This window comes from Haloferax massiliensis, assembly GCF_001368915.1.
GTDB lineage: Archaea > Halobacteriota > Halobacteria > Halobacteriales > Haloferacaceae > Haloferax > Haloferax massiliensis.
In genome coordinates, this window is the sequence record NZ_CSTE01000002.1 from 1,410,599 (window position 1) to 1,465,055 (window position 54,457).

The 54,457-nt window shown below is 68.0% G+C and carries 60 protein-coding genes and 2 pseudogenes; 33 read left to right on the plus strand and 29 right to left on the minus strand.

Annotation, left to right across the window (positions count from 1 at the left end):
• A pseudogene (locus BN996_RS20530) lies at window positions 1-168 on the minus strand (glycosyltransferase); the annotation flags it as partial.
• Between the two features lie 96 nt (window positions 169-264).
• On the opposite strand from BN996_RS20530, the gene BN996_RS11285 reads away from it, so the two are divergent.
• The gene (locus BN996_RS11285; protein WP_089779078.1) at window positions 265-2,628 is read left to right on the plus strand and encodes a DUF2298 domain-containing protein; all 2,364 of its coding nucleotides are present in this window, start codon (window positions 265-267) and stop codon (window positions 2,626-2,628) included.
• Here the strand turns inward: BN996_RS11285 and BN996_RS11290 are convergent.
• On the minus strand, window positions 2,625-2,885 hold the full coding sequence (locus BN996_RS11290; RefSeq protein ID WP_004972858.1) for an HAH_0734 family protein: 261 nt from the start codon (window positions 2,883-2,885) through the stop codon (window positions 2,625-2,627). The two genes, BN996_RS11285 and BN996_RS11290, sit on opposite strands and share 4 nt — an antisense overlap.
• A gap of 202 nt (window positions 2,886-3,087) precedes the next feature.
• Here BN996_RS11290 and BN996_RS11295 point away from each other — a divergent pair, with 202 nt between their 5' ends.
• From BN996_RS11295 to BN996_RS11315, 5 genes are read left to right on the plus strand one after another with little or no spacing between them, the layout of a single operon-like run.
• The gene (locus BN996_RS11295) at window positions 3,088-3,369 is read left to right on the plus strand and encodes a 50S ribosomal protein L44e (protein ID WP_004972860.1); all 282 of its coding nucleotides are present in this window, start codon (window positions 3,088-3,090) and stop codon (window positions 3,367-3,369) included.
• Between the two features lie 3 nt (window positions 3,370-3,372).
• Entirely contained in the window at window positions 3,373-3,567 is a 195-nt protein-coding gene (locus tag BN996_RS11300; protein WP_004044235.1) for a 30S ribosomal protein S27e, read from the plus strand.
• Between the two features lie 18 nt (window positions 3,568-3,585).
• Window positions 3,586-4,386, plus strand: a complete 801-nt coding sequence (locus BN996_RS11305) for a translation initiation factor IF-2 subunit alpha (RefSeq protein WP_089779080.1) — start codon at window positions 3,586-3,588, stop codon at window positions 4,384-4,386.
• A gap of 4 nt (window positions 4,387-4,390) precedes the next feature.
• Window positions 4,391-4,582: an RNA-protein complex protein Nop10 gene (locus BN996_RS11310; RefSeq protein ID WP_089779082.1), complete on the plus strand. Its 192-nt coding sequence runs from the start codon at window positions 4,391-4,393 to the stop codon at window positions 4,580-4,582.
• A 51-nt stretch (window positions 4,583-4,633) separates the two neighbouring features.
• Window positions 4,634-5,401: a proteasome assembly chaperone family protein gene (locus BN996_RS11315; protein WP_089779084.1), complete on the plus strand. Its 768-nt coding sequence runs from the start codon at window positions 4,634-4,636 to the stop codon at window positions 5,399-5,401.
• A gap of 66 nt (window positions 5,402-5,467) precedes the next feature.
• Here BN996_RS11315 and BN996_RS11320 read toward each other — a convergent pair whose 3' ends face one another.
• Window positions 5,468-6,367 carry a PhzF family phenazine biosynthesis protein gene (locus BN996_RS11320; RefSeq protein ID WP_089779086.1) on the minus strand — a complete coding sequence of 300 codons (900 nt, stop codon included), beginning with the start codon at window positions 6,365-6,367 and terminating at the stop codon, window positions 5,468-5,470.
• 121 nt (window positions 6,368-6,488) lie between these two features.
• The gene (locus BN996_RS20155; RefSeq protein WP_004970126.1) at window positions 6,489-6,659 is read right to left on the minus strand and encodes a DUF7563 family protein; all 171 of its coding nucleotides are present in this window, start codon (window positions 6,657-6,659) and stop codon (window positions 6,489-6,491) included.
• A gap of 211 nt (window positions 6,660-6,870) precedes the next feature.
• On the opposite strand from BN996_RS20155, the gene BN996_RS11325 reads away from it, so the two are divergent.
• Complete coding sequence (locus BN996_RS11325) at window positions 6,871-7,584, plus strand: phosphoribosyltransferase (RefSeq protein WP_004970128.1); 714 nt, start codon at window positions 6,871-6,873, stop codon at window positions 7,582-7,584.
• 210 nt (window positions 7,585-7,794) lie between these two features.
• Here BN996_RS11325 and BN996_RS11330 read toward each other — a convergent pair whose 3' ends face one another.
• Window positions 7,795-8,235 carry a YybH family protein gene (locus tag BN996_RS11330; protein WP_226908732.1) on the minus strand — a complete coding sequence of 147 codons (441 nt, stop codon included), beginning with the start codon at window positions 8,233-8,235 and terminating at the stop codon, window positions 7,795-7,797.
• A gap of 358 nt (window positions 8,236-8,593) precedes the next feature.
• Here BN996_RS11330 and BN996_RS11335 point away from each other — a divergent pair, with 358 nt between their 5' ends.
• Together BN996_RS11335 and mtnP are read left to right on the plus strand one after the other, a co-directional pair.
• On the plus strand, window positions 8,594-9,568 hold the full coding sequence (locus BN996_RS11335; RefSeq protein ID WP_193310938.1) for an AEC family transporter: 975 nt from the start codon (window positions 8,594-8,596) through the stop codon (window positions 9,566-9,568).
• A 45-nt stretch (window positions 9,569-9,613) separates the two neighbouring features.
• Complete coding sequence (gene mtnP / locus BN996_RS11340) at window positions 9,614-10,474, plus strand: S-methyl-5'-thioadenosine phosphorylase (protein ID WP_089779090.1); 861 nt, start codon at window positions 9,614-9,616, stop codon at window positions 10,472-10,474.
• Window positions 10,475-10,486: 12 nt separating this feature from the next.
• Here the strand turns inward: mtnP and BN996_RS11345 are convergent, their stop codons facing one another.
• From BN996_RS11345 to BN996_RS11375, 7 genes are all read right to left on the minus strand, one after another.
• Window positions 10,487-10,963, minus strand: a complete 477-nt coding sequence (locus BN996_RS11345) for a DUF8108 domain-containing protein (protein ID WP_089779092.1) — start codon at window positions 10,961-10,963, stop codon at window positions 10,487-10,489.
• 32 nt (window positions 10,964-10,995) lie between these two features.
• Entirely contained in the window at window positions 10,996-12,078 is a 1,083-nt protein-coding gene (locus tag BN996_RS11350) for a segregation and condensation protein A (protein WP_089779094.1), read from the minus strand.
• Window positions 12,071-15,769, minus strand: a complete 3,699-nt coding sequence (smc, locus tag BN996_RS11355; protein WP_089779096.1) for a chromosome segregation protein SMC — start codon at window positions 15,767-15,769, stop codon at window positions 12,071-12,073. The genes BN996_RS11350 and smc overlap by 8 nt, the downstream gene beginning before the upstream one ends.
• 83 nt (window positions 15,770-15,852) lie before the next feature.
• A complete protein-coding gene (locus BN996_RS11360; protein ID WP_089779098.1) occupies window positions 15,853-16,173 on the minus strand; it encodes a DUF7518 family protein in 321 nt (106 codons plus the stop codon).
• Window positions 16,174-16,278: 105 nt separating this feature from the next.
• Complete coding sequence (locus tag BN996_RS11365; RefSeq protein ID WP_089779100.1) at window positions 16,279-17,613, minus strand: amidohydrolase; 1,335 nt, start codon at window positions 17,611-17,613, stop codon at window positions 16,279-16,281.
• A 52-nt stretch (window positions 17,614-17,665) separates the two neighbouring features.
• Window positions 17,666-18,130, minus strand: coding sequence for a hypothetical protein (locus BN996_RS11370; protein ID WP_089779102.1), 465 nt, complete (start codon window positions 18,128-18,130; stop codon window positions 17,666-17,668).
• A gap of 1 nt (window position 18,131) precedes the next feature.
• Window positions 18,132-19,016: a DUF3100 domain-containing protein gene (locus tag BN996_RS11375; RefSeq protein WP_089779104.1), complete on the minus strand. Its 885-nt coding sequence runs from the start codon at window positions 19,014-19,016 to the stop codon at window positions 18,132-18,134.
• Window positions 19,017-19,182: 166 nt separating this feature from the next.
• Between BN996_RS11375 and gatB the strand changes: the two genes are divergently transcribed.
• Window positions 19,183-20,673, plus strand: a complete 1,491-nt coding sequence (gene gatB, locus BN996_RS11380) for an Asp-tRNA(Asn)/Glu-tRNA(Gln) amidotransferase subunit GatB (RefSeq protein WP_089779106.1) — start codon at window positions 19,183-19,185, stop codon at window positions 20,671-20,673.
• A 69-nt stretch (window positions 20,674-20,742) separates the two neighbouring features.
• On the opposite strand, the gene BN996_RS11385 is transcribed toward gatB, so the two are convergent.
• Window positions 20,743-21,435, minus strand: coding sequence for a hypothetical protein (locus BN996_RS11385; protein ID WP_089779108.1), 693 nt, complete (start codon window positions 21,433-21,435; stop codon window positions 20,743-20,745).
• Window positions 21,436-21,731: 296 nt separating this feature from the next.
• Between BN996_RS11385 and BN996_RS11390 the strand changes: the two genes are divergently transcribed.
• Window positions 21,732-24,254, plus strand: coding sequence for a DNA topoisomerase I (locus tag BN996_RS11390; RefSeq protein ID WP_089779111.1), 2,523 nt, complete (start codon window positions 21,732-21,734; stop codon window positions 24,252-24,254).
• Here the strand turns inward: BN996_RS11390 and BN996_RS11395 are convergent.
• Entirely contained in the window at window positions 24,251-25,255 is a 1,005-nt protein-coding gene (locus tag BN996_RS11395) for a restriction endonuclease (RefSeq protein ID WP_089779113.1), read from the minus strand. The genes BN996_RS11390 and BN996_RS11395 overlap by 4 nt on opposite strands.
• A 104-nt stretch (window positions 25,256-25,359) precedes the next feature.
• Between BN996_RS11395 and BN996_RS20915 the strand changes: the two genes are divergently transcribed.
• Complete coding sequence (locus BN996_RS20915; protein ID WP_089779115.1) at window positions 25,360-26,082, plus strand: phosphoglycerol geranylgeranyltransferase; 723 nt, start codon at window positions 25,360-25,362, stop codon at window positions 26,080-26,082.
• A 24-nt stretch (window positions 26,083-26,106) separates the two neighbouring features.
• Here BN996_RS20915 and BN996_RS11405 read toward each other — a convergent pair whose 3' ends face one another.
• A complete protein-coding gene (locus BN996_RS11405; RefSeq protein ID WP_089779929.1) occupies window positions 26,107-26,865 on the minus strand; it encodes a DUF4013 domain-containing protein in 759 nt (252 codons plus the stop codon).
• A gap of 78 nt (window positions 26,866-26,943) precedes the next feature.
• A complete protein-coding gene (locus tag BN996_RS11410; RefSeq protein ID WP_089779117.1) occupies window positions 26,944-27,495 on the minus strand; it encodes a cupin domain-containing protein in 552 nt (183 codons plus the stop codon).
• A gap of 159 nt (window positions 27,496-27,654) precedes the next feature.
• On the opposite strand from BN996_RS11410, the gene aspS reads away from it, so the two are divergent.
• The 6 genes from aspS (at window position 27,655) to BN996_RS20685 (ending at window position 32,289) form a co-directional block, all read left to right on the plus strand.
• Complete coding sequence (gene aspS / locus BN996_RS11415) at window positions 27,655-28,959, plus strand: aspartate--tRNA(Asn) ligase (RefSeq protein ID WP_004970163.1); 1,305 nt, start codon at window positions 27,655-27,657, stop codon at window positions 28,957-28,959.
• Between the two features lie 295 nt (window positions 28,960-29,254).
• The gene (locus BN996_RS11420) at window positions 29,255-29,695 is read left to right on the plus strand and encodes an SHOCT domain-containing protein (RefSeq protein WP_089779119.1); all 441 of its coding nucleotides are present in this window, start codon (window positions 29,255-29,257) and stop codon (window positions 29,693-29,695) included.
• A gap of 82 nt (window positions 29,696-29,777) precedes the next feature.
• Window positions 29,778-30,611 (plus strand): pantoate kinase, encoded by an 834-nt coding sequence (locus tag BN996_RS11425; RefSeq protein WP_089779121.1) that lies wholly within the window; start codon window positions 29,778-29,780, stop codon window positions 30,609-30,611.
• A gap of 96 nt (window positions 30,612-30,707) precedes the next feature.
• Window positions 30,708-31,463 (plus strand): 4-phosphopantoate--beta-alanine ligase, encoded by a 756-nt coding sequence (locus BN996_RS11430; RefSeq protein WP_089779123.1) that lies wholly within the window; start codon window positions 30,708-30,710, stop codon window positions 31,461-31,463.
• 60 nt (window positions 31,464-31,523) lie between these two features.
• The gene (locus tag BN996_RS11435) at window positions 31,524-32,000 is read left to right on the plus strand and encodes a hypothetical protein (protein WP_089779124.1); all 477 of its coding nucleotides are present in this window, start codon (window positions 31,524-31,526) and stop codon (window positions 31,998-32,000) included.
• Window positions 32,001-32,163: 163 nt separating this feature from the next.
• Entirely contained in the window at window positions 32,164-32,289 is a 126-nt protein-coding gene (locus BN996_RS20685) for a hypothetical protein (RefSeq protein ID WP_264371808.1), read from the plus strand.
• Window positions 32,290-32,295: 6 nt separating this feature from the next.
• On the opposite strand, the gene BN996_RS11440 is transcribed toward BN996_RS20685, so the two are convergent.
• Together BN996_RS11440 and BN996_RS11445 are read right to left on the minus strand one after the other, a co-directional pair.
• Window positions 32,296-33,369 carry a molybdopterin-dependent oxidoreductase gene (locus BN996_RS11440; RefSeq protein ID WP_089779126.1) on the minus strand — a complete coding sequence of 358 codons (1,074 nt, stop codon included), beginning with the start codon at window positions 33,367-33,369 and terminating at the stop codon, window positions 32,296-32,298.
• 97 nt (window positions 33,370-33,466) lie between these two features.
• Window positions 33,467-34,447: a glutathione S-transferase family protein gene (locus BN996_RS11445; protein ID WP_089779128.1), complete on the minus strand. Its 981-nt coding sequence runs from the start codon at window positions 34,445-34,447 to the stop codon at window positions 33,467-33,469.
• Between the two features lie 250 nt (window positions 34,448-34,697).
• Between BN996_RS11445 and BN996_RS11450 the strand changes: the two genes are divergently transcribed.
• Genes BN996_RS11450 through BN996_RS11460 form a run of 3 tightly spaced genes read left to right on the plus strand, consistent with a single transcriptional unit; the run spans window position 34,698 to window position 37,780 of the window.
• A complete protein-coding gene (locus BN996_RS11450; protein WP_089779130.1) occupies window positions 34,698-35,732 on the plus strand; it encodes a thiamine pyrophosphate-dependent dehydrogenase E1 component subunit alpha in 1,035 nt (344 codons plus the stop codon).
• The gene (locus BN996_RS11455) at window positions 35,729-36,739 is read left to right on the plus strand and encodes an alpha-ketoacid dehydrogenase subunit beta (protein ID WP_089779131.1); all 1,011 of its coding nucleotides are present in this window, start codon (window positions 35,729-35,731) and stop codon (window positions 36,737-36,739) included. Before BN996_RS11450 ends, BN996_RS11455 begins: the two co-directional genes overlap by 4 nt.
• Window positions 36,740-37,780 carry an NAD(+)/NADH kinase gene (locus BN996_RS11460; protein WP_089779133.1) on the plus strand — a complete coding sequence of 347 codons (1,041 nt, stop codon included), beginning with the start codon at window positions 36,740-36,742 and terminating at the stop codon, window positions 37,778-37,780.
• A 7-nt stretch (window positions 37,781-37,787) separates the two neighbouring features.
• Here BN996_RS11460 and BN996_RS11465 read toward each other — a convergent pair.
• Window positions 37,788-38,817: pseudogene (locus BN996_RS11465) on the minus strand (dihydrolipoamide acetyltransferase family protein).
• Between the two features lie 90 nt (window positions 38,818-38,907).
• Here BN996_RS11465 and BN996_RS11470 point away from each other — a divergent pair.
• Entirely contained in the window at window positions 38,908-39,831 is a 924-nt protein-coding gene (locus BN996_RS11470; protein ID WP_089779135.1) for a sulfide-dependent adenosine diphosphate thiazole synthase, read from the plus strand.
• Window positions 39,832-39,912: 81 nt separating this feature from the next.
• On the opposite strand, the gene BN996_RS11475 is transcribed toward BN996_RS11470, so the two are convergent.
• From BN996_RS11475 to BN996_RS11495, 5 genes are all read right to left on the minus strand, one after another.
• Window positions 39,913-40,374, minus strand: coding sequence for a hypothetical protein (locus BN996_RS11475; RefSeq protein WP_007275738.1), 462 nt, complete (start codon window positions 40,372-40,374; stop codon window positions 39,913-39,915).
• 66 nt (window positions 40,375-40,440) lie between these two features.
• A complete protein-coding gene (locus BN996_RS11480) occupies window positions 40,441-41,160 on the minus strand; it encodes a class I SAM-dependent methyltransferase (protein WP_089779137.1) in 720 nt (239 codons plus the stop codon).
• A gap of 12 nt (window positions 41,161-41,172) precedes the next feature.
• Window positions 41,173-42,072 (minus strand): thiamine-phosphate synthase family protein, encoded by a 900-nt coding sequence (locus BN996_RS11485; RefSeq protein WP_089779139.1) that lies wholly within the window; start codon window positions 42,070-42,072, stop codon window positions 41,173-41,175.
• Complete coding sequence (dcd, locus tag BN996_RS11490) at window positions 42,069-42,656, minus strand: dCTP deaminase (RefSeq protein WP_089779141.1); 588 nt, start codon at window positions 42,654-42,656, stop codon at window positions 42,069-42,071. Before dcd ends, BN996_RS11485 begins: the two co-directional genes overlap by 4 nt.
• Window positions 42,657-42,706: 50 nt before the next feature.
• Window positions 42,707-43,447 (minus strand): Yip1 family protein, encoded by a 741-nt coding sequence (locus tag BN996_RS11495; protein ID WP_089779142.1) that lies wholly within the window; start codon window positions 43,445-43,447, stop codon window positions 42,707-42,709.
• A 96-nt stretch (window positions 43,448-43,543) separates the two neighbouring features.
• On the opposite strand from BN996_RS11495, the gene pth2 reads away from it, so the two are divergent.
• Both pth2 and truD read left to right on the plus strand, forming a co-directional pair.
• A complete protein-coding gene (gene pth2 / locus BN996_RS11500) occupies window positions 43,544-43,882 on the plus strand; it encodes a peptidyl-tRNA hydrolase Pth2 (protein ID WP_007275742.1) in 339 nt (112 codons plus the stop codon).
• Window positions 43,882-45,264, plus strand: a complete 1,383-nt coding sequence (gene truD, locus BN996_RS11505) for a tRNA pseudouridine(13) synthase TruD (RefSeq protein ID WP_089779145.1) — start codon at window positions 43,882-43,884, stop codon at window positions 45,262-45,264. The genes pth2 and truD overlap by 1 nt, the downstream gene beginning before the upstream one ends.
• A 45-nt stretch (window positions 45,265-45,309) precedes the next feature.
• Here truD and BN996_RS11510 read toward each other — a convergent pair whose 3' ends face one another.
• Window positions 45,310-45,924, minus strand: coding sequence for a hypothetical protein (locus tag BN996_RS11510; protein WP_089779147.1), 615 nt, complete (start codon window positions 45,922-45,924; stop codon window positions 45,310-45,312).
• 126 nt (window positions 45,925-46,050) lie between these two features.
• Here BN996_RS11510 and BN996_RS11515 point away from each other — a divergent pair, with 126 nt between their 5' ends.
• Window positions 46,051-46,776, plus strand: a complete 726-nt coding sequence (locus BN996_RS11515; protein ID WP_089779931.1) for a DUF2103 domain-containing protein — start codon at window positions 46,051-46,053, stop codon at window positions 46,774-46,776.
• Between the two features lie 36 nt (window positions 46,777-46,812).
• Here BN996_RS11515 and BN996_RS11520 read toward each other — a convergent pair whose 3' ends face one another.
• On the minus strand, window positions 46,813-47,817 hold the full coding sequence (locus tag BN996_RS11520; protein ID WP_089779149.1) for an NAD-dependent epimerase/dehydratase family protein: 1,005 nt from the start codon (window positions 47,815-47,817) through the stop codon (window positions 46,813-46,815).
• 102 nt (window positions 47,818-47,919) lie between these two features.
• On the opposite strand from BN996_RS11520, the gene BN996_RS11525 reads away from it, so the two are divergent.
• From BN996_RS11525 to BN996_RS11550, 6 genes are all read left to right on the plus strand, one after another.
• Window positions 47,920-48,189, plus strand: a complete 270-nt coding sequence (locus BN996_RS11525) for an eL43 family ribosomal protein (RefSeq protein WP_089779151.1) — start codon at window positions 47,920-47,922, stop codon at window positions 48,187-48,189.
• Between the two features lie 33 nt (window positions 48,190-48,222).
• Window positions 48,223-48,357, plus strand: coding sequence for a DNA-directed RNA polymerase subunit P (locus BN996_RS11530; protein WP_004044283.1), 135 nt, complete (start codon window positions 48,223-48,225; stop codon window positions 48,355-48,357).
• A gap of 1 nt (window position 48,358) precedes the next feature.
• Window positions 48,359-48,628, plus strand: coding sequence for a KEOPS complex subunit Pcc1 (locus tag BN996_RS11535; protein ID WP_089779153.1), 270 nt, complete (start codon window positions 48,359-48,361; stop codon window positions 48,626-48,628).
• A 43-nt stretch (window positions 48,629-48,671) separates the two neighbouring features.
• Window positions 48,672-49,055, plus strand: a complete 384-nt coding sequence (locus tag BN996_RS11540) for a prefoldin subunit beta (protein WP_008577429.1) — start codon at window positions 48,672-48,674, stop codon at window positions 49,053-49,055.
• Window positions 49,056-49,310, plus strand: a complete 255-nt coding sequence (locus BN996_RS11545) for a DUF3194 domain-containing protein (protein ID WP_004970217.1) — start codon at window positions 49,056-49,058, stop codon at window positions 49,308-49,310. It begins immediately after the preceding gene.
• A gap of 184 nt (window positions 49,311-49,494) precedes the next feature.
• The gene (locus tag BN996_RS11550) at window positions 49,495-49,701 is read left to right on the plus strand and encodes an HVO_0649 family zinc finger protein (RefSeq protein ID WP_089779155.1); all 207 of its coding nucleotides are present in this window, start codon (window positions 49,495-49,497) and stop codon (window positions 49,699-49,701) included.
• 118 nt (window positions 49,702-49,819) lie between these two features.
• On the opposite strand, the gene BN996_RS11555 is transcribed toward BN996_RS11550, so the two are convergent.
• Entirely contained in the window at window positions 49,820-51,733 is a 1,914-nt protein-coding gene (locus BN996_RS11555) for a DUF2070 family protein (protein WP_089779158.1), read from the minus strand.
• A gap of 203 nt (window positions 51,734-51,936) precedes the next feature.
• Complete coding sequence (locus BN996_RS11560) at window positions 51,937-52,488, minus strand: GMP synthase subunit A (protein WP_089779160.1); 552 nt, start codon at window positions 52,486-52,488, stop codon at window positions 51,937-51,939.
• 237 nt (window positions 52,489-52,725) lie between these two features.
• Between BN996_RS11560 and BN996_RS11565 the strand changes: the two genes are divergently transcribed.
• Window positions 52,726-53,205, plus strand: coding sequence for a hypothetical protein (locus tag BN996_RS11565; RefSeq protein ID WP_226908733.1), 480 nt, complete (start codon window positions 52,726-52,728; stop codon window positions 53,203-53,205).
• Window positions 53,206-53,325: 120 nt separating this feature from the next.
• Here the strand turns inward: BN996_RS11565 and BN996_RS11570 are convergent, their stop codons facing one another.
• Window positions 53,326-53,874: a DUF7097 family protein gene (locus BN996_RS11570; RefSeq protein ID WP_089779164.1), complete on the minus strand. Its 549-nt coding sequence runs from the start codon at window positions 53,872-53,874 to the stop codon at window positions 53,326-53,328.
• Between the two features lie 102 nt (window positions 53,875-53,976).
• Here BN996_RS11570 and BN996_RS11575 point away from each other — a divergent pair, with 102 nt between their 5' ends.
• Window positions 53,977-54,324 (plus strand): DUF192 domain-containing protein, encoded by a 348-nt coding sequence (locus BN996_RS11575; RefSeq protein WP_089779166.1) that lies wholly within the window; start codon window positions 53,977-53,979, stop codon window positions 54,322-54,324.
• Window positions 54,325-54,457: the final 133 nt, after the last annotated feature.

Consider the following 54,457-nt stretch of genomic DNA (forward strand, 5'->3'; position numbering starts at 1 on the left):
GACGGCGGGGAGGGCGTCGAGGGCGTCGAGCGTCTCGGGCCGCGGCGAGTCGAGTTCGACGCGGACCGCATCGGGGTCCAGCACCTCGACGAGGGCGTGGACGTAGGGGACCAGACGCTCGGGGTCGGGTCGATACGCGGGGACCACCACCCCGACAGACTGCGACATGCACGACCATTCACTCAATGGGGTAAAAAGCGAACCGCTCTGGGGCGCGCCGACCATCACAAAACGTATTGCATCCGCGGCGCAGTCATCGGACAGATGGAGTACGCCCTCGTCGTCCGGTGGTTGCTGCTGTTCGCGGCCCTCTGGGCGGTCGGTCTTCCCCTCTCGACCCGGCTGTTCCGCCGCCTGCCCGGTCGCGGTGCCGGACTCGCCCTCCCCGTCTCGCTCGTCGTCTTGACCCTCCCGGCGTACTACGTCGGCCACCTCTCGTTCGGGCCCGCCGCCCTCATCGCCGGCGTCGGGACGCTCCTCGTCGCCTCGGCGGTCGCGGGACTCGACCTCGGCGCGCTCCGCCGCGGCGACTTCCGACTCGCGCCCGACCTCGAAATCGACCGACGCGCCGTCGCAGACGCGGCCGCGGTGTTCCTCGTCGCCTTCCTGTTCGCCGTGGCGCTCCGGGCGCTCGACCCGGCGGTCCACGCCGGCGGCGGCGAGAAGTTCCTCGACTTCGGCCTCCTCCAGTCGCTCGCCCGCGCGTCGGTCCTCCCGCCGGAGGACATGTGGTTCGCCGGCGAACCGGTCCGCTACTACTACGGCGGCCACCTCGTGTCGATTCTCCTCGCGCGACTCACCGCCACCGACCCGTCGTTCGCCTACAACCTCGCGCTCGCCGGCTTCTTCGGCCTCCTCGTCACCGCGGCGTTCGAACTCGGACGGGGCGTCGCGACCGCCGCGGGCGCGAGCGGTCGCCTCGGCGGCCTGCTCTCGGCGTTCTTCGTCGGCTTCGCCAGCAACCTCGTCACCGCGGGGCGGTTCGCCCTCGCCGCGCTCCCCGAGGGGCTACGCCGGCCCGTCGCGGAGGCCGTCGCCGAACGCTCGCGATACACCGTCTCGCAGGTGCTCGCCGGGAGCGCGGAGTTCTCGTACTGGAACGCGAGCCGCGTGATTCCGGACACCATCAACGAGTTTCCGCTTTTCGCGTGGCTCAACGGCGACCTCCACGCCCACATGCTGGGCACGCCGTTTCTGCTCCTCGCGGCCGGCCTCGCCTTTGCGTACTTCCGGACGCCGGAGGAGGCGGTCGGCGAGCGCCGACTCCTCGTCGCCGCGACGACGCTCGTCGGCGCGCTGCAGGTCGTCGTCGACACGTGGAGCTTCCCGTCGGTGTTCGGCGTGCTGTTCCTCGGGATGGTGTTCGCACCCGCGCGCCCGTGGACGTTGTTCCCGGGTCGAAAGCGCGTTCGCTCGGCCGTCGGCGACAGCCCGGTCGCCGGCGAGTTAGCCCGCCTCGGCGGCACGGTCGCGGCGGTCGGTCTCGCCGGCGTCGCCGCCGCCGTCCTCGCCAGCCCGTTCCTCCTCGGCGCGGTCGCGGGCGGCGGGAGCGCCCGGACGGTCGAGCTTCTCTCGCCCGACCAGCGAAGCGGGTTCGGCGCGCTGGCGCTCGTCCACGGGGCGTTCCTCGCGGCGTTCGCGGTTTACTACGTCCGTCGTCTCGGGGCGCAAGACGGACTCGGCGGCCGCGAGTGGGTCGCGCTCCTCGGGAGCTTCGCGGCGCTGACCGTCGTCGCGGCCGCGCAGTCGTTCGCCGCGCTCGCGCTCGTCGCCCCCCTCGTCGCCGTCGGGTGGGTGCTCCTCCGGTTCGCCGACGACCCGCGGTTCGAGACGGTGCTCGTCGTCGCCGGCGCGGGCCTCGTGACGCTCGTCGAACTCGTCTACGTGAACGAGCAGGCCGGCCCCGGTCGGATGAACACGGTGTTCAAGACGTACATGCAGGTCTGGGTGCTCTGGGGGAGCGCGATGGGTGCCGTGCTGGCGGGATTCGTCGGCGACGCGGTCGCCGCGGGCGACGTGTCGCTCCCGAGGGTCGACCTCGGCGTTCGCGGGGGCGCGGTCCGGGTCGCCGGCGTCGCCTTCGTCGTCCTCCTCGTCGCCTCCACGTCGGTGTACGGAGGACTGGCCGTCGCTGACCACGCGAACTCCCCCAGGGAGGAGGCGACGCTGGACGCGACGGCCTTCGCGGAGTGGCGGCACGGAAACGAGTCGGCGGCCATCACGTGGCTCGACGAGACCGTCGAGGGCAACCCCACGATGCTCACCGCGCCGGGGACGACGTGGTCCGAGACGGTGACGGACGAACGCGAGAGCGTCATGTACGGCTGGCGCGGGAACCCCGAATCGAGCCTGACGGGCGTTCCGACGGTCGCCGGCTGGGCGCACGAAATCGGCTACCGCGGCCCCGACGCGTACTACGGCCGCGTGCGCGACGTGGACGCGATGTACGTCGGAAACGAGTCGACGCGGGCGCGGCTCATCGAGCAGTACGACGTGCAGTACGTGTGGGTCGGACCGGGCGAGCGCGCCCGCTACGGAGAGATAGAGACGGACGTGGCGTGGCTGACGCCGGTCCACCGGTCGGGGTCGGTCGCGGTCTACGAGGTAGAAGAAGCGAGACTACCTTAGGCCGCGCCGCGCTCGCGGACGACTTCGACCGCCTCGGCGTCGACGCCCTCGGTTTCCAGCCAGTGCGGGACGAACTCGCGCTTTTCGAACGCCTCGCGCTCGTCTTCCGTACCGACGGTACACCACAGCTGGACGCGGTCGGGGCCGTGCCAGTCGCCCTGCCGGTCGACCGAAAACAGGACGTACTCCTCGCCGTCGTACTCGATGACGCCGTCGCGCCGAACGCCGGGGTCGCCGTGGATGATGAGCTTCTTCATGTGCCGGGATTGGCACAGTCACCGCTTAATCGCTTCGGCTTCGGGCGTGCGCCGGGCGGCGGGCGTTCCGCGGTCGGTCGGAGTCACCGTGGCCTGCCCACACGTGACACGCCGAACGCCCGGTCGCGGCGGGTTCAGGGGCCGCGGCGAACCAAACGGGTTTTAACGGGCCACACCAAAACCCACCACAAGGTCGATATCTATGCAGATGCCACGCCGTTTCAACACGTACTGCCCGAACTGCAAGGGACACCACGAACACGAAGTGGAGAAGGTCCGGAAGGGACGCCCGACCGGCATGAAGTGGAACGCCCGTCAGACGCGACGCGGCAAGGCCACTATCGGTAACGCCGGTAAGTTCTCCAAGGTCCCCGGTGGCGACAAGCCGACGAAGAAGACCCACCTGAAGTACATCTGCTCCGACTGTGGCAAGGCCCACATGCGCGAGGGCTGGCGCGCCGGTCGCCTGGAGTTCCAGGAGTAAATCATGGCAGGAAACTTCTACAAGGTCGCGTGCAGCGACTGCGAGAACGAACAGGTCGTCTTCGGAAAGGCCTCCTCGGTCGTCAACTGCGCCGTCTGCGGGACGACCCTCGCCACGCCGACCGGCGGCAACGCCGAGTTCCACGGCGAGGTCGTCGAGACGGTCGAGCGTCGCGACAGCGACGAACTTGAGGCGTAACTCCCCGGAGGACCTCGCATGAAGTACAGCGGATGGCCTGACCCCGGCGAACTCGTCGTCGGAAAGGTAGACGACATCGCGGACTTCGGCGTCTTCGTCGACCTCGAAGAGTACGAGGACAAACGCGGCCTCTGCCACATCAGCGAGGTCGCCAGCGGATGGATCAAGAACGTTCGCGACCACGTCCGCGAGGGACAGACAGTCGTCGCTAAAGTGCTCGAAGTCAACGAGAGTTCCCAGCAGATAGACCTCTCGATAAAGGACGTCAACGAGCACCAGCGCAAAGAGAAGATTCAGGAGTGGAAAAACGAGCAGAAGGCCGACAAGTGGATGGCGCTGGCGTTCGGCGAGGACATCGCCGACGACCGCTACCAGTCCATCGCCAACGCCCTGCTCGCCGAGTTCGAGTCGCTCTACGACGGCTTCGAGCAGGCCGCGATTCACGGCATCGAGGCGCTCGAAGGCGTCGAACTCGGCGACGACGAACTCGAAGCCATCGTCGAGACCGCGCGTCAGAACGTGTCGGTTCCCTACGTCAACGTCACCGGCTACGTCGACCTGCGCTCGCCCGCGGGCGACGGCGTCGACGACGTGAAGGAAGCCCTGAAGGCCGCCGAGGGCGACGGCGAAATCGGCGACGAAATCGAACTGTCGGTCACGTACGTCGGCGCGCCCGAGTACCGCGTCAAGGTCAAAGCGCCCGACTACAAGACCGCCGAAACCGAGCTCGAATCGAGCGTCGCTCGGGCCCGCGAGGTCATCGAGGCCGCGGGCGGAACCGCGGAGTACCATCGCGAACGCAGCGGCGACGAAGAGTAATCGCATGAAATCAGACATCCGGGTGTGCAGCGCGTGGCGCGACCGCCACGACCGCCCGGTGTACTCGCTTTCTGAGACCTGTCCGGAGTGCGGCGCACCCACGGAGAACAGCGCGCCCGCGCCCTACAACCCCGAAGACCCCTACGGCGAGTACCGCCGCGCGCGGAAGCGCCGCCTCGCCGAGGAGTCGGCGTAGCCGGCTTCGGCTACCGACGCTCTCTTAACCGGCGCGTCCGCCACTACGTGCATGGACGACATCGAAATCGAGGCTGTCGAGGAGGTCGACCTCGCCGACCCCGTGCTCATCGAGGGGTTACCGGGCGTCGGCAACGTCGGCAAACTCGCCGTCGAGCACCTGCTGGAGGAGTTCGAGGAGGCCACGCTGGTCCGCCGCGTCTACGCCGACGTGTTCCCGCCGCAGGTGACCATCGAGGAGGGCGTCGCCGAGCTGACCCACGTCGCGATTCACGCCGTCGAGACGCCCGGCGAGGGGCCGGACCTCCTCCTCCTCACGGGCGACCACCAGGCCCAGTCCAACGAGGGCCACTACCACCTCACCGACGCCTTCCTCGACATCGCCGAGGAGTTCGGCGTCGAGCGCCTGTTCGCGCTGGGCGGCGTCCCGACCGGCGAACTCGTCGACGAGCCGTCGGTCCTCGGGGCCGTCGCCGACGAGTCCCGCCTCGACGAACTCGAAGAAGCCGGCATCGAGTTCCGCGAGGACGAGCCAGCCGGCGGCGTCGTCGGCGTCTCCGGGCTGCTTCTCGGCCTCGGCGGTCGCCGCGGCCTCGACGCGACCTGCCTGATGGGCGAGACGAGCGGCTACCTCGTCGACCCCCAGAGCGCGCAGGTCGTCATCGAAGTCTTACAGGACCTCCTCGACTTCAGCGTCGACTTCGAGTCGCTCGAAGAGCGCGCAGAGGAGATGAAGGAGGTCGCCGCGAAGATTCAGGAGATGCAACAGCAACAGCAGGGAACCATCGCCAGCGACGACGACCTCCGGTACATCGGCTGAGGCCCCACCGTCGCGGGCCGTCGAATCTCGACTCGTCTCGCACCGTCTCGTTTTCGAACTGGAGTTTCAGGCTTCGATGATGTCGTCGTCTGCGAACTCCGGGACGACGACCTCGCCGTCGAGCGACTGCACCGCGCGGCCGCCGACGCGAATCTCCGCGCCGACCCGCACGCGGACGGTGCTCGGGCGGTCCACGAAGTGGCCCTGTTCGATACGGAGTTCGTCCGGAACGGAGTCGAACGCGCCGACCTGTCGGAGGTACGCGCCGCACGCGCCGGCGGCGGTTCCGGTCGCCGGGTCCTCGGAGATGCCGATGCCGGGCGCGAAACACCGCGCGTGGAGCGTGGAGTCGCCGTCGATGGCGTCGAAGGTGTAGGCGTAGACGCCCGCCGCGTCGTGTTCGGCGGCGAGGTCGGCGATGGCGGCGTCGTCGGGGTCGGCCCCCGAGAGGTGTTCGAGGAAGTTGACCGGAACGACGAGGAAGGGAAGCCCGGTGGAGGCGACCGCCACGGGGAGGTCCGCGCCCACGTCGCGGAGAGCGGCGTCGTCGACGCCGAGCGCCGCCGCGAGGCGGTCGTAGTCGATTTCGAGCGGGCGCACCGTCGGCGCGTCCTGCGTCATCCACACCTCGCCGAGGTCGCCGAGTTCGATGTCGAGGGTGCCGACGTTGGTCTCCAGCGTGTGCGTGCCCGGTTCGAGTTCGCGCTCGGCCGCGAGGTGGGCGTGGGCCGCGATAGTCGCGTGGCCGCAGAGGTCGACTTCCTGTTGCGGCGTGAAATAGCGGATGCGGCGGTCCGCGGCGGCCGACGAGCAGACGAACGCCGTCTCGCTCGCGCCGAGTTCGGCGGCGACGGCGCGCATCTGTTCCGCGTCGAGGCCGTCGGCGTCGGGGACGACGCCGGCCGCGTTGCCGGACAGCGGTTCGGTCGTGAAAGCGTCGACGAGGAGGGCGCGTCGGCTATCCATGGAAAGGCGCACTACACGGCGATGTATCAAACCAGCGGGTCGGCGGTCGGGTCGTGTGAGAAGGGAGGAGGGCGATACGAGCGGGCGCGATTCGGGCGCGAGTTAGTCGACCGCGACCGACTCACGCGCGGGTCCACCGGACGCGGCCGCTCGTTTGAGCCGCGCCGTCGCCCTGCATCACTTCGCGCATGTTCATACAGCCGGGACACCCGACGACCTCGTCCATGTCGTTGCCGAAGACGCGGACGAAGTCGCGGGAGACGAACTCACCACAGTTACCACACGTGTGCATTCTGGTTCCACCTACAGATCCGCATACTCCGGCACTCGATATAACTATGTCCTTTGTTAACATGCGTTAATATCTGCCTGAACGGGAGGTCCTCCGGTTAGTCGCCGGATAACCTCGATTCGAGCGGTTTTGACACGGCGACACACGGGCGGGGCGAGTCGTACAGATTAAAGGGCGTCAGGCGCGGCAGTACGCACGGTGAACGGAAGATATGGGCGACCTCCCCGACGAGTTTAACTGTACTATCACGAACTGGGAGTACATCTACGGCCTCTGCCGCGACGTCTCGGACGAGGTCAAGACATCCGAGTTCGAGCCCGACGTCATCGTCGCGCTGGCCCGCGGCGGCTGGTTCGCGGGCCGGTGTATCTGTGACTTCCTCGGGCTGGACGACCTGACGAGCCTGAAGATGGAACACTACGTCGGGACGGCCCAGAAATCGAACGAGCCGGAGGTCCGCTACCCGATGCCGGAAGGCAGCGTCGAGGGCAAAGACGTGCTCATCATCGACGACATCGCCGACACCGGCGGCTCCATCAAGCGCGCACACGAGTACGTCAACGAGCGCAACGCGGGCGAGGTCCGGACCGCGACGCTCCAACTCCTCCAGACCAGCGAGTTCGAACCCGACTACGTCGGCGAGCGCCTCGAAGCGTGGGCGTGGGTCGTCTACCCGTGGAACTTCATCGAGGACATGATAGACCTCACCTCGGGCGTCATGGCGAAGGCCGACGACGACACGTTCGAACTCGAAGACGTCCGCCACTACCTCGCGGAGTTCCACGACGTGGACCGCATCGAGATGGAAATCGCCCAACCCGACCGGATGCCGGAAGTCATGTCCGAGATGGAGCGCCGCGGCTACGTCGAGTCCACCGGCGACGGCGCGTGGCGACTCCTCGAAAACGACGGCGTCGGAGCCTGAACGCGGGGTCGCTCGCTCCGGCCTCGTTCGACTGCTTCGGCGCTGTTGAATTCTCTTGAGGTCGACAGGGCGAGTGTGACCCAGACGGCGGATGTAGTCAGCGCGGTTGCGACCGCCCGTAGAGACGCCGTCGCGGCTCACGGGCGAAAACAGGACCGGATGTCGGGCGAAGCGGCCGTCGAATCGTACGGACGTCCGGCGGTCGGTCGCTCAGGCACCCATGTTCGCCACTTTCTCGGCGAACTCGGCGTGGAGGTCGGCGTGGTGATGGACGACCTTCCACTCGCCTTTCTCCTTCCGGTAGACGTTGGTCGTCCGACCCTCCAGGGACATCGGTTCACCCGCAAACGTCCACGACACCGACTCAGTACAGAGTTCGTACGCGGCGTCGCCGATGACGCGGATGGCCTGGTCCGACCGGGTGACCGTGCCATCCGAACTCGCCGATGCGACGCCGGCGAAGGACCCGGAGACGGCCTCCCATCCCGTTTCCCGCCCACCGATTGGATGCATGGTCGTCACGTCGTCCTCGTGTGACCAGCTGTCCGCCATGGAGTCGGCGTTCCCGTTCGCCATCGCTTCTAGTGCCCCGTAGAACTGGTCGGATGCGGCTCGGACGTCGTCTTCGGCTGCTACGCGTTTTGTAGACATTACAAACCTCACCGTAACGACGACTCCTGAGCATATATACTAAATAGATGAGATTTCGTACGGTCAGCTATTTCGGACGTTTAGCCGGTTCGACCCCGACGACTCGTTTCGGCCAGAGTAAGACGGAGAGACAGTACACGCCGGTAACAGACTGTTCGCACGGACACTGGACACAAGACTCACACCGGGGATTCAGCACAGTCTCGACAAACTATCACCAGACGAGAATACCAACGGGGCCACGTATCCGACCGCTTCGACCGTCTGCTTCGACGTCCCTCCGACCTCTCACAGTCGCCCACCGCCCGGTCTCGCCCGAAGCGAAACGTTCCTTTGGGTGCCGCTCGTCAGCACGCGCATGTCGCTGTTTTCTATCTTCGTCAGTGCGCTCTTGCCGATTCTCGCCATCGGCGCGGTCGGCTTTCTCCTCGGGCGCGTCCGCGACGTGGACCCAGAACCGCTCAACACGGTGACGGTGTACGTCCTCGCGCCGGTCCTCGTGTTCTACAGCCTCGCGACGACCGAACTCGCCGGTGAGACGCTGGCGACCATCACCGCCGGCGTCGTCGCCTACCACGTCGCCATGCTCCTCGTCGCGGGCGGCGTCGCCCGACTCGCCGGCGTCTCCGAACCCCTCCTCGGCGCGCTCGTCCTCGTCGCCGCCTTTCCGAACTCGGGGAACTACGGCATCCCCGTCAGTTCGTTCGCCTTCGGCGACACCGGCCGCTCGACGGCCGTCGTCTACCTCGCCGTCCAGAGCGTCCTCATCTACACGCTGGGCGTGTACATCGCCGGCCGGGGAGCCGACCGCGACGGCGGCGCGCCGGGGTGGCGCGTCGGCCTCGAACGCATCGTCCGCATCCCGCTCGTCTACGCCGTCGTCGCCGCGCTCGCCGCTCGGTGGCTCGGCGTCGTCCCGCCGACGGGCGTTCCCGCGATGGAGACGCTGCGGCTCGTCGGCGACTCGTCGATTCCGATGATGCTCCTCATCCTCGGCATCCAACTCGCGGGGGCCGACCTCGGCTCGACGCTCTCGGAGGTCGGGCTCGTCGCCGCGCTCAAGATAGTCGTCGCGCCCGCGGTCGCGGTCGGCGTCGCGCTCGTCGCCGGCTTCGGCGACCCGACGGTCGCGCGGACGTTCGTCCTCGAATCCGCGATGCCCGCCGCGGTCACGCCGCTCATCCTCGTCGCGGAGTTCGGCGACGCCTCGGGGACCGGCTCTGCCACCTCGCTCGCCGAGTTCGTCTCCGCGGCCGTCTTCGCGACGACGCTCCTCAGCGTGCCCGCGCTCTCGGTGCTCATCTACCTGTTGAACCACGGCGTCGTGGTGTAGCCCCCGATTCGCCACGATTTTGTGCGCCCTGCCCTACCTCCGAGTATGAAAATCGGATTCATCGGTGGCAGCGGTATCTACGAGGCGCTCCCGCTGGAGAACACCCGCGAGGAACCCGTCGAGACGCCGTTCGGCGAGCCCTCGACGACGCCCGTCGTCGGCGAGTTCGGCGACACCGGCCGCGAGGTCGTCTTCCTCCCGCGACACGGCCCGGACCACCAGCACTCGCCGACGACGCTCCCCTACCGCGCGAACATCTTCGCGCTCAAGAAGCTCGGCGTCACCCACGTCCTCGCCAGCAACGCCGTCGGGAGCCTCAAAGAGGACCTGCCGCCCCAGACGCTCGTCGTCCCCGACCAGATTTACGACCGCACGAAACACCGCCCGCTGACGTTCTTCGACGAGGGCATCGTCGTCCACCAGCCCTTCGCGATGCCGTACGACGAGGAACTCGTCTCCATCCTCGCCGAGGCCGCCGCGGAAGCGACCGACGCGCAGGTCCAAGAGGGTGGCACCTACGTCTGCATCGAGGGCCCGTCGTACTCCACGAAGGCCGAAAGCGAGCACTACCGCGCGCAGGGCTGGGACGTCATCGGCATGACGACCATCCCCGAGGCCAAGCTCGCCCGCGAAGCCGAGATGGCCTACGCGACCATCACCGGCGTCACCGACTACGACGTCTGGAAGGAAGACAGCGAAGTCACGCTCGACGAGGTGCTGAAGAACGCCGCGGCCAACGAGGAGGCCATCAAGGAGACCGTCGAGGCCGCCATCCGCAAGATTCCCGACGGCCACGAGACCGACAGCCACGCCGCGCTCGAAGGGACCATCAACACCCCCGACGACGCCATCCCCGCCGAGACGAAAGCAAAGCTCGCGCCGCTCATCGACCGGTACGTCGACTGAACCGGCCTCAGTTCAGTCGTTCAGTTCCGCGGATTCTGTCGAATCGCTCTCCGTCTCCGCAACCTCGCGCTCGCCGCGCGCCGCCTCGTCGGCCGGCGAGAACTCGACCGCGTGACAGCGCGTGCAGTACTCGTTTTCGCCGCGGTCGGTCGTTGCGAGCGGGATACCCGCGACGACGAACTGCGTGCAGAACTCCCGGACGACGCCCCGGTCGTCGGTCTCGCCGCAGACGACGCACTCGCGGACCGACCGCGGCGACGTGACCACCTCGCGGACGCGGCCGAACGCGGTCGGACTGTACGAGACGTAGCCGGGGATGTAGCAGTGCAGCCAGAAAATGGGGAAGAAACACAGCACCGCCAACGGCCAGATGACCGACTGAGGGAACAGGATAGCCGACGAAATCACTGCGAACGTCACCGACGTGACGAGCGAAACCGCGACCGTCAATCGCCGGAGCGTGCTGGAGAGCAGGGTCGGATGGGGCACGTCCGAGAGTGACAATCCGCGGAGAGAAATAGCTAGTCGTCCGCGATGGCCTCGGCTTCGAGTTCGGGGTCGGCGGCGCCGCCATCAGCATCTTCGGAGCCGTCGGCGGCCGTCTCGGGTTCAGACCCCGCGCCGGGGTCGGCGTCGAACACCTCGGGGTTCCGAATCCAGAGGTCGCCGAACAGGTCGTCCTGCTTGAGGTAGACCGTGCTCCGGTGGGACAGAAACAGGAGCGCGAGGTAGGTCGTCATCACGGTGTCGGCCACGTCGCGTATCTCGGCGAACAGCACCTCGTCGCGGCCCTTCTCGTAGTGGGTGGCGAGCACGTCGCCGACGGCTTCGACGACCGCCTCGATGTCCTCGTTGTGGGCGGTCCCCGTCACGTCGTCCTCCGTGGGTTCGCCCGCGCCGCGCATCTCGCCGGGCGTGTGGTAGTCGAGCGTCTGCGTCCCGCGGGAGAAGCCGCGCGGCGACTCGGAGGTGTCGTACTCGCGGCGACGCTTCCACCACGACCCGCGTTCGACCTCCCGGAGTTCGCGGACGAGTTCGTCCAGCGTCTCCGGCGACCCGCGGGCGTTCTTGCGTTCGAGCCGGCGGTCCATCTCGTCTTCCAGCGCGTCGATGGGGTCGAAACCGGGCGACCCGCCGTCGTCGTCGCCGGGGTGGCCCTCGTCGCCGCCGCCCTGTAAGGCGAGTTCCCACGGTTCGAGTTCCTCCTCGTCGGGTTCGTCCGGCGCGAGGAGTTCGTCGGATTTCATGCGCAGGAGGACGCTCGCGTAGAACAGCGCCCGCCCGGTCGTCCGGAGGTCCATCGCGTCGAGGCGGTTCAGAAAGGCGTCCGTGACCTCCACGATGTCGATGTCCCACGGGTCGATGGTCCCCTCCTTGGCGAGTTGGACGAGGAGTTCGACCGGTTCGACCTCGTCGTCGTCCGACTCGGACACGTCCCCCGGGAGTACCTCGTCCATCGCGTCGGGTTCGGCGGGGGCGGCGTCCGCCTCGGAGCCGGACGCGGCGTCGTCGCGGGCGAACGAGAAGACTTCGTCGTCGTCGGCCTCGCGTTCGTCGCCGTCGCGGCCGCGAGAGAGGTTCAGTTCGGGGATGTCGTCAGTCATCCGCCGGAACCTCCGCTTCCACGTCCGCGTCGGCCTCGCCGCCGTCACCACCGTCCGCGTCGTCGTCGGGGCGGTCGCCGTCGGAGTCGTCGCCGCCCGGTCCGTCCGCGTCGGTTCCGTCGCCGCCGGCCTCGCCGTCGCCGAACTGGATGCCCGTGACGGCGCTGACGTTGTCGCCCTGCATCGTCACGCCGATGGCGCGCTCGGCGCGTTCGAGGAGCGCGGAGCGGTGCGAGACGACGACGAACTGCGCGTCGCCCGCGAGGTCGTCGACCATCTGGCCGACGCGCTCGGCGTTCGCGGCGTCGAGGAAGGCGTCCACCTCGTCGAGCGCGTAGAACGGCGCGGGGTTGTGCCGCTGGATGGCGAAGATGAACGCGAGCGCCGTCAGCGACTTCTCGCCGCCGGACATGGCGTCGAGGCGCTGGATGGGCTTGTCGCCCGGCTGGGCCTTCATCGTCAGGCCCTCCTCGAAGGGGTCGTCGGGGTTCTCCAACTGGAGGTGGCCCGTCCCGTTCGACAGGCGCTCGAAGATGTCGGTGAAGTTCTCCGCGATGGCGTCGAACGACTCCATGAACGTCGCCTTCTTCTGGGACTCGTACTGGTCGATGCGGTCGGCGATGGCGTCGCGCTCTTCGACCAGCACGTCGCGGCGCTCCTGGAGGTCTTCGAGGTCGGCTTTCACGTCGTCGTACTCGTCGATGGCGAGCATGTTGACCGGTTCGAGTTCCTCCATCTCCTCGGTGAGCCGCTCGATTTCCGACTCGACGGTGTCGTGGTCGGGAATCTCGTCGGGGTCGTAGTCGCCGACCTGCGATTCGAGCTCGTCGATTTCCCATTCGAGGCGCTCGGCGGCCGAGCGCATGCTTTCGAGCTTGGATTCGACCGCGTTCACGCGGTCTTTCTTCTCGTCGCGGGCGCTCCGGGCCTCACGGAGGTCCGCCTGTAGCTCCTTGCGGTCGTCTTTGAGGTCGACCAGTTCCTCTTCGAGTTCGGCGACCGCCTCGCGCTTGGCTTCGAGGTCGTCCTCGCGCTCCTCGATTTTCGACTCCGCCTCGGAGATGGACTCCCGAGCCTCGGCCTTGCGGTTCTGGGCGGCCTCAACCGTGTCGTGGAGGTCGTCGACCGCGTCTTCCGCGTACTGCTTTTCGAGCTGAATCTCGTTGAGCCGGCCGTCGAGCGTCGACATCCGGTCTTCGAGGTCGTCGATGTCCGCGCGAATCTCGTCGGCGCGGGCGGTGAGCTTCGGAATCTCGGAGTCCGCGAGCTCGGTCTCGATGTCCTCGATGGCGGCCTCGACCGTCTCGATTTCGTCGTCGAGGTCGGCGATTTCGTCGTCGAGGTCGGACATCTGTTCGTCCACCGACTCGCGTTCGGACTGGAGTTCGTCGAGGCGGTCGTCAAGCCGGTCGATTTCGGCTTCGGCGTCCTCGATGTCCTCCTCCGCGTCCTCGATTTCGCGCTCGATGGTCCGGACGCGGTCGGCGGCGTCGGAGGCCCGCCCGCGGGCGTCGTCGAGGTCGTCGTCGATGTCCCGAATCTCCTCGTTGAGCGAGCGGCGGCGGTCTTCGAGCTTCGTAATCTCCTTCGCGAGGCGTTCGAGTTTGCCCTCGCCGGACTTCGAAAACGAGTAGCGAGAGCCGCCGCCGGAGCCGCCGGTCATCGCGCCGGAGCGCTCCACGAGGTCGCCGTCGAGGGTGACCATGCGGTAGTCGCCCATCAGGTCGCGGGCGGTCTCCATGTCCTCGACGACGAGCGTCGACCCGAGGACGTACGAGAAAATCGACTCGTACTGGCTGTCGTAGTCGACGAGGTTGCGCGCGAAGTCCACGACGCCGGGGTTGTTGGGCTTGCGCGGGAGGCTCCGGTTGTCCATCTTCGTGATGGGCAAGAACGTCGCGCGGCCCGCGTTGCGGGACTTCAGGTGGTCGATACATGACGACCCCACGCCGTCGTCGTCGACGACGACGTTGGCGAGGCGGCCGCCGGCGGCCGTCTCACAGGCTTTCGCGTACTCGCCGTCGACGGAGGCGAGTTGGCCGACCGCGCCGTGGACGCCGGAGATGCCGGCGTTGAGGATGGTCGTGACGGCCCGGGGCCACGAGTTGTCGCCGTCCTTCCCGGCGCGGGCTTCGAGGCGGGCGTACTCGGACTGCTTGGTCTGGAGTTCGTCCGTGACCTCCGAGAGCTCGTCGTTCAGGTCGGCCTTCTCGGCCTGCAGGTCCTCGATGACGCCGTCTATCTTCGCCTTGTTCTTTTCCGCGGTGTCGAGTTCGCTGTGCAGGTCCGAGACGGTCGCCTTCAGTTCGGGGATACACTCGCGGGCGCGTTCGAGCTCGTCCCGCGTCTCCGAAATCTGGTTCGAGCGGCGGCGCGCGTCGTCCAGCAGGCGGTCCTTGGCGCGCTGGCGGTCGTTCTTCTCGTCTTTGAGGTCGTCGAGCGTCTCCTTTCGCTCCGCGAGTTCGGACTTCAGCTCGTCGAACTCGGTGTCGACGGAGTCGATTTCGGCCTGCACCTCGGAGAGCTCGACCCGCTTGGACTGGATGTCGCTTTTGACCGACGCCTTCTCGACTTTGACCTCGCGGATGTCGTCTTCGAGGTCGTCTATCTGCTCTTGCTTGCGGTCGATGTCGATGAACGCCTTCCGGCGCTCGGCCTCGGCGTCGTCGCGCTTTTCCTCGGCGGCCTCGATGGCGGTCTCCAGCCGGGAGATGTCGCCCTTTATCTCCTCCATCTCCGACTTGATGCGGAGCTGTTCGTCCTCGCCCTTGCGCTCTATCTCGCGGGTGAGGTCTTCGAGGTCTTCTTCGAGACGGGTGACCTTGCCCTGTCGCTCGTCGAGTTCGGCCTGTAGGTCTTCGAGGTCGGCCTCGGTGGTCTCGATGCGCGATTCGGTCCGCGAGAGGTCGTCGCGCTTGTCTTCGAGTTCCGCGGCCTTCAGGTAGCCCTCGTACTCTTCTTTCTCCTCGCGGAGTCCCTTGTAGGTGAGCGCCGTCTCGCGCTCGTCGGCGAGTTGGTCGAGTCGCGTCTCCTTTTCCTCGATGCGGAGGTCCGCCTCGTCGACGCGCTCTTCGACCGCCTCCAACTCCTCGAAGGCGGCGTCTTTCTTCTCGTCGAACTCGGCGACGCCCGCGATTTCGTCGATGATGCCCCGCCGCTGGTAGGGCGTCATGTTGATTATCTCGGTCACGTCGCCCTGCATGACGACGTTGTAGCCCTCGGGGGTGATGCCCGCCTGCGCGAGCAGGTCCTTGATGTCCGAGAGGTTGACCGAGCGCTCGTTGAGGTAGTAGTACGAGTAGTAGTTGTCCGGCGTCTCCTTGACGCGGCGCTTGATTGTTATCTCGCCGACGTCGCCGATTTTGTCGGTCCCGGCGGCGTTGACGACCTGCGAGCGGTCGAGCGTCCCCTCGGAGTTGTCGAGGACGACCGTGACGCTGGCCTCCTTGGGCTGTGCGGGGGCCTCGTCGCTGCCGTCGGCGTGACCGGGGTTGTAGATGAGGTCCGTCAGCTTCTCGGCGCGAATCCCGCGGGTGCGGGCGAGGCCGAGCGCGAAGAGGACGCCGTCGATGATGTTCGATTTGCCGGAACCGTTCGGGCCCGTAACGACCGTGAAATCCTCGTAGAACGGGATGCGAGTCGGCCGCCCGAAGCTCTTGAAACCGTCAAGGACGAGCTCTTTGATGTGCATGGGTTGGTGTTCGCGCGGGCGACGCCCGCAGGTGGAGCGCGCCGCATGAACACGGGGCACGCTCGCTCGGACGGCGCGCCCGATTACGCGACGATGATGTCGTCGTCGGGGGTCTCGCCGTCGCCTTCGTCAGTCTCGTCGGCCTCGTCCGGTTTAGTCTCATCGCCGTCGGCCGACGCCACCTCGTCGGCGTCGGCGGACTCCGCGGCGGCGTCCGCTGCGGCCTCGTCTTCGGTCTCCCAGTCGCCGCGACGGGTCGCGGCCCGCGAGGGGACCTCCACGTCGTTGGCGTCTTCGAGCTGTCGAAGCCGCTCTTTGGTCTCGACGAGCTCCTCGGTGAGCCCGTTCACGGCGGCCTGCAGTTCTGCGACTTTGGATTCGAGTTCCTCCACCCGGTTACTCATGGGTAACATAGCCCCGCGCGTGAGACATAAATGTGCGTCAGACAATCACCGAAAATGTGATACGTGTGAGGGGAGTTCCGCGTCTGAATCCCCGTCGCCGACCGCTCAGTCGCGGTACGACTCGGTCGTCGTCGTCCGAAGCGAGCGGACCGCGTCGAGGTACTCCTCGCGGCCGCGTTTCTCGGCTTTCGCCTCGCGGACCGCCGCCATCGCCTCGGGGCTGGTGAGCAGGTCGACCAGCGTGCAGGCGGTGAGTTTCGCGGGGATGACGTAGGCCATCTCCTCGTCGACGACGCGGAAGTCGCGGGCGTGGACCGCGCCCTCGAAGCCGCCGGTCCACGGGTGGATACCGGGGACGAGCTGCGTGATGTCGCCCATGTCGGTCGACCCCGAGAGGTGCGGCGTCCCCGCCGTGACCGCGTCGGGGCCGACGATGTCGCGGGCGTTCTCGTCGTAGAACGCGACTATCGTCTCGTCGGTCCGAAGCGGCATGTAGCCGGGGTAGTCCTCGATTTCCACGTCGCCGCCGACGCCCATCGCGCCGGCGGCGAGCGCCCGGTTGACCGACTCGTTGGCGTCCGCGACCGCTTCGACCGAGGCCGCGCGGACGTACGACTCCATCGTCACCTCGGCGGGGACGACGTTGACGCCGTCGCCGCCGCGGGTGATGATGGGGTGGACGCGGACGTGGTCCTCGTCGCGGAACCGCTCGCGCTGGGCGTGGACCGCGTTCATCCCGAGCATCGCGGCGTTGAGCGCGTTGACGCCCTCTTCGGGGGCCGCGCCGGCGTGCGCCTCGGTCCCGCGGTAGGTGACGAACTTGCCGACGAAGCCGTTGGTCGAGAAGTTGCTCGTAATCGTCCGCTCGGGCGTGTCGCTGCCGGCGTGCATCATCGCGGCGGCGTCCCAGTCGTCGACGTAGCCCCGGCGGATGAGCTCCTGCTTGCCGCCGAAGAACTCGATGTCGCCGGCTTCGAGCAGGCCGCGTCGGTAGTCGAGGTCGAGGTACTCCTCGGCCGGAACGGCGACGAACTCGACCGCGCCGTCGAGGTCAGAGACGACGCCGCTGCCGACGAGGCCGAAGGCGGTCCCCACGAGGTGCGCGAGCTGGGCGTTGTGGCCGCAGGCGTGGACCGCGCCGGTCTCGGGGTCCGCCATCGGGTGGTCCGGGTTGACGAGCGCGTCGAGTTCGCCGAGGACGGCGGCGACGAAGTCGCCGGAGCCGGCTCGGGCTCGCGCGCCGGTGATCGCCAGCTCCGTCTCCACGTCGAGGTCGAGGTCCTCGAAGAGCGAGACGACCTTCTCCGTGGTCTTGACCTCCTTGTAGCCGAGTTCCGGCTCGGCCTGTACGTCTTTCGCGAAGGCGATAATCTCGTCGGCGCGGGCGTCGATGGCGTCGCAGACGCGGGCTTTGAGGGCCGCGGTGCGGTCGTCAGTCACCGCGTCTCACCCCGGCGCGGTCGGCGGGCGGCCGTGTCCGTGGGGTCCGCCATCAGATAATCCCCTGTGCGGAGAGCACGGCCTGCGAGATGAGCGCCGAGCCGAAGAACGTCCCGAAGAAGACGAACACCGCCACGAGGACGAGCTTCCAGCTGACCTCCTTCATCTTCCCGGTCTGGAGGCCGATAGAGAGGCCCGCGTAGGCGAGAATCGGCGTCGTCGTCGCGAGGAAGTCCACCTCGCCGACGGCGGCGAGAAACGGCGCTTGCACCGGCGAAAACGGCAGTGCGAGCGCGAAGGCGAGCACCATCGCGTAGGCGAACGCCGGCAGGTCGAGCGGAATCAGCCGCCCCATGAGCAGGGCGGCGAGGCCGATGACGACGATGAGCGCCATGCCGGGGAGCGCGGCGACGAAGCCGGTGCCGGTGGCGATGAAGTTGGCCGTCAGCGTCAGGAACGCCACCACGAGCAGCATCTTCAGCGACTCGACGGAGAACTCCGGCGTTGACATCGACATCTCACTCACCTCCGTCGGTCGCGGCGGTGCCCCGTCCGAGCACGGGCGCGAGGACCGCGTACAGGCGCGTGATGACCGGGAGGCCGACGAGGATGACCATGTAGAGCCCCGTGATGCCGGTCAGGAGGTTGCTCGTCGCGGCGAAGCTCAGAATCTGTTCTTCGGCGACGCCCGCGCCGCCGGCGGCGGCCGCCAGCGACGTGGAACAGGCGGTCATCATGCTCGCCGAACCCATGCCGCACGCCATCGACAGCGCGAGGGGATGAAGCCCCGTCGCGGGCGCGAAGCCGCCGAGCAGGCCGAAGAAGACGGTTCCGAGGACCGTCCCGGTCATGTAGGTGCCGAGGACGCCGCGGCCCTCGGGCGACTCGATGCCGTACTTGTCGGTGATGACGCCGAGGGTCGGCTCGCGGGCGATGCTGACCGCGGCCCCGATGGACTCGCGCTTGAGACCCAAAAGCAGGGCGAGCGGGAGCGCGATGAGAATCGTGCCGAGGTTACCGAACTCCTGTAAGACGAACGCCGGCCCGGCCGCCACGAGGTCGTAAAACGACGGCGCGACGAGCGTCCCGTACTTGACGCCGAGCGGCATCAGCGCGATGACGAGAAGCGGCGAGGCGATGCGGCTCACGTCCTCGTCGACGACCGACCGGAGCGGTTCGATGACCGACCCGAGGACGCTGTAACTGACGCCGAGGCCGAGGACGACGGCGTACAGGAGCGGCAGGAGCACGACCTGACCCGGCCCGAGCGGGAACGTTATCGTGCCGATGAGTTCCGCGACGACGACGATGAGAAGCACCGTCAGATGCGTCCGGAGATGCGCCGAGAGCCGGCCGGCGGTCCGAATCGGTGCCCATCTGTCTGAAGTGGTATCGTTTGTCATATGTGAACGGTTTCGTGTGAACCGTAGAAATGAAACACCAGTATATAAATCCTCGTTAGTTATTGTCAACCATGTACGACCGGGCGCGTCGGGGTCGCCACCCGCGGCGAGCGTCTCGCCGACCGGTCCCGTTAGTCTTTAGCCCACCGCCGTCGAAGCGCGGCCAATGACTGCGCAAGCGCTCGAACAGCGCGAACTCGCGGTCGTCATCGGGTTGGAGGTCCACGTTCAACTCGAAACGGCCACGAAGATTTTCTGTAGCTGTTCGACCGAGCCTGCCGAGGACGAGGAGCCGAACACCCGCGTGTGCCCCGTCTGTCTCGGGCTACCGGGCGCGCTCCCGGTGCTCAACGAGGCGGCGGTGGAGTCGGCGGTCAAAATCGGCAAGGCGCTGAACGCCGACATCGCCGAGGACACTCGCTTCCATCGGAAGAACTACTACTACCCCGACCTGCCCAAGAACTTCCAGATCACCCAGTACGACGCGCCCATCTGCGCCGACGGGACGCTGGAGGTGTCCGTCGAGGGCACCCGCCGCGACATCGGCATCACGCGCGCCCACCTCGAAGAGGACCCCGGGAGCCTCCAGCACAAAGGCGGCAGCATCGACACGGCGGACTACACGCTCGTCAACTACAACCGCGCCGGCACGCCGCTGGTCGAAATCGTCACCGAACCCGACTTCCGAAGCCCGCAGGAGACCCGCGCGTTCCTCGCCAAGCTCGAAGAGGTGCTCGAATACCTCGGCGTGTTCGACGCCACCCGCGACGGCTCGCTCCGCATCGACGCCAACATCTCGCTCGTCCCCGCCGACGAGGTCGACGGCGACGGCACGATTTCCGGCGAGGCGCTCGAAGCGGCCAACCGCACCGAGGTCAAGAACATCTCCAGCCACAAGGGCGCAGAGAAGGCGCTGGCCTACGAGGTCACCCGCCAGAAGAACGCTATCCAGCGCGGCCGCGCCGTCGAACAGGAGACGCGCCACTGGGACGAGTCCCGCGGCATCACCGTCTCGATGCGCTCGAAGGAAGAAGAAAAGGACTACCGCTACTTCCGCGAGGCCGACCTCCCGCCGCTGCAGGTCGCCCACTGGAAAGAGGAGATTCCGATTCCGGAACTCCCCGACGCCCGCCGCGAGCGCTTCCACACCGAGTACGGCATCGACGAGGAGTCCGCCTCGAAGCTCACCTCGACCAAGGAGGTCGCGGACTTCTTCGAGGACGTGGCCGCCGAGTTCGACGCCGACCTCGCCGCGACGTGGGTCGCCGACAACCTGCTCGGCGAACTCAACTACCGCGACATGCAGATCACGGACGTGTCGGACCGCCTCGACGAGTTCACGCGGCTCGTCGAGCTCGTCGCCGCCGACGAGGTGACGACGAAGAACGCCGAGGAAATCGTCCTCCGCGAGATGCTCGACGAGGGCAAAGACCCCGACACCATCGTCGAAGAAGAGGGGCTCGGCAAGGCCGACGACGACGAAATCGGCGGCTTCGTGCAGGAGGCCATCGACGAGAACCCCGACGCCGTCTCCGACTACCACGACGGCGAGGGCGGCGCGCTGAACTTCCTCGTCGGACAGGTCATGCAGAAGTCACAGGGGAGCGCCGACCCCGGGACCGTGAACCAGTTGCTCCGCGAGCGACTGGACGAGTAACCGGCCGTCCCACTCGGGGGCGATTCTCCGCGACGAGCGGTCGTTTCCTTTCAGGGTCGATGTGCGCGGTTACGACCAGTTATCGTCACTATCGCGGCCGAACAGCATCGCCGACCCGAGGACGACTGCGAACCACGTCAGGGCCTCCTCCGCCGCCGGTGACGACGGGAGCGGGCGGTCCACGGCGGTCCGGTAGACGAGGAAGTAGTCACCGTCGAGTTCGAACACTCTCGCGCCCGCTCCCGTTGACCAGAGTTCGTGGTCCGCCGTCGCCGACCCGTCTTCGATAGCCGCCCACGCGGTCGGATATTGGTCTGGGGGGCGAGCGAGATGGTCCAGCGCCGCCGCGGCCGAGACGCGCGCCGTCGAGAGGACGTACCGGCCGTCCTCCCACGTCGATTCGCGCTCGAAGACCCGGCCGTCGTAGTAGACGAGATACAGTTCGTCGGCGTCGAGGTGCCCGGAGCCGAATTTCACGTCGGGGTGGTCCACCGTGAGCGTCCCGTTCAGGGTCGCTGCCTCCAGCGCGCAGTAGCGCGTCACCGACGACCCGAGCGAGCAGGCGAAGCCGTCGATGCCGTACCACAGGCCGGAGCGAGCGTCGCGGTCGGGCACGACGATTCGGTTGTCCTCGACCCCGATTTCGGCGGACTCGTAGGTGTACGTCGGTCCGGTGAGTCCGAGCGCCGGCCCCCAAAGCGGCGTGAAAATCAGGAGGACCGCGAGGCCGAGTCGGAGATGTTCGGTGGAGGGCTGTCGCATGGCGCTCCCTTCCGAACCATCGAAGAAAGTCGTTCCGCTGTCAGGTTCGGCGGGCGGCTGTTATCGGTTCTGGTGTCGCAGTCGTCTCGGGTATCGTCGTCGCTCCCAGCGTCGAGTCGGCGGAGCGAATCGGCGAAATCCGACGGGAGACGCGGCGTGTCGCTGACGCGTCGGCAGACACACACCTTCGCGCGCGAGGGCGCTCACCCGCCCGCCCGTATCCGCGCGCGTTGAGGCCGCTACTGCACGAATTCGGCACGAAAGGTTTAGGACACCCCACGTCATATCGCCGCTCAATGAGCAGGGGTCCGGAACTCATCATCACGGAGAAGGACAACGCCGCGAGGCGCATCGCCGACATCCTGAGCGGCGAGACCGCCGAGGCGGAGCGAATGAACGGCGTGAACGTCTACAAGTGGGGCGGCAAGCGCTGCATCGGGCTGTCGGGCCACGTCGTCGGCGTGGACTTCCCGCCGGAGTACAACGACTGGCGCGACGTGGAGCCGGTCGAACTCATCGGCGCGCCCGTCGAGAAACACCCCACGCAGGAGAACATCGTCGCCGCGCTCCGCCGGCTCGCCCGCCGCGCGGGGAAGGTCACCATCGCGACCGACTACGACCGCGAGGGCGAACTCATCGGCAAGGAGGCGTACGAACTCGTCCGCGACGTCAACGAGGACGTGCCCGTCGACCGCGTGCGGTTTTCCTCGATTACGAACCGCGAGGTGACGGAAGCCTTCGAGAATCCCGACGACCTCGACTTCGACCTCGCCGCCGCGGGCGAGGCCCGACAGATTATCGACCTCGTCTGGGGCGCGGCGCTCACGCGCTTCCTCTCGCTTTCGGCCCGCCAGCTCGGCAACGACTTCATCTCGGTCGGTCGCGTGCAGGGGCCGACGCTGAAGCTCATCGTCGACCGCGAGCGCGAGATCGATGCGTTCGACCCCGAGGACTACTGGGAGCTGTTCTCCAAGCTGACGAAGGACGCCGACGGCGACGCGGAGTCCTTCGAGGCGCAGTACTTCTACCTCGACGACGACGGCACCGAAGCCGAGCGCATCTGGAACGAGGAGGACGCGGAGGAAGCCTACCAGACGCTCCTCGGCGTCGAGGCCGCGGAAGTCGCGTCGGTCAACCGCCGCACGCGGACCGACACGCCGCCCGCGCCGTTCAACACCACGCAGTTCATCCGCGCCGCCGGCTCTATCGGCTACTCCGCCCAGCGGGCGATGAGCATCGCCGAAGACCTCTACACGGCCGGCTACATCACCTACCCGCGGACCGACAACACGGTGTACCCCGACGACCTCGACCCGCGCGAACTGCTCGGCGCGTTCGAGGGCGACCGCCGGTTCAAGGAGGACGCCGAGTCCCTCCTCGAACAGGAGGAAATCGAGCCGACCGAAGGCGACAACGAGACGACCGACCACCCGCCGATTCACCCGACCGGCGAACTCCCCTCGGCGTCCGACCTCTCGGACGACGAGTGGGACGTGTACGAACTCGTCGTCCGGCGCTTCTTCGCCACCGTCGCCGAGGACGCCGTCTGGGAGCACCTCCGCGTCGTCGCAGAGGTCGAGGGCCTGTCGCTGAAGGCCAACGGCAAGCGCCTGCTCGAAGCGGGCTACCACGACGTCTACCCGTACTTCAACTCCACCGAGTCGTTCGTGCCGGACGTCGAGGAAGGCGAGTCGCTCGTGCTGTCCGACACGCACCTCGACGCCAAGCAGACCCAGCCCCCGCGGCGCTACGGCCAGTCGCGGCTCATCGAGACGATGGAACAGATGGGCATCGGGACGAAGGCGACCCGCCACGACGTGATTCAGAAGCTCTACGACCGCGGCTACATCGAGAGCGACCCGCCGCGGCCGACCCGTCTCGCCCGGGCCGTCGTGGAGGCCTCCGAGGACTTCGCGAAGCTCATCGTCAGCGAGGAGATGACCTCGCAGCTCGAATCCGACATGCTGGCTATCGCCCGCGGCGAGGCCACCCTCGAAGACGTGACCGAGGAGTCCAAAGAGATGCTCGGAGAGGTGTTCGAGGGACTGATGGAGTCCCGCGAGGAACTCGGGAAACAACTGCAGGACTCGCTGAAGGCGGACAAGACCGTCGGCACCTGCCCCGACTGTGGCGGCGACCTCGTCGTCAGAAAGAGCCGCCGCGGCTCGTACTTCATCGGCTGTGACTCCTACCCCGACTGCACTCACACGCTCCCGCTCCCCTCCACGGGCAAGCCGCTCATCATGGAGGAGTCCTGCGAGGAACACGACCTCCACCACATCAAGATGCTCGCCGGGCGCAAGACGTTCGTCCACGGCTGTCCGCTCTGTAAGGCCGAGGAGGCCGACGAGGAAGACGACCTCGTCATCGGGACGTGTCCGGAGTGCGGCGACGAAGAAGGCGGAGAGCTAGCTATCAAGCGCCTCCGCTCCGGGTCCCGGCTCGTCGGCTGTACCCGCTACCCGGACTGCGACTACTCGCTGCCGCTCCCCCGCCGCGGCGACATCGAGGTGACAGACGAGTCCTGCGAGGAACACGACCTCCCGGAACTCCGGATCACCTACGAGGGCGACCGCGAACCGTGGGAACTCGGCTGTCCCATCTGCAACTACCGCGAGTACCAGGCCCAGCAGAACGGCGAGGGCGGCTCCGAGTTAGAGAGCATCAGCGGCATCGGCGCGAAGACCGCCGAGAAGCTGAAAGACGCCGGCATCGAGGACGTGAAGACGCTGAAGGCGTCTGAGCCCGACGACATCGCGGCGAAAGTCGACGGCGTGGGTGCGGATACGGTTCGGAAGTGGCAGACTGCGGCGGACTAGTTCTCCGACCAAACGTAGCGTTTTTTCCGGCCGTTTTCGACCGAGACTTCGGGGAGCCGGGCGAGCCAAACGCCGACAGAACTCCCCCGGCGTTTCGCGCTACTCCGAGATAGCTCCGACTCGGACGCGATGAAATCAACGAGATCGCTGTGTCCGAACGATCCCAATTCCGCGAGCGAATCGCAGATTCGCTCGATTATCTCCGCGTTTCGAATCCCGCCGAGAAGAGAGGATTCGGCCTCGTCTTCGAGGTCCGCGGTTCGATAGGCGACGTACCGAGCGCCGCTTCGGGTGAGCGACCAGCGGCGCTGTCTGTGGGTGCCCTCGTCGGGCCACTCTTGATGAACGAACCCGAGAATCCAGCCCGCAATCGCGTACAGGTCCGCGTGACGGGCCGAGACGTTCGCGTACGCGACGATGTCGTCTTTCGTTCCGCGGGTGTCGCCGATAGCCGAGAGAACGGTATCCAGCGTTTCGAACGAATTGGCGAGTGGGATTCGCTTAGATGGTATCGCACCCACCTCATCGGGCTCTCCAAACAGGCTCCAAAACCCATCGTCGGGCTCGAACTGAGCACTCTGCCGGCGGACGCCGACGCGAAGGTCAACCATCGACTCGAACAGCGAGGGGCCGTCCACCAGGTGGATTCCCGCCCGTTCGGCGCTTTCGGCGGCCGGTGTGGTGAACGAACTCGTCGTGATAACCGTCCCGGTGTCGCATCCCGTGTCGGCCAGCGCGCCCTGAAATCGCTGTATCGCGGGCGAACCGACCGTATTGCTCGGGTCGTACCGCTTCGCTTGAACGCCGAGCGAAACGTCCAGAAGCGGGTTACTGACGCGACCGTCGATATCGATGCCACCGTCCTGCCGGAACGCGGTTACCGAGAACTGCGCCGGGGGAAGCGACTCCGTGAGCACCGACTCGCAAAGTAGCTCGAACTCCTCCGCGGACAGGGCCATCGCTTGGCGTTCGACGTACTCAGTCGCCGCGACAGCGTTCATCGTACTCCGAAGTTGGTGACAGGTCGGTTAAAATTCACTCTTGGCCGTATGTACGTCCAGTCCATCCGCACGCTTTTTACGCCCCCTCAAGCATAGAGCGACCAATGAGCTATCCGTGGGAAGACTGGGATCATATCACCAAAATCGACCCGGACAAGGACCTCGCCGACGGCGAGACGTTCGAAGACGTGTGTGAGACGGGCACCGACGCCCTCGAAATCGGCGGGACGCTCGACATCACAGAAGAGAAGATGGAGCGCGTCATCGAGGCGACCGCGAAGTACGACGTGCCAATCTACCAGGAGCCGTCGAACCCCGGCGTCGTCATCGACGACGACGCGCTGGACGGCTATCTCATCCCGACGGTGTTCAACGCGAGCGACTCGTTTTGGATCACCGGCGCGCACAAGGAGTGGGTCCGCATCGAAGACGGCCTGGACTGGGACCGCACCCACACCGAGGCGTACATCGTGTTGAACCCCGAGTCGTCGGTCGCCGAGTACACCGACGCCGACACCGACCAGTCCGCGGAGGACGTGGCCTCGTTCGCCCGCGTCGCCGAGAAGATGTTCGGGCAGAAAATCATCTACGTCGAGTATTCGGGCACCTACGGCGACCCCGAGAAGGTCGGCGCGGCGCACGACGCGCTCGACGAGGCGACGCTGTTCTACGGCGTTTTTTTTTTCAAGCAGAAGACGGCATACGAGATGGGCCAGCACGCTGACGCGGTCGTCGTCGGCAACCTCCTGCACGACGAGGGCGTCGACGCGGTGCGCGAGACGGTCGAAGGCGCGAAGGACGCGACGGCCGAACTCGTCGCCGAGTAATCCCCACGGGCGCGGTTTCTGTTTCTACGCCGACTTCAGCGACTCCGCCGACTCCGCGTTCACGCCGTCGGCGTGCGAATCGCGAGTCGCGTCGACGCGGCGAGCCGTTACAGCCGGGGCGCCGCGGCCGAGGAGCGTCGCCGACACGACGAGAAAGAGGAACGACGCGAGCGCGGCGAGGACGGTCCCGGCGACCGGCACCGAAGCACAGAGGAAGACGAGCAGACGGGCGACGAAGACGACGAGCGCGACGGCCGAGGCGACGCGGACGAACGAGCGGTCGAACGCGAGGTCGCGCACCGCGGGCACCGATGCGGCGAGCGACCCCTCGCGGGCGAGGGCGACCGTCGCCACGAGCGAGAGATACGACCCCGCCAGCGAGGCGAGGCCGGCCGCGACGAGTCCGGCGGTGTCGAGCGCGGTGAGGCCGAGAAGCCCGAGCATCTCCGGGTGGGTCGCGTACGAGAGCATCGCAATCGACGGCCCCGGCCCCGGAAGGGCGGCGGTCGCGAGGGCGAGCGCGGGGAGTTGGAGCGCGACGAGCGCGCCCGAGAGACGAGCGCCGTCGACGGCCATGCCGGTGAGGTCGTCGAACGACGGGAGCGCGGTCGCCTCGCGGTCGCCGGCGCGAACGAGGCGGACGACGTAGCCCGCGAGCAGAATACCCGCGAGCGGCGTGGCGACCGACGCGAGCGTCGAGAGGACGCCGATGACGGCCGTATCGAGCGAGGTGTCTTCGGCGAGCGGGAGTGCGAACGCGGCTTCGAGGTCTGAAACGTCCATGTCCGAGTCGAGGTGGCCGCGGATTCGCATATAAACCTCAGCGTCGGAACCGTCACGGTAGCCCGACGCGCATCCGGTTCACTCCTCGCTCGTCGGTTCGCCGTCCCAGTAGCCGACTTCGGCGTCTCGCGGGTAGTAGCCGTGGAGCGTCCGGGCGTTCTTGTCGCCGCCCGGCGGCGCGCCGCAGAACACGCCGACTTTGTCGGAGTCCGGGTAGACCGTCACGTCGGGGTGGTTCATCGTCGAGAGCGCGAGGTACCGGAGCGGTTCGTCGCCGTCGTTCTCGATTTGCCTGACGTAGTCTTCCCCCGCGGGGAGCGCGACGTAGGTGTCCGGTTCGAGGTCGAGGTCGGCCGCGCCCTCTCGCGTCCGGAGCGCCCCCGACCCCGAGAGCACGTACAGCGCCTCCTCGTTGCCCTCGTGGTAGTGCGTCGGCCACGGCCGCTTGCCGGGCGGGACTTCGTAGAGCGAACAGCCGAGGTCGCGGCCGCCGGCGCGGTCCGCGAGTCGCTTCCGGCGGAACGCGAAGCGGTCGCCCCGCCCGCTTTCGGACCAGTCGAGGTCGGCGGCGCGGGCGGCGGTCGGTGCCGGGTCGGACTCCGAGGGTGCGTCCGGTGAGTCGGGAGCCATACCGGGGTGACGCGCGCCGCGGACTAAGTACCGCGGGACCGACTGCCACGGGAAGTCGTGTCTCGCGTTCGACTCGCCGCGTGCGAGACTGGACGGTCGAACGCCTCAGAGCGAGGCGAAGACACGATGTTTAAGACGAACGGTCGGGAACCACGTCGTATGCGAAACCGAACGTACACGGCCGACGCCGAGCCCGGTGACACGGTCACCGTCGCCGGCTGGGTCCACGAAATCCGTGACCTCGGCGGCATCGCGTTTCTGATTCTCCGGGACACCTCCGGCAAGATTCAGGTCAAGTTCGAGAAGGACGAGATGGACGACGACCTCGTCGAGACGGGTCTCGGCGTCCACCGCGAGAGCGTCATCTCCGTGACCGGCGAGGTCGCCGAAGAGCCGCGCGCGCCGACGGGCGTCGAGGTCACGCCCGAGAGCCTCGACGTCATCGCCGAGGCCGAGGCGCAGCTCCCGCTCGACCCCTCCGGCAAGGTCGACGCCGAGCTCTCGACGCGCCTCGACAACCGCACGCTCGACCTCCGCAAGGACGAGGTCAAGGCCATCTTCGAGATTCGCGCCGAGGTCCAGCGCGCCGTCCGCGAGCAGTTCCGCGACCTCCGCGCCACCGAGATCAACACGCCGAAAATCGTCGCCACGGGGACCGAGGGCGGCACCGAGCTCTTCCCCATCACGTACTTCGGCAAGGAGGCGTTCATGAACCAGTCGCCCCAGCTGTTCAAACAGCTGATGGTCGGCTCCGGTCTGGAGCGCGTCTTCGAGGTCGGCCCCATCTTCCGCGCCGAAGAGCACAACACGCCCCGCCACCTCAACGAGGCGACCTCCATCGACTTCGAATCCGCCTTCATCGACCACACGGAGGCGATGGACGTGTGTGAGGCCGTCGTCACGGCCGCCTACGAGGCCGTCGAGGAGAACTGTCAGGACGAGCTCGAAGCGCTCGGTCTCGAAGACGAGTTCGAAGCGCCGTCCGGTGAGTTCCCGCGGCTCACCTACGAGGAGGCCATCCAGCGCATCAACGCCACGGGCGAACTCGACGAACAGCTCGTCTGGGGCGACGACCTCCCCACCGAGGGCGAGAAGGCGCTCGGCGAGGACGTCGGCGAGCACTACTTCATCACCGACTGGCCCAGCGAAATCAAGCCGTTCTACATCAAGGACCACGACGACGACGAGACGCTCTCGACGGGCTTCGACATGATGCACCCGAACATGGAACTCGTCTCGGGCGGCCAGCGTGAACACCGCTTCGACCACCTCGTCGCCGGCTTCGAACAGCAGGGCCTCGACCCCGACGCGTTCGAGTACTACACGAAGATGTTCAAGTACGGCATGCCCCCGCACGCCGGCTTCGGGCTCGGCGGCGAGCGACTCATCATGACGATGCTCGGACTGGAGAACATCCGGGAAGCTGTTCTGTTCCCACGAGACAGACAACGCCTGAGTCCGTAGACGAAGGCGCAACACGAGCACGGGAGCCGGGAGCGGCTTTGCCGCGACCGAGTTCCCGCGAGACCGCCACCGTCTGAGCCGTAGGGCGAAGACGTGGCGAGCCAACGAGACGGGCGCACGCGAGTCTCGTCGGACCGCCAGCGCCTGTCGTCTTAAGCGACGACACGCCGGGCCGCCAGCGCCTGTCGTCTTAAGCGACGACACGCCCACTGACGCGCCTCATTTTTTGCGAAACAGTCGTTAGCTCTCGGACACGTTAGAGCACTATGCACGCACGTCGTCGCGGGGGCAACCGTTGACCGACGCGGAGCGCGTCGTCGACGACGACGCCGAAGGAGACGAGGACTCGTCGCTCGAACAGTTGGTCGCCGGCGTCGTCGTGGCGCTCATCTTTCTGGTCGGCTTCGGCCTGCTCGCGCTCGGGGAGTCGTGGTTCTGGGTCGTCTTCCCGGTCGGCTTCGCGGGCGTGCTCCCCGCCGCGCTCGCCCTCGCGCGCATCTACGAGTCCCGCCGCGGCGACGGCGCGGACGAGTCGACGACGGAGACCGAAGACGCGCTCGAAGCGCTCCGGCGGCGCTACGCGACCGGCGAACTCTCCGAGGATGAGTTCGAGGCGAAAGTCGAGCGACTGTTGGAGACCGAGACGGTCACCGATGCCCGGGAGTCAGCCGCGGCACGCCGGCGCGAGGGCGAGGCAGGCGAGGCGGAGCGAGAGCGGGAGTTCGACCGCGATTGAGCGCGAACCGCGAACGAGGCGGGTGGGGCTCGGACGCGACGAAACGCAACACCGTTAACCGACCCCCGCCGTAGAACCACCGATGAGCGACGACGCGACGGCGTTCGTACCCGGTCACGTCACGGGCTTTTTCAGCGCCCACCCCGCCGACGACCCGGCGGTCGCCGGCTCTCGCGGCGCGGGACTGACGCTCTCTCACGGCGTCACCGTGACGGTCGAACCGGCGCAGGAGACCACCGTCAGCCTCGACGGCGAGGCGGTCGAGATGCCCCCCGTCGCGGACGTGCTTCGGGCGCTCGACGCGACGGCCGCCGTCGACGCCGAAAGCGACCTCCCGCTCGGCGCGGGCTTCGGCGTCTCGGGGGCGATGGCGCTCGGGACGGCGCTCGCGGCGAACGCGGTCTTCTCCTGCGGCCGGTCGGAAAACGAACTCGTCACGCTCGCCCACGTCGCTGAGGTTCGCGCGGGGACCGGCCTCGGAGACGTGGTCGCGCAGGCCCGCGGCGGGATGCCGATTCGGATCGACCCCGGCGCGCCGGCCCACGGTCGGATGGACGGCATCCCCGCGCGCCCCGAAATCGAGTACGTCGCGTTCGGCGGCCTCTCGACGGCCGACGTGCTGTCCGGGGACACGACGGCGCTCACCGCCGCCGGCGAGACGGCCCTCGAAGAACTCCGCGCCGAGCCGACGCTCGACCGCTTCGTCGCCGAGTCGCGGCGGTTCGCCCGCGACGCCGGTTTACTGACCGACCGGGTCGAAGCCGCCATCGACGACGTGCGCGCGGCCGGCGGCGACGGGTCGATGGCGATGCTGGGCGAGACGGTGTTCGCGGTCGGGTCGGGGCTGTCGGACGCCGGCTACGACCCAGAGCGCTGCCGCGTCCACCCCGCGGGCGCGACGCTGCTGAGCGAGTAGGCGGCCGCGAAGGCTCTTGGACGGTCGGCGTCGTTTCGGGGCCCCGCCCGTCCCGATGAGAAAACGTGTTACTGCCGCGGCGACGACCCACCACCAATGAGCGACATCGAGATTCCCGAGAGCCACCCGAGATACCAGTCGCTTCTCACCCGCCACCGCATCGAGGAGGGCGTCGAGAAGGGTATCACGAGCCGGCAGGGACTCATCGCGCAGGGGCGCGGCGAGGCGTTCGACTACCTCCTCGGCGAGCGGACGATTCCGAGCGCGGACGAGGCGGCGCGGGCGGCCGCGGCGCATCTCCTGCTCGCGGACCAGCCGGTCATCTCCGTCAACGGGAACGTCGCGGCGCTCTGTCCCGGCGAAATCGTCGACCTCGCCGAGGCCGTCGACGCCGACATCGAGGTGAACCTGTTCAACCGCACCGACGAGCGCATGCGGGCCATCGTGGACCACCTGCGCGACCACGGCGCGAGCGAGGTGAAGGGCCTCGCCGCCGACGGGCGGATTCCGGGCATCGACCACGAGCGCGCGAAAGTCGACGCCGACGGCATCGGGAGCGCCGACGTGGTCGTCGTCCCGCTGGAGGACGGCGACCGGGCCGAGGCGCTCGGCGCGATGGACAAAGTCGAAATCGTCGTCGACCTCAACCCGATGTCGCGGTCGGCGCAGGTCGCGACGGTCCCCATCGTCGACAACATCGTGCGCGCCGTGCCGAACGTCGCGGCTCACGCCCGCGACCTGCGGGACGCGGGCGCGACGCGCGAGGAACTGGAAGCCATCGTCGCCGACTTCGACGCCGACGCCGCCCTCGACGCCGCCGAACGCGCGATTCGGAGCGGAAGCGACGAGTGAGGAGCGGGCGAGACCAGACCGGTCGCAAAGCTATTTCTGGGCGACATGTGTCGTGTCGATATGGACCGTCAGCGAACCCTCGCAGTCGTTATGGCAGTCGCCGGCTTCGGAGCCGTCGTCGTCGGAATCCATCAGGAACTGCTCCACGTGGCACCGGGATACGACGGGACGATAACGACGGGGTGGGGCGGCCGGCTCAACCACGAGGAGTACCTGCTGGCGCGGCTCGGGGGCGTCGGCGTCGTCGGGGCGCTGGCCGCACTCCGATGGAAGTACGCCGCGGTCCTCCCAGTCGCGGTCGGCGGCGTCGAAATCGGCTATTCGCTCGTGGCCGTGTCCCACTACGTCCGTGACCCGGGGCTTTACACCACGGTCCAGACGTTCGACGGGACGACGCGACTCGTCCTCGGCGCGGAACCGTTCTTGCTCGTCGCCGGCGGCCTCCTGCTTTTCGGTGCCGGCCTCGTCGCGTGGCGGTCTCACGGTGGGCGCGCCGCGACCCGCGACGCGGCGACAGAGGCCTCCGCGAACGCCTGACGGTCGAACACACAGAATCCGCGGCGTTCCGGCGACCGCGATGGGTACCGGTCGGCGAACCTCCGTCACCGACCGAACCGTGCCGCCCGTCGCTCGTTACCGGCCTCGATTCGGCGCGCGCGGTCACAGAAAATATTCGTACGTTGACGAGTATGGTGTGAGTATGCCCTCCAGCGACGCGCGCGGCCCGGACAGCCCGGACGCCGACGACAAGACCGACGAGGACGACGAGAGGGAAAAGACGATTTTAGACCGCCTCGTGGACGTGCTGTGGATTCTCCCGTGGTGAGCGCCGCTAGCTGAACCCGCTTACCAGCACCGCGAACCACTGCGCCGGGTCGCGTCGCCGCCGCACCTCGACCGTATCGACCCACTTGACCCACTGGAACCCGCGGCGGTTCGGCGCGACCAGTCGGAGCGGCGCGCCGTGGCCGTGCGAGAGCGGTTCGCCGCCGACGCGCGTCGCCAACAGCATCTCGCGGGCCTCCGCGATGGGAAACGACCAGCGAAAGCCCGTCACCGACCGGACCGTCACCCACCGCGCCGACGAGTGAAAACCCGCGGTATCGAGCGCGTCGCCGAGTCTGACGCCGGTCCAGTTCTGCTCGGTGTACCATCCGCTCGTGCAGTCCAAGAGGGCCGACCGCGTCTCGTCGGGCGCGAGGTCCGACCGGTCGAGTTCGAGCGGGCGGTCGACCAGTCCCGCGACCGAAAGCGACCACGAGTCGGGGTCGACGGGGTCGGGGTCGTCGGCGACCCAACTCGTCACCGGAAAGGCGTCGTTGCCCTCGCCGGGCGGGAGCGGCCGCGACCCGGTGAACCAACGGCCGACGCCCCGGAGCGCCCCCATCGTCTCGGTCGCCCGGTAGGTCGCCGCGCCGAAGACGAGTATCGCGCCGTACTGGAGCGCCCGGCGTCGCTCCGCGAAGTCGACCCGGCGGGGCGGGCGGAAGCGCGCCCGAAGGTGGACGAAAAGAATCGGAACCACGAGCAGGCCGAAGCCGATGTGGACGTTGAGAAGCGTCCAGAACGCGATTCGGACCTCGACGCCGAGCACCCACGCGACGCCGGTGCCGAGGGCCGCGAGCGCGACGACCGCGAGGACGACCGAGAGCGCGGTGTGGCGGTCGCGGAGCCGCGAGTCGAGGACGCGGCGGCGGACGCGGTGGAGCTTGAACCCGACGAGAACGACGAGCGAGAGTCCGGCGACGCCGTGGACGACGAACAGGAGGCCGTTGGCCGGGTGGCCGGCCCCGAGGCTCAGCACGCCCGAAAGCGCCTCGAAGACGACGAGCGCGAAGATGGACCAGTCGACCGCCCGCGGCGGCGGTTCGACTCGCCGGAGCGCGCGGGCCGCGCGGCTTGCCATGTGAAGTGATAGCGCTTCAAGCGGGAATAGGGTGTCGCGGGAGGCGACGAGAACGGGGACGGGGCGGAGACGAGCGCGAAAACCGAGCGGAGACGGCTCAGTCGTCGGCCGTCAGCGCCGCGGGGAGGTCCGCCGGGAGGCGGTCGCGGTCGTGTTCCGCGTCGAAGTCGAGGTCGGGGCCGACGCCGTAGATGCGCTTGGGGTTGATGTCGCCGTGGCTGACGAAGTAGTGCCGGACGATGTGGTCCATGTTGACCGTCTTTGCGACGCCGGGGAGTTGGTAGAACTCCTTCGTGTAGTTCCAGAGGTTATCGTACTCGTGGATAGCCCTCTTGTTGCACTTGAAGTGCGTGTGGTAGACGTGGTCGAAGCGGATGAGCGTCGCGAACATCGCGATGTCCGCCTCGGTGAGCACGTCGCCCGCGAGGAACCGCTGGTCGTCGAGCACCTCGTCCCAGTGGTCCAGCGCGTCGAACAGCTCCTCGACGGCCTCCTCGTAGGCTTCTTGGGTGGTTGCGAACCCGGCGCGGTAGACGCCGTTGTTGACCGGCTCGTAAATTTCGTCGATGAGGCGGTCGACCTCCTCTTCGTAGCCGTCGGGGTTGAGGTCCACGTCGTGCTCTGCGAGGGGGGCGAACGCCTCGTCGAGCATCCGCATGATTTCGCGGGACTCGTTGTTGACGATGGTCTCGCGCCGTTTGTCCCACAGCACGGGGACGGTGACGCGCCCGGTGAACTCGTCGTCGGCGCGGAGGTAGATATCGCGGAGGAACCCCTCGCCGTACAGCGGGTCCGGGAGGTCCTCGGAGAACTCCCAGCCGTCGTCGATGCGGACGGGTTCGACGAGCGACAGCGAAACCGCGTCTTCGAGGCCCTTCAGCGCGCGCGTCATCGCGGTGCGGTGGGCCCACGGACACGCCCGGCAGATGTAGAGGTGGTACCGACCGGCCTCGACCGGGAACCGCTCGTCCTCGCCGACCCAGTTGCGGAAGTCGGTCGTCTGGCGCTCGAACTCGCCGTCCTCGTTGTTGGCGACGAACTTGTCGGTCCGCCACTCGCCTTCGTAGAGCATGTTCATGCGACCACGACCTGGAGTGCTTGCATAGCCGTCCGTTGGGACGTGACCACCAAAAGTTGGGAGGCGACATCGGTGTAACCGGTCGGCAAACTGGGTCGCCATCGCGCGGCCGCCGCTACATGTTTGATTTCCATCACAAACGGGGCACGCCCATGTTATTCGATTGCACAGTCACATCCGCGAGACAGACTCGATAACTGCCACGTTGAGAAAAAGTCATCATAGATTATGGCATTTGTTGGTACGTCGCATGGTGGTACTAGACATCGAGACGGAGGATGGACAGCGCGAGGCGCTTCGCCGGATGCTCACGATTCGGGCGTTCGACACGAAGGCGGCCGACCTATTCAGCGACGGCGAACTCCCCGGGTTCGTCCACCTCTACGTCGGTGAGGAAGCGGTCGGGGTCGGCGCGTGTTCGGCCCTCGAATCGGACGACTACATCACGAGCACCCACAGGGGTCACGGCCACTGTATCTCGAAGGGACTCGACCCGGACCTGATGATGGCCGAACTGTTCGGGAAGGCAAACGGCTACTGCAACGGCAAAGGCGGGTCGATGCACATCGCGGACGTCGACGCGGGGATGCTCGGGGCGAACGGCATCGTCGGCGCGGGGCCGCCGCTGGCGACGGGTGCCGCGCTCACCTCGCACCTGAAAGGCGAAGACACCGTCGCGCTGGCGTTCTTCGGCGACGGCGCGGTCGCACAGGGACAGGTCCACGAGGCCATCAACCTCGCGGCGACGTGGAACCTGCCGGCGGTGTTCCTCGTCGAGAACAACCAGTACGGCGAGGCGACGCCCGTCGAGAAACAGCACAACGTCCAGAACCTCAGCGAGACCGCGGAGGCGTACAACATCCCCGGTTTCACCGTCGACGGGATGGACATCACCGCCGTCTACGAGGCCGTCAAGGAGGCGCGCAAGCGGGCCGCCGACGGCGAGGGGCCGACGTTCATCGAGGCCGAGACGTATCGGTACCACGGCCACTTCGAGGGCGACCAACAGCCGTATCGGACCGAGGAGGACGTGGCGATCTGGAAGGACCGCGACGCCATCGAGACGTTCAAGCGACGGCTCGTAGAGGCGGGAACGATAACCGAAGACGAGTTCGACGAGATGAAAGCCGAAATCGACCAGCAGATCGAAGACGCCGTCGGAAAGGCGAAAGAGGCGGCGTATCCGGACCCCAGCGAGGCGTACGAGGACATGTTCAACGCGGCCGTCCCGGAGATAAGCGACTTTTCCAGCGGGATGCGGGCCGACGGAGGTGAGGACCGATGAGCACCGAGACCGAAAGCGGAACCGGCCCGGACCAGACGAAGGAGATGACCATCCGGGAGGCGATTCGGCTCGCCCTCCGCGAGGAGCTCGACCGCGACGACGACGTGTTCGTCATGGGCGAGGACGTCGGGAAGTTCGGCGGCGTCTACGAGGTCACGGGTGACCTCGTCGAGCAGTTCGGCGAGGAGCGCGTCCGCGACACGCCCATCAGCGAGGCCGGCTTCATGGGCGCGGCGGTCGGCGCGGCGGCGACCGGGACGCGGCCGGTCGTCGAAATCATGTTCTCGGACTTCATCGGCGTCTGCTCCGAACAGATAATCAACCAGATGGCGAAGAACCGCTACATGTTCGGCGGCAAGACGGAGATGCCCGTCACCGTCCGAACGACCGAGGGCGGCGGCAGCGGCGCGGCCAGCCAGCACTCCGGGACGATTCACACGTGGTTCGCCCACTTCCCCGGCGTGATGGCCGTCGCGCCCGCGACGCCGGCGTCCGCCAAGGGCCTGTTGAAGTCGGCCATCCGGTCGGACGACCCGGTCATCGTCTTCGAGAACAAGCAGATATACGAACAGAAGGGCGAGGTCCCGCTCGACGATGACTTCACCATCCCGATCGGCACCGCGAGCGTCGAGCGCGAGGGCGAGGACGTGACCGTCGTCGCCACCCAGCGCATGGTCGGCGAGTCGCTCGAACTCGCCGAGGAACTCGCGGGGCAGACGAGCGTCGAGGTCGTCGACCTCCGGTCGCTCTACCCGATGGACACCGAGACGCTGGTCGAGAGCGTCAAGAAGACCGGCCGCCTCGTCATCGCCGACGAGAGCCCGCTTTCGTACGGGACCCACGCCGAGGTGGCGACGCGCGTCATGGAGAACGCGTTCTACAGCCTCGACGCGCCCATCCAGCGGGTTGGCGTCGCCGACGTTCACATCCCCTTCAGCCCCGCGCTCGAAGAGGAGGTGCTCCCCCACGGCTCCGACGTGGAAGCCGCAATCAACCGCATCGTGTAAGTGACGACCACTATCGGGCTCGTCGTCAACCCCGCCGCCGGCCGCGACATCCGACGGCTCACCGGCGGCGCGAGCGTCAGTAACAACTACGCGAAACGCCGCACCGCGGGCTGCGTCCTCGCGGGGTTGACGCTCGTCGACGACGCGGAGGTGCTGGTCATGCCCGACAACACGGGGCTCGCCGACCGCATCGTCGACGACGCGCCCGACGGTGTCAGCGTCGAGTTCGTAGACATGACGGTCACCGCGTCGGGTCGGGACAGCAGAACGGCCGCGGCCCACTTCGCGGACCACGCCGACGCCGTCGTCGTCCTCGGCGGCGACGGCACGACGCGAGACGTGGCCCAGACCATCGGCGACGTGCCGGTCGTGAGCATCTCGACGGGGACGAACAACGTCGTCCCGACGCCCGTCGACGGCACGGTCGCGGGCGCGGCCGCCGCCCTCGTCGGAAGCGGGGCCGTCTCCGCGGCGGAGGCGACGACGCGCCACGGGACCGTCGAGGTCGACGTCGTCCGGTCCGAGGAGACGACGGTCATCCGCGGCCTCGCCACCGTCGGCGTCCTCGACCGCCCCTTCGTCGGCACGCGGGCGATTCTCGACCCGAGCGACATCGTCGGCGGCGTCGTCTCGCGGTCGTCGCCCGCGGAAATCGGGCTTTCGGGCATCGCCGGCGGTCTCGTCACGCACCGACCTGACGACCCCGGCGGCGTCGGCTTCCGGCTGTCCCGCGACGGGGCTGACGGGACAGACGCGCCGGATGCGGCGGACGCGGCGACCAGCCCGGCCACGACGGTCAGGGCGATTACCGTCCCCGGACGCCTCTCGACGGTCGACGTGGCCGAACACCGCGTCCTCGACGACGGCGAGGACTACGCGTTCGAGGTCGACCGCGGGGTCATAAGCGTCGACGGCGAGCGGGAACACGAGGTGCGAAACGGGACCGTCCGCCTCCGTCCGGTGAGCGACGGCCCGCGACTGGTCGACGTCGAGGCGGTCCTCGAACGGGCGGCCGACGACGGGCGCTTCAGGCTCGGGTGAGCCTTTTTCACCGCCCGCCGGCGGCGATGACGAGCGACCACGGGTTCTCGACGTGTTCGACGAGCGTGCCGAGCATGCGGGCGGCGTCCGCCCCGTCGACGATGCGGTGGTCGAACGACAGCGAAAAGGAGATGACCCGCCGGACGGTCACGTCGCCGTCGTCGGTCGGCACGGCCTCCCGGCGAATCGTGTTGACGCCGAGGATGGCGACCTGCGGCGGGTTGATTATCGGGTCGAACGACTCGACGCCGAGGACGCCGAGGTTCGAGACGGTGAAGGTGCCCCCCGAGAGGTCGTCCATCGTGAAGTCGCCCGACAGCGCCCGCTGGGTGACCTCGGCGCGGGTCTCGGCGAGTTCGGCCAGCGACAGCGAGGCGACGTCGCGGACGACCGGCGCGATGAGCCCCTCGTCGATGTCGACCGCGACGCAGATGTTGTGCTCCCCGTGGAGCCGGTGGACACCGTCCTCGAAAGTCGCGTTGAACTCGGGGTGCTCGTCGAGTGACGCCGAAAGTACGAGCAGGAGGACGTCCGTTATCGATACGTCCGCGTCGAGGGCGTCGTCGGCGGCGTCGGCCGCGGCGAGCAGTTCCTCCGCGTCGGCGCGGCGGTCGACCGTGACGTGGACCGCCTCGCGGTAGCTCTCGCCGAGTCGGTCGGCGATGGTGCGGCGCATCCCGGATAGCGGGCGTTCGGTCTCGACCGGCTCGCTCGCGGCGGTCGCGTCGGTCGTCTCGGCCCCCGCGGTCTCCGCCCTCGCCGACGCCCGCGTCCGCCTCTAACCCGGAGATGTCCTCGTCCGCCCCGGCGACGATAGCCAACGCGCCGCCGGGCGCTGTCGACTCGCCTTCCGCGAGAACGACGCGCCGCAGAACGCCGTCCTCCTTGGCGTCAATCTCCGCGGTCGTCTTCTCCGACTCGATTTCGGCGATCGGCTCGCCCTCGGTGACCTCGTCGCCCTCCGAGACGAGCCACGCCGAGAGCTCGCCGGACTTCATCTCTAACCCGAGCTTGGGCATCTTGACTACGTACGCCATGGGTACAACATACACTATAGTCCGTGATATATCTAGGTCGCCGCGGCCGCGACCACCAGACTTTACTACTAGGTGGTATCACTAGGTGGTATGTCGTTCGACGGATTCACCGACGCGACAGAAGCACAGGTCACACGCGCGATTTCCGACTCGTGGATGGAGGAGTTCCGCGAGCGCACCGACACCGAGGTCATCGTCGTGGGCGGCGGGCCCTCCGGGCTCGTCGCGGCCAAGGAACTCGCCGAGCGCGGCGTCGAGGTGACCATCGTGGAGAAGAACAACTACCTCGGCGGCGGCTTCTGGCTGGGCGGCTTCCTGATGAACAAGGTGACCGTCCGCGACCCGGCCCAGCGCGTCCTCGACGAACTCGGCGTCCCCTACGAGGAGAGCGACGAGGCCGAGGGGCTGTACGTCGCCGACGGCCCGCACGCCTGTTCCGCGCTCATCAAGGCCGCCTGCGACGCCGGCGCGAAAATCCAGAACATGACGGAGTTCACCGACGTCGTCCTCCGCGAGGACGACCGCGTCGGCGGCATCGTCATGAACTGGACGCCGGTCCACGCGCTCCCGCGGGAACTCACCTGCGTCGACCCCATCGCGGTCGAGTCCGACCTCGTCCTCGACGCGACCGGCCACGACGCGGTCGTCCTCTCGAAGCTCTCCGAGCGCGGCGTCCTCGACGTGAACGGCATCGAACACGCCAAGGAACACAACACGGGCATGGACAAGACCGCCGACGGCGAGTACGGCGCGCCCGGCCACGACTCCCCCGGCCACGACTCGATGTGGGTCTCTGAGAGCGAAGACAGCATCGTCGACGCGACGGGCGTCGTCCACCCCGGCGTCGTCGCCTCCGGCATGGCCGTCGCCACCGCCCACCACCTGCCGCGCATGGGCCCGACGTTCGGTGCCATGTTGCTCTCTGGCCGGCAGGCGGCGCAGTCCTGTCTCGACGAACTCGGCCGTGACGCGCCCGAGGTGAGCATCTCCGGTCCCGCTCCGGCCGACGACTGACCGTCTCCCGACGGTCCGATTGTCGGCTCCCCCGACGCCTCTGACACTCGTTCTGGGTCGCTCCCGACCCGTTTTCCGTTACTAGATTCCCTCGCGTTCCTGCTCGTGAACCCAGCCGAGCGTTCGCCTGAGTCGCGCCCACCCACGGTTCCACACGAGCAGAAAGCCGGGGACGACACCGACGGCGAGCAACGCCAGATAGTACTGCAACTCGACGACCGGCGGGTACGCCACCGACGCGATTACGTCGAGGAGTCGCAATGCGAACCAGAGCCGCGCCGCGACGAAGTGACCGATAACGAAACTGCCGACGAGCCGCTCCTGAACGCCCGCGGGCTCAGTCCGCCCGCCGATACGGCTCCGGTAGAGCAGATACCCGACGACGAGCGGTTCGAAGACGACACAGCCGAGCGCCCACAGGAGACTCGCGTTGCTCCCCCGCTCGGCGGCGTCGAGAGACACCCAGTAGCCGACGAGCCCCAAGAACAAGAGGTGAAACGCGTTGAAGGGCGCGCCGAGAAGCTCCGCGAGGAACGAGGCCATACCACCCGTCGACAGCGGGGCGACATATCGCTTCTGTCGGCCGGTCGGACCGCACGACGGCGATTGCTACTCCACCGCGCCCGCACGAACCCGAGCGAAGCCGAGCGCGTGGGTCGTCTCGTGAGTCACCCGACACCGCGATTCGAGCGCCCGGTGGGCCGCGACGAGCCGCCGGTTCAGCATCTTCGTCGGCGACGCGCGCATCGTGCGCGACCCCGGCGGCGCGGTGACGCGGACGAGCGCCCGAAACGCCGGATTGAGCGGTCGCCAGCGCGGGTCGGTCGTCTCCGCGAGGTCGACGAGACAGAGCCGGCCGCCCGGTCCGACGAGGTCGGCCCACGACGAGACCACGGCCGCGGGGTCGTCGAACATCCCCGAGACGAACGTGGCGAGGACGGCGTCCGGCGATTCTGCGAGTTCACGCGCGACCGGCGGCCGGGTCGCGTCGGCGCGAACGAGGTGGACGTTCGGGTACTCGCGGGTCCGCTCGCGGGCCACGTCGAGGACGCCGGGGGAGAAATCGACGCCGACGACGGTCCCCTCGGGGCCGACGCGCTCGGCGAGGTACGGGAGGTTCGCGCCCGTCCCGCAGCCCATCTCGACGACCGTCTCGCCGGGAGAGAGCGCGAGCGCGTCGGCGGCTTCGGTTCTGACGCTCCCGACGCCGGGCGCGCGGCGGGCGAGCGCGTCGTAGAGCGTCGCCCAGCGGGTGTAGAACGACTGGGCGACAGACGACGGGGAGCGAGAGCGGGAACGGGAACGGGAATCGGGCTGTTCGGCTGTCATGGGACGGGAGCCTCAGAGCAGGACGCGGACCACGTCGGCGACGGCGGGCGCGTCGGGGCCGAGAACGTACGTGATTGGTTCGATGCCGTAGCCGCCGCTCTGGTAGACGACGAACGTCTCCGGGAGGTCGCGGCCGGTGAGGAGTTCGCGGACCGGGTCGGTCGGCGCGTCGGGGTCGAACTCGATGCACTCGTAGCCCGCGGCTTCGAGGTCTTCGATGACGCCCGCGTCGTAGACGATGTTGAGCGCGGCGTTCACGTCGGCTCCGGCGGCGCGGGCCGAAAGCAGGACGCCGGCGACGTGGCCGCTGACGCCGAACTCGGGCTCGCCGGGGACGGTCGCCTGCCCCTTCACGTCGAAGATGCGACCGGGGATGGCCGCCACCTCGTCCACGCTGTCGGCGTCCGGCAGCGACTCCACGAGGTTGGAGCCGACGTTCGGGATGAGCCCCGCGAAGCCGGAGGTGTTCGTGAGCATGCGGAGGCCGCGGCGGACCGACGAGCGGACCTGCTCGACGGTTCGGAGGCGACCCTCGGGGTCGTGGATGCTCCGAAAGCCGTCGTGGGAGGCGAGTTCTGGCATCTCCTCCTCGTGGAGGTCCGAAAGCAGGTCGCCCTCCTCCAGTTGGCGGATGAGGACCTCGGCCTCGACGAGCGCCTGCACGGGCGTTATGTCGCCGGTGGCGAGGCCGTCGCCGACGCGGGAGACGAGGTCGACGACGCGGGGGTCGGTGGCGACCCGCTCGTTCGTGCTGACCTCGCCGTGGGCGTACTTCGAGACGGCGCTCTGGCTGATGCCGAGCGCGTCGGCGACCTCCGACTGGGTGAACCCGCGGTCCCGGAGGTCCTCCGCGAGGAGCGCGCGGAACGTGGGCAGGAACGCGTCCACGACGATTTCTTCGATGAACTTCATTCGCCGCCACCGAACTCGGGGTCGGAGCTGAGCCGCGACGCCTGCGGCCCGCGCTGGCCCTGATACTTCGACCCGCGTTCGACCCCGTAGGGGCGGTCGGCGGGCGATTTCATCTCCGTGAACACGAGTTGAGAGATGCGCATGCCGGGGGTGAGCGCGACGGGCGCGGTGCCGAGGTTCGACAGTTCGAGCGTGATTTGGCCCTCGTAGCCGGGGTCGACGATGCCCGCGGTGGCGTGGATGACGACCGCGAGGCGGCCGAGCGACGACCGGCCCTCGACGGTCGCCAGCAGGTCGGCGGGAATCTCCACGCGCTCTTTGGTCGTGCCGAGGACGAAGTCGCCGGGGTGGAGGATGAAGTCGTCGCCCTCCGGGACGTGCGTCTCGCGGACGTACTCGGAGACCTCGCTCTCGCGGTTCGGGTGGATACAGGAGATGTTCGTGCGCTGGAACTCCAGGAATTCGGTGCCGAGACGGAGGTCGACGCTCGCGGGCTGGACCTGCATGTCCACGTCGTCTATCGGGTCGACCACGAGGTCACCCTCGGCGAGGCGAGCGAGGATGTCCGAGTCGGAGAGTATCATACTCGAAGGGAGCGCGTCGCGGACAAGTAAATCCACCTTCTCGGCGCGGCTCAGAGGAGTTCGAACAGGAGGCCGACGAGGCTCAGGCCGACGGTGACGACGGCGGCCGACTCGACGTCGAGGTCGCGGGCGCGGGCCAGCCCGTAGGTCCTGACGTACGTCGCCCACGCGACCGTGACGACCACGACGACCCCGCTGACGAGGCCGAAGCCGGACAGCGCCGACTGCATCGCGGCGACCGCGGCGTCGGGCGTCGACGGGAGGTCGATTCGTGGGAGGGCGTAGGCGAGGTAGCCGGCGAGCGCGACGGCGCGGGCCGCGCTCGGAACCATCCCCCACGCGGCGACCGTCAGCGTCTCGGCGAACCCACCCTCGCCGCCGACGAGCGACGTGCCGAGGTGGAGAACCGCCGCCTCGAACAGCCAGAACAGCGGCACGCCGACGAGCATCGCCCACGGGACCCACGAGATTTCCTCCCAGACGAGGTCGCCGAGGCGCTTGTCGAGCTGTTCGGGAACCGACGGGTCACAGCCCGCGGGGGCGCCCATGTCGGCGAACGGGCCGCCCTCTTCGTAGTTCTCGCACATCATCTCGGGGGCGTGTGCGGGGTTGTCGACGGTGACCCGCTGGTCGAGCTGTTGGGTGAACGTGACGAGGATGCCGCCGGTGGCGGCCGCGACGACGAGCGTCACGAGCGCGACGACGGCGAGCGCCCGCCCGGCATCGAGCGGTCGCGGCCGCGACGCGAAGTACTCGCGCGGCTTGCGGAGGGGCGTTCGGGGACCTGCCATCGGTCGAACCACGGAGATGTTGGTGAAATGTCTTCTGCCCCGCACGCGACGCCCGCGATGGGAGGACATTTACCGCGTCGGCGGGGAGTAGCGGGCATGAAACAGGCCATCGTCGCACGCGCCGACCTCGGCATGGGCCGGGGAAAGCTCGCCGCGCAGGTCGCCCACGCCTCGCTGTCCGCCTACGAGGACACCGACTCGCAGACGCGAAAGCGCTGGAAGGGCGGCGGACAGAAGAAGGTCGTCCTCAAGGCCAACGGCGAGTCCGAACTGTTCAAACTCGCCGACAAGGCAGAGCGAGCGGGCATCCCCCACGCCATCATCCGCGACGCGGGGCACACGCAACTCGACCCCGGCACGGTGACGGCGCTCGCCGTCGGCCCCGCCGACGACGACGAAATCGACCGCGTGACCGGCGACCTCTCGCTGTACTGATGCGCGAGGCACACCCGCTTGAGCGCGCGGTCGGCATCGACAGCTACGTGAGCGACGCCGACGGCGTCGGCGGCCGCCTCCGCGTCGCCCCCGAGGACTTCCGCGTGCGCGAACTCGAACTCGACTCGCTGAACGTCCGCCCGCCGGACGCGCCGACCGGCGACTTCCCGAACCTCGTCCTCCGCGTCAGCCTCCGCGGCTGGGACACCAACGACTTCGCGGGGCGGCTCTCGGACGAACTCGGCGCGAGCAGAGAGCGCGTCTCGTGGGCCGGCACGAAGGACAAACACGCCGTGACGACTCAGCTGTTCACCGTCAACGGCGGCGACGCCGCCGACGTGCCCGACATTCCGAACGCCGATATCGAAGTCGTCGGCCGCCTCGGGCGCACGCTGAACTTCGGCGACCTCGCGGGCAACGGCTTCCGTATCCGCGTCCGCGACCCCGAACACCCCGACAACGCCGCGGCCGTCACCGACGCCCTCGCCGAGTTCGGCGGCCGCGAGGGTCGCGTCGGCGTTCCGAACTTCTTCGGCCACCAGCGGTTCGGGAGCATCCGCCCCATCACCCACAAAGTCGGCCTCCACGTCGTCCGCGGCGAGTGGCGCGAGGCCGTGTTGGCGTACTGCGGCGGGCCGACCGAGGACGAACCCGAGGAGACCCAAGAAGGCCGCGCCGTCGTCGACGAGGAGGCCGCGTCGGCCGACCCCGACTGGCACCGCGCGCTCGACGCGATTCCGGGCTACCTCGGCTACGAGCGGGGGATGCTCCACCGACTCGCCGAGGACGGCGCGGAGACCGACGCGGACTGGCGCAACGCGCTCGAATCGGTCCCGTCGAACCTCCAGCGACTGTTCGTCAACGCCGCGCAGTCCTACGCGTTCAACCGGATGCTCTCGGAGCGCCTCGACCGCGGCCTCCCGTTCGACGAACCCGTCGAGGGCGACGTGGTCTGCTTCGCCGACCGCGACGCGCCCGAGGGGCTGGAACTCCCCGACGTGAGCCGCCTCCAGACCGCGACGGGCCGCCGGGTCGAGGTCATGGGCCGGCACATCGAGCGCGGCCGCGCGTTCGTCACGGCCCCGCTCGTCGGCACCGACACCGAACTCGCCGAGGGCGAACAGGGCGACATCGAGCGGGGCGTCCTCGACGACCTCGACCTCGAACCGGGCGACTTCGACCTCCCCGGTAACTTCCGGTCGACCGGGACGCGCCGGGCGATTCTCGTCCGCACCGACCTCGACGTGGAGCGCGAGAGCGGCGACGCCGACGACGCCGACGGCGCTGGCGACGACCTCGTCTTCGACTTCGCGCTCCCCCACGGCTCGTACGCGACGGCCGTGATGCGCGAGTACCTGAAGGCCGGACCGCTCGACCTCTGAAAAGCGAACCGAGACGCGAACGTACAATCGAACCGAGACGCGAACCTACTGTTCTGCGGCGCTCGCGGCGGGGCTGGGTCCCGCCCGTCTCTCCGCATCCGCGGTGCGCGTGGTCGCGTAGCCGATGGCCGCGAAGGGAAGCGAGAGGAGCGTCGCGGCGACCGCGAACCCGACCGCGAGGCCGACGGACTCCGGGTCGAAGCCGGCGGCCTCCGCGGCCGGCGGGAAGTACGACCACGCGGGGACGGCGAACGCGAGCGCCGAGACGGTCGCGCCGAGGCGGAACCGACCGCGGGCGCCCGCGCCGGCGACGACGACCGGCCGGTCGCGTGCGAAGACGACCACGAGCGGGACGGTCGCCGAGGCGACGAGCGCGAACGCGTGTTCGGCGGTCGTCCGCGTGTCCGCGGGGTCGCGGTGCGCGACGAAGGCGCGGAAGCTCCCGGCGGCGACCCACGCGAGCGCGGCGAACAGCGCGGTCGAAAGCGGCGCGGCCCGGCTGAGATACGAGGCGACCCCCCGACCCGTGTCGAGCGCCGATTGGCCAAGTTGCGTGGCGAGACGGACGGTCGTCTCGGGGTCGGCCGCGAGCGCGACCAGTCCGACGAGACCGGCGAGCGCGAGCGGCGACAGCGACGCGAGAAGGGCGCGGCGGCGCATACGGAGTGGAGTCTCGGACACGGGGACGAATATGTTTCGCCGGACGAGTCGTGTGTCGGGAGTCGCGGCGCGTCCGCCTCGAACCGCATAAACGGCCTTTTGTACGCGCACGCCCGACACGTCGATATGCATTGTCGGCGGTGTGGAAACCCGTTAGAGAAGCCGGGAGACTACTGTCTCACCTGCAACACCGCCAACTGCGACGCCGTCGTGGCCGTCTTCGCGGCCGACCGCGCGACGCTGACGTTCCTCGACGAAGAAGACGTGCTCGGCGAGACGACGGTCACGACGGTTCCCGAGTCGGACGACGAGACGAAGGTGGTCCAGCTCCGGAACTTCGCCGGCCTCGTCGCCGACGAGATTCGACGCAAGCGCCCCGAAACCGTGTACGCCGCGGGCGAGCGCGCTCCGTTGCGCGAGACGCGTGCCCAACTCCACCACGAGTTCTACCGCGTCTCCGACGACGACCCGGTCCAGCGCGTCCTCGACACCCGCGGGGAGCGGACGCTCGAAGTCGTCGACATCCCGCCCGCGGAGAAACTGGGCGGGAGCCACAGCACGCTCATCGGCGGGCGGCGGGGTCGCCGGGCAATCGGCGTCGTCGCCGGCCACCCGCACGTCAAGAAGGTCATCCCCGGCCCCATCGACGCCGGCGGCACCGGGTCGCGGACGGGCCTCCGGGCGAAGGTCACCCGCGCCGACGACAACGGCAACGTCAGACTCCTGCTCCGCGACGGGTCGAGCGTCCAGGAGAACCGCATCGTCACGACGGCGATGAACCGCGAGACGGGCGAGCGCGTCCGCGACGACCTGAACGAGGCGCTGCGCGAAGACGGGTTACAAGACGAGTAGCGAGTGAGAGCGCCGAGCGAGAGGAAGGCGACCGACTCAGGCCGACTCGGCGGCCCCCTCCGGGACCGTCTCGATGCGAACCGGCTCCGTCTCGCCCGCTTCCCCCTGTGACTCGTACCACGCGACCGTCTCGGCGATGGCGTCTCGCAGGGGGGTCGGTTCGACGGCGTCGCCGAACGCCTCGCGGAACTTCGCGTCGCGGACGACGTACGGCTCCTCGAAGGCGTAGCGCATCTCCGCGAGCTCCTTCAGCGGCGCGCTCAGGTAGCCGCCGAGAGTCAGCGCGAGCCCCGGCGCGGCGATGATGTGCGGGAAGCCGGGGTCGACCTCGGCGGCCTCGTAGACGAGGTCGACGAACCGGCGCGTCGACACCGTCTCGGGGTTCGGGACGTGCCAGACCTCGCCGAGCGCCTCGTCGCGCTCGCCGAGGAGGACGAGCGCCCGGGCGAAGTCGGGGACGTAGGTGTAGGTGTGGGCGAGCCGCGGGTCGCCGAACACCTTCGCGCGCTTGCCGGCGACGGCGGCCCCGAACACCTGCTCGCCGACGGCCGACTCGCGGACGCGCGGGCCGAAGAAGTCGCTGGCGCGGCCGATAGTCGCCTCGATGCGACCCGCCTCGTGAGCGTCGAGGACGATGTCGGCGCACTCGGCTCTGGCCTGCCCCTTCGGGCCGGTGGCGGCATAGGGGAGGTCCTCGGTGAGGCGGACCTGCACCGGGCCGTACATGTAGAGGTTCTCGGCGACGACGAGGCGCGCGCCGGCGGCTTCGGCCCCGGCGACGACACCGCGGGTGAGGTCGGGGAACAGTTCGGGCCACTCGTCGTACGGCGGTTGAGCGCAGTGGTAGACGACGTCCGCGCCCGCGAAGGCGGCGACGGCGCGGTCGGGGTAGAGCACGTCGGCGAGGCGGCTCTCGACGCCCTCGGGGAGGAAGTCGGGTTCGTGGCGGGTCACCGCGACCACGGCCTCCCCGCGCTCCCGGAGCTGTTCCATCACCGCGAGTCCGACGGGACCGGCACCCACCACTACGTGTTGTGTCATGGCCTCCCGTACGCGCGCCGGCGACAAAGCCGTGTCTAGGCCCGTCAGGTCCCGAGACGACTCGTAGGGTTTATCCATACCGGCGAGGTAGTTCGCGGTACTATGGCCGAGAAGAAGGCACGATCCGTCGGTAGTTCCGGGCGCTTCGGCGCGCGGTACGGCCGCGTCGCTCGACGCCGCGTCAAGGAAATCGAAGCAGAGATGCGCAACTCCAAGGTCGACGGCGACGACGTCACTCGCGTCGAAACCGGCGTCTGGAAGAACGAGAAGACCGGCGAGGTCTTCACCGGCGGCACCTACCGCCCGCAGACCCCCGCCGGCAAGCAGGTCCGCCGCTCCATCCGCGCCGCGCTCACCGGCGAGGACGAATAACTCCCAAGTAGCCTCGACGCTTTCCATCTCACAATGAGCTACAAGTGTTCCCGGTGCAAGCGCGATGTCGAACTGGACGAGTTCGGTGGCGTCCGCTGTCCGTACTGCGGCCACCGCGTCCTGCTGAAAGAGCGGTCGCCCAACGTCAAAGAAGTCGCCGTCGAGTAGCGTGCGCCCAGCGCACAGCGCTTCGCTCGAATTCGACTATTCTACCGAGCGGCGCGCGCGCGTCGTCGAGCGCAGCGTCGCCGTCGAGGAAGGCGAGATAGACGACGCCCGGTCCGGCGCGCGCGTCGCCCGAGAGGGCCGGACCGTCGTCGTCACCGTCGAGGCCGGCGACCTCGTCGCGCTCCGCGCGGGCGTGAACTCGTGGATACGCCTCGTGGAGACCGCAGAGCGCGTCGCTTCGGCGGGGAGCCCGCTTTTTGAGTCCGCGTAGGAGACCGCGGGTGTTTTAGGGCCGGCGTCCCGTCGGTTCGGGTATGCAGGGAAGTCTACCGCCGGAAGCCCAGGAGAAGCTCGAAGAACTGCAGAACCTTCAGGAGACCGCCCAGAACGTCTCCGAGCAGAAGCAGTCCTCCGAGAGCGCGCTCAACGAGGCGCAGACGGCGCTCACCACGCTCGAAGAGATCGACGGCGACTCGAAGATGTACCGCGAGGTCGGCGAACTCCTCATCGAGACCGACTACGAGTCGGCCAAGGACGACCTCGAAGAGAAGGTCGAGAGCCTCGAAGTCCGCGTCGAGCAGCTCACGAAGCAGGAGACGCGCGTGCAGGAGAAGTTCGAGAGCCTGCAGGAAGAGCTCCAGCAGATGCTTCAGGGCGGCGCGGGCGGCGCGGGTCCGATGGGCCCCGGCGGCGCGTAAATGCCACAGCCGACGGACGAAGAGGTGGTCGAGACCGCCGCGGAGGCGGCTGAGGGCCTCATCTTCGCCCGCTTCAAGCAGTCCCGCGTCAAGGACTTCGACGTCACCGTGACGTTCGAAGACGGCGTCCTCGACGTGGACGTGTACGTCAACGCGCCCGACGACGCCGACGACGCGGAGGCGGTCGCCGAGGAGGCGGCGTTGACGGCGCAGGAGGCCGTGGACGAACTGTTCGCGGCCGCCGACGAGGAGTAAGGGACGTTCTCGCGGGCACCCCCCGCACTCGGTTTCTCCCGGCGAGCGGCCGCGCCGTCGCGGCCGTCGCGCGGAACGAACGCGAAGCGATTCGCGCACAGAATTTCGGATTCCGCAAGTATCACCAGAGGTCGGTGTGAAACCGCCCGACACAATTAAACATGATAGTGATGTATGTTACCTCATGTCAATACGAAGAACGCCGAGAGGGACGACCGCGTTGGACCGGTTACGAGAGCGATACAGCGAGGCCGACCGCACCTGTTCGAAGTGCGGCTTCACCGACGACGACGGCGAGTGGTCGGCCAAGACGACCGGGTCGAGCGTGTTCTATCGGCGCGTCTGTCCGAGTTGCGGCGCTATCGAGACGCGAACGCTCTCGCTGAAGTAGTGCGACGGGCGGTCGCTCGTCGCTCGCATCAACTCGTGAGTGGCGACGCCGGAACCGCGGAGAACGAGAGGTGGAAGGGAACGCCGGACGAAGACGAGCCGCCGGCCGCCGGCGTCACCTACGCGAGGAAGAACACGAGCAGGCTGACGGCCATCGCCGCGAGGATGAGCGCGATTGCGAGCGCCCCGCCCATCGAGACGACGACGTTGGCGTGGCTGGCGAGCGTCTCGGTGCGGTCGTTGCCGAAAATCGTCACCTCCGCGCGTTCGGTCGCCATGCCGGCGACGACCGGCTCGGTGTCCGCGAGCGCGTCGTCGACGAGGCGCTCGATGGTCTCGCGGAGTTCGTCGGGGTCGATGGCCGCGCCGACCTGATTTTCCGCCTCGACGGTGTTGACGATGTGGGTGTCCGTCGTCATCACCTCGGCCACGTCGACGCTCGCCTCCGGGCCGGTCGTCAGCGCCTCGACGATTCGGTCGCGCAGGCCCGGTTCCATGTTGTTGCCGTCGATGAGGACGTACGCGGTCGTCTGGTCGCCGACGGTCGTCGCGGCCACGCGGATGCCCAGCGGGCCGATGCCCTCTCGCGGCGTCCAGTCGGTCGGGTCGAACGCCGTCCCCAGCGAGAGCGACCCGCGCGGCGACGCCGAGAGTTCCTCCCCCGCGAGCCCGGCCGCGGTAATCATGTCGAACGACCGCTTGCTCCCCGGGGTGACGTGGCCGAGGTCGGCGCCTTGGAGCCCGTTGTTGCAGTTGTGGGCGTCGACGAGGAGCACGTCCCGGAGGCCACTCGTGCGGGCCTCGGCGGACGCCGAGAGGCCGACCGCGTACTCGACGTCGTCGGCGAACTGCGGGGCGTACGTCGAGACGAGGAGCGCGTCGTCGCCGAAGCGCTGGCCGAGCATCTTCGCGTCGCCGGACTGGACGCGGGCGCTTTCGGTCACCTCGGAGCTGTACTCGATGCGCTCGTAGGCGTCGTCGGCCGCGTCGAGGACCACGTCGACCTCGCGCTCGGTCACGAGGTTGAAGTCGTGGCCCGCGGTCGCGTGGGGCGGGAACACGAGGCCCTCGGCCCGGCGGGCGACGCGCTCGGGGAAGTTGCCGCCGCCGATTTCGCCCATCGGACCCGGGTGAATCATCGGCAGGACGAACCGGGCCTTCTCGGTGCCGTCCTCGCGCTCGAACGAGAGCACGGTGACGGGGACGATGGCCTCCTGTCCGAGCTGTTCGAAGAAGTCCTCCAGTTCGCGGGTGCCCTCGGCGATGTGGCCGATGAAGCCGCGGATGAAGTCGAGGACGGACACGCCGAGTCCGCGACGCCACGGGCGGTCGACGATGCGGAGGAAGACGTAGACGCCGAGGGCGTACATCACGCAGGTGATGGCGAGGAGTTGGAAGTGGCTCAGCGCGATGGCCGACAGCTCGGGCGGTGCCCGGTCGGGGCGGGCGAGATACGGCATCAGATAGGCGTCGAGGATGGGGCCGCCGACCTCGAAGAAACGGAGCGTCCCGCTGTAGACGAACAGGAGGGCGGCGGACGTGAGCGTCTGGATGCTCGCCGGGACCGCCGCGATGAGAATCGACGACCGCGAGACGGCCATCACGATGAGCAGGCGGAAGGCGAACACCGACGCGAGGGCGACCACGAGCGCGTCGAAGACGAACGTCTGGCCGAGGCCCGTGAAGACGGAGACGATGGCGGCCCCGGTGAGGAACGTGACGATGATCACCTCGCCCGCGAGCGCGAGGAGCGACGAGCGGTTGTGCGTCAGCTTCCCGCCGACGAACCGGTCGACGCCGGTGGTGCCGAACGCCGCGACGACGGTCGGAATCCCGATGAAGAAGATACCTTCCCAAGCGTCTCTGCCGAGGAAGAAGATGCCCCGCCACGAGCCGGCGAGGTCCCCGGAGTCGAACGCCCCGATGCCCGCCATCGCGGCGACGAGCAGGGCGAACCCGAGGCTCGTGTACCAGCTGGGCGCGCGGAAGATGAACCGCGAGAGCCCAGCGAGGTCGCTCTGGGTGGAGGTCATTTCCCGAACAGACAGAACGGAGGCCGGTAAATGTCTCGGCTTGCTTCCGAGGAACGACCATGAAAGACGGCGCATCGTGTCGCCGGGATGCGGTTTTCCGCGGCGGCGACAGGGAGAGAACTGAGCCGCGGCGACAGAGAAAAGCGAGTCACCGCGGAAAACACGGCCGCGGTCGAAGGCGACCGGCCGCTCGCAGTCGTCGGTTACCGCTCGCAGATGTCGATGAAGTTCTCGAACACTTCCTCGCCCTCGGCGGTGTGGGCGACCTCGGGGTGCCACTGGACGCCGTAGAGGTCGCGGTCGGCGTCGCTCATGGCCTCGATGGTGCACACGTCGCTCGTGGCGGTGTGGGTGAAGCCCTCGGGGACCTCCTTAACCTCGTCGGCGTGGCTGGCCCAGACGCGGGTCTCGGGGGCGAGCGAGCCGATGAGCGGGTCGTCCTCGTCGAGGATTTCCACGTCCACGTCGGCGTAGCCGCCGTAGTCGCCGGAGCCGACGCGACCGTCGAGCTCCTCGGCGAGAATCTGCATGCCGAGACAGATGCCCAAGACGGGCACGTCGAGGTCGAGGTAGTCGGGACTGCGGCCGATGCGGTCCATGTCGGGGCCGCCGGAGAGGACGATGCCGTCCGCGTCGATGTCCGCGGGGTCGGTGTCGTTGTCGACGAGTTCGGTGTCGACGCCGAGGTCGCGGAGCGCGCGCCGTTCGAGGTGGGTGAACTGCCCGTGGTTGTCGATGACGACGATGCGGGTCATGTCCCGGATTGGACCACCGTGCCTAAAAGTCAATCGAATAGTGGTCGAGATGGGCGTATCCGTGCATCAGATTGGCACGTCGAGGGCGGTTGGGTCGCGGCGAGTTCGCTTCGATGTTTGGGTGGGTTCCTTGGCGCGAGTGTTCTCATAATTCAACGACATCGCTTCGACGTGATACCACAAAACGCATGCGAGCAGAGAGAGTGAAATTAAGTCATGCGACCGCTCTCCCACCGAGTGATTCTCATTGGTCTCTTGGCCGGTCTCGTACTGGTCGCCGGCTGTACATCACCGCTCTCCGACCACGAGACACAGATTCTCATCGAGAACGAACGGGAGACAAGTTACTTGGTCACGGTCTTCCAAAGCACCCACGAGAGCTACGAGAACCTTCGCTTCGACGTTACCACGAGAGACGGTCGTCAGAAGCTCGTTCGGGGAGCGGAACTACAGACTGAGGCGAACTACACCAATGTCACGCTCCACGACCCGGTACGTTCGGAGCGCGTGTCGACAGTCCCGGATGGCAACAGTACGGAATTTGTCGACGACTGGAACGAAAGTCAGACAACCGTTTACGTAGTCGAAACGTACCAAAACGAGCTGTTGGAGGTGTACGTCATGCAGTGTGATCGCGACATGGCACTCACGTTCACGACCGCTCCAAACGAGGACTTCAGAATCACTTCACGCTGTGTTCAGGACGTTCATGGGTAAGTACCACTCCGGTGGCAGAGTTGCCTGACCGCTCGCTGCTGACTACATCCTCCAGCTATGCCACACGCGTTCCATCAGATTCGACGGATTCCAACGGACCCTCCTCTCCGCTCCCACGACTCACTCGTCGCCGGCGCGGTCCCGCGCCGTCTGGAACCCGAGTTCGTCGAGTTCCTTCGTCCGGCGACCCTCCCGCTCGGCGATGGCCTCGACGTCGGGCGAGGCGTCGTCGTCGATGCGGGCGAACGACTTGTGGACCTTCGTGTGGCACCACCGACACAGCGCGACCGTGATTTCGTGAGAGGGTTCGTCGCCGTTACCATCGCCGTCGCTGTCACCGCCGCGGCCGCCGTACGAGAGGTGGTGTTCTTCGAGTAAAGGGCGAGCGGCCGAGTCGTGGGCCATGCGGACCTCTTCGAGGCCGCACCGGATGCACTCGCGGCCGTTCGTCGTCGAGGCGTAGTGCGGGCAGTCGCGGAAGTCACAGCCCTCAGCGGCGGCGACGCACTCGTAGTCCGCTCGGGCGCGCTCGCGGGCGAACGCCGGGTTGCGGTCGGCGTACTCGCGGGCGAGCCGGCACGCGCCGTCGCTCGTGAGGTGGTCGCAGCGGCCGGCGTGGTCGTAGGGGTCATCGACCCCCACGGGCGTCCCTGTCGGCGTCCGCTCCATGGGGCGCGTTCGGGGCGGGGGAAGCCTAAACGTTGCTCTCGGCGGCGGACGGCCCGCCGTCTCGACGGTGGATTCATCACGCCCGCCGTCGAAGCCGGCCCCGTGAGACTCGTTCACCGACGGAACGGAGACCAATCGACCCTCGCGTCGAACGTCGAGACGGCCGACTCGTTTCTCTCGCAGGCGCGCGGGCTGATGTTCCGCGGCTCCGTGCCGGACGACTACGCCCTCGTCTTCCGGTTCGACGACGCCGACCGTCACAGCCTCCACATGGTGTTCGTCCCGTTCGACATCGACGCGCTCTGGCTCGTCGGCGACGAGGTGACGAAGAAAAAGCGGCTATCGGCGTGGACGGGCATCGGCTTCGGGATGGCCGACACCATCGTCGAACTCCCCGCGGGCGCGGCCGACGGCGTCGAACCCGGCGACCTGGTCGAGATTTCGGAGTGACTCGTCGGCCTCGAATCGACGCCCGTCCAGCGCGGTCCCCGGAGAGACACCAATTTCTGTCGGAACCATCTCTTTTATCCCTTCATCGACAAATGTCTTCAACTACTATGTCGGAACCTACCACACCGACGGA

Coding starts and splice junctions, on each gene's coding strand:
- BN996_RS11285 (WP_089779078.1), top strand. CDS start 265: ATGGAGTACGCCCTCGTCGTCCGGTGGTTGCTGCTGTTCGCGGCCCTC.
- BN996_RS11290 (WP_004972858.1), bottom strand. CDS start 2,885: ATGAAGAAGCTCATCATCCACGGCGACCCCGGCGTTCGGCGCGACGGC.
- BN996_RS11295 (WP_004972860.1), top strand. CDS start 3,088: ATGCAGATGCCACGCCGTTTCAACACGTACTGCCCGAACTGCAAGGGA.
- BN996_RS11300 (WP_004044235.1), top strand. CDS start 3,373: ATGGCAGGAAACTTCTACAAGGTCGCGTGCAGCGACTGCGAGAACGAA.
- BN996_RS11305 (WP_089779080.1), top strand. CDS start 3,586: ATGAAGTACAGCGGATGGCCTGACCCCGGCGAACTCGTCGTCGGAAAG.
- BN996_RS11310 (WP_089779082.1), top strand. CDS start 4,391: ATGAAATCAGACATCCGGGTGTGCAGCGCGTGGCGCGACCGCCACGAC.
- BN996_RS11315 (WP_089779084.1), top strand. CDS start 4,634: ATGGACGACATCGAAATCGAGGCTGTCGAGGAGGTCGACCTCGCCGAC.
- BN996_RS11320 (WP_089779086.1), bottom strand. CDS start 6,367: ATGGATAGCCGACGCGCCCTCCTCGTCGACGCTTTCACGACCGAACCG.
- BN996_RS20155 (WP_004970126.1), bottom strand. CDS start 6,659: ATGCACACGTGTGGTAACTGTGGTGAGTTCGTCTCCCGCGACTTCGTC.
- BN996_RS11325 (WP_004970128.1), top strand. CDS start 6,871: ATGGGCGACCTCCCCGACGAGTTTAACTGTACTATCACGAACTGGGAG.
- BN996_RS11330 (WP_226908732.1), bottom strand. CDS start 8,235: ATGTCTACAAAACGCGTAGCAGCCGAAGACGACGTCCGAGCCGCATCC.
- BN996_RS11335 (WP_193310938.1), top strand. CDS start 8,594: ATGTCGCTGTTTTCTATCTTCGTCAGTGCGCTCTTGCCGATTCTCGCC.
- mtnP (WP_089779090.1), top strand. CDS start 9,614: ATGAAAATCGGATTCATCGGTGGCAGCGGTATCTACGAGGCGCTCCCG.
- BN996_RS11350 (WP_089779094.1), bottom strand. CDS start 12,078: ATGACTGACGACATCCCCGAACTGAACCTCTCTCGCGGCCGCGACGGC.
- smc (WP_089779096.1), bottom strand. CDS start 15,769: ATGCACATCAAAGAGCTCGTCCTTGACGGTTTCAAGAGCTTCGGGCGG.
- BN996_RS11360 (WP_089779098.1), bottom strand. CDS start 16,173: ATGAGTAACCGGGTGGAGGAACTCGAATCCAAAGTCGCAGAACTGCAG.
- BN996_RS11370 (WP_089779102.1), bottom strand. CDS start 18,130: ATGTCGATGTCAACGCCGGAGTTCTCCGTCGAGTCGCTGAAGATGCTG.
- BN996_RS11375 (WP_089779104.1), bottom strand. CDS start 19,016: ATGACAAACGATACCACTTCAGACAGATGGGCACCGATTCGGACCGCC.
- gatB (WP_089779106.1), top strand. CDS start 19,183: ATGACTGCGCAAGCGCTCGAACAGCGCGAACTCGCGGTCGTCATCGGG.
- BN996_RS11385 (WP_089779108.1), bottom strand. CDS start 21,435: ATGCGACAGCCCTCCACCGAACATCTCCGACTCGGCCTCGCGGTCCTC.
- BN996_RS11390 (WP_089779111.1), top strand. CDS start 21,732: ATGAGCAGGGGTCCGGAACTCATCATCACGGAGAAGGACAACGCCGCG.
- BN996_RS11395 (WP_089779113.1), bottom strand. CDS start 25,255: ATGAACGCTGTCGCGGCGACTGAGTACGTCGAACGCCAAGCGATGGCC.
- BN996_RS20915 (WP_089779115.1), top strand. CDS start 25,360: ATGAGCTATCCGTGGGAAGACTGGGATCATATCACCAAAATCGACCCG.
- BN996_RS11405 (WP_089779929.1), bottom strand. CDS start 26,865: ATGGACGTTTCAGACCTCGAAGCCGCGTTCGCACTCCCGCTCGCCGAA.
- BN996_RS11410 (WP_089779117.1), bottom strand. CDS start 27,495: ATGGCTCCCGACTCACCGGACGCACCCTCGGAGTCCGACCCGGCACCG.
- aspS (WP_004970163.1), top strand. CDS start 27,655: ATGCGAAACCGAACGTACACGGCCGACGCCGAGCCCGGTGACACGGTC.
- BN996_RS11425 (WP_089779121.1), top strand. CDS start 29,778: ATGAGCGACGACGCGACGGCGTTCGTACCCGGTCACGTCACGGGCTTT.
- BN996_RS11430 (WP_089779123.1), top strand. CDS start 30,708: ATGAGCGACATCGAGATTCCCGAGAGCCACCCGAGATACCAGTCGCTT.
- BN996_RS11435 (WP_089779124.1), top strand. CDS start 31,524: ATGGACCGTCAGCGAACCCTCGCAGTCGTTATGGCAGTCGCCGGCTTC.
- BN996_RS20685 (WP_264371808.1), top strand. CDS start 32,164: ATGCCCTCCAGCGACGCGCGCGGCCCGGACAGCCCGGACGCCGACGAC.
- BN996_RS11440 (WP_089779126.1), bottom strand. CDS start 33,369: ATGGCAAGCCGCGCGGCCCGCGCGCTCCGGCGAGTCGAACCGCCGCCG.
- BN996_RS11445 (WP_089779128.1), bottom strand. CDS start 34,447: ATGAACATGCTCTACGAAGGCGAGTGGCGGACCGACAAGTTCGTCGCC.
- BN996_RS11450 (WP_089779130.1), top strand. CDS start 34,698: ATGGTGGTACTAGACATCGAGACGGAGGATGGACAGCGCGAGGCGCTT.
- BN996_RS11455 (WP_089779131.1), top strand. CDS start 35,729: ATGAGCACCGAGACCGAAAGCGGAACCGGCCCGGACCAGACGAAGGAG.
- BN996_RS11470 (WP_089779135.1), top strand. CDS start 38,908: ATGTCGTTCGACGGATTCACCGACGCGACAGAAGCACAGGTCACACGC.
- BN996_RS11475 (WP_007275738.1), bottom strand. CDS start 40,374: ATGGCCTCGTTCCTCGCGGAGCTTCTCGGCGCGCCCTTCAACGCGTTT.
- BN996_RS11480 (WP_089779137.1), bottom strand. CDS start 41,160: ATGACAGCCGAACAGCCCGATTCCCGTTCCCGTTCCCGCTCTCGCTCC.
- BN996_RS11485 (WP_089779139.1), bottom strand. CDS start 42,072: ATGAAGTTCATCGAAGAAATCGTCGTGGACGCGTTCCTGCCCACGTTC.
- dcd (WP_089779141.1), bottom strand. CDS start 42,656: ATGATACTCTCCGACTCGGACATCCTCGCTCGCCTCGCCGAGGGTGAC.
- BN996_RS11495 (WP_089779142.1), bottom strand. CDS start 43,447: ATGGCAGGTCCCCGAACGCCCCTCCGCAAGCCGCGCGAGTACTTCGCG.
- pth2 (WP_007275742.1), top strand. CDS start 43,544: ATGAAACAGGCCATCGTCGCACGCGCCGACCTCGGCATGGGCCGGGGA.
- truD (WP_089779145.1), top strand. CDS start 43,882: ATGCGCGAGGCACACCCGCTTGAGCGCGCGGTCGGCATCGACAGCTAC.
- BN996_RS11510 (WP_089779147.1), bottom strand. CDS start 45,924: ATGCGCCGCCGCGCCCTTCTCGCGTCGCTGTCGCCGCTCGCGCTCGCC.
- BN996_RS11515 (WP_089779931.1), top strand. CDS start 46,051: ATGCATTGTCGGCGGTGTGGAAACCCGTTAGAGAAGCCGGGAGACTAC.
- BN996_RS11520 (WP_089779149.1), bottom strand. CDS start 47,817: ATGACACAACACGTAGTGGTGGGTGCCGGTCCCGTCGGACTCGCGGTG.
- BN996_RS11525 (WP_089779151.1), top strand. CDS start 47,920: ATGGCCGAGAAGAAGGCACGATCCGTCGGTAGTTCCGGGCGCTTCGGC.
- BN996_RS11530 (WP_004044283.1), top strand. CDS start 48,223: ATGAGCTACAAGTGTTCCCGGTGCAAGCGCGATGTCGAACTGGACGAG.
- BN996_RS11540 (WP_008577429.1), top strand. CDS start 48,672: ATGCAGGGAAGTCTACCGCCGGAAGCCCAGGAGAAGCTCGAAGAACTG.
- BN996_RS11545 (WP_004970217.1), top strand. CDS start 49,056: ATGCCACAGCCGACGGACGAAGAGGTGGTCGAGACCGCCGCGGAGGCG.
- BN996_RS11550 (WP_089779155.1), top strand. CDS start 49,495: ATGTCAATACGAAGAACGCCGAGAGGGACGACCGCGTTGGACCGGTTA.
- BN996_RS11555 (WP_089779158.1), bottom strand. CDS start 51,733: ATGACCTCCACCCAGAGCGACCTCGCTGGGCTCTCGCGGTTCATCTTC.
- BN996_RS11560 (WP_089779160.1), bottom strand. CDS start 52,488: ATGACCCGCATCGTCGTCATCGACAACCACGGGCAGTTCACCCACCTC.
- BN996_RS11570 (WP_089779164.1), bottom strand. CDS start 53,874: ATGGAGCGGACGCCGACAGGGACGCCCGTGGGGGTCGATGACCCCTAC.